General features: G+C 40.6%; 51 protein-coding genes (2 of these 51 cut by a window edge). 21 read left to right on the top strand and 30 right to left on the bottom strand.

Annotated elements, in window-relative coordinates; genetic code table 11:
• Both DYI81_RS12260 and DYI81_RS12255 read right to left on the bottom strand, forming a co-directional pair.
• Positions 1-1,170 carry the beginning of an FtsX-like permease family protein gene (locus DYI81_RS12260; RefSeq protein WP_117007667.1) on the bottom strand. It extends 1,311 nt beyond the left edge of the window, so only the first 1,170 of its 2,481 coding nucleotides appear in the window; the start codon lies at positions 1,168-1,170; the stop codon falls past the left edge of the window.
• Positions 1,171-1,172: 2 nt separating this feature from the next.
• The gene (locus tag DYI81_RS12255) at positions 1,173-1,898 is read right to left on the bottom strand and encodes an ABC transporter ATP-binding protein (protein WP_106985757.1); all 726 of its coding nucleotides are present in this window, start codon (positions 1,896-1,898) and stop codon (positions 1,173-1,175) included.
• Between the two features lie 24 nt (positions 1,899-1,922).
• Here DYI81_RS12255 and DYI81_RS12250 point away from each other — a divergent pair, with 24 nt between their 5' ends.
• Positions 1,923-2,564 (top strand): arylesterase, encoded by a 642-nt coding sequence (locus tag DYI81_RS12250; RefSeq protein ID WP_117007666.1) that lies wholly within the window; start codon positions 1,923-1,925, stop codon positions 2,562-2,564.
• 67 nt (positions 2,565-2,631) lie between these two features.
• On the opposite strand, the gene DYI81_RS12245 is transcribed toward DYI81_RS12250, so the two are convergent.
• Positions 2,632-3,246, bottom strand: coding sequence for a carbonic anhydrase (locus tag DYI81_RS12245; RefSeq protein WP_117007665.1), 615 nt, complete (start codon positions 3,244-3,246; stop codon positions 2,632-2,634).
• A 484-nt stretch (positions 3,247-3,730) separates the two neighbouring features.
• Between DYI81_RS12245 and DYI81_RS12240 the strand changes: the two genes are divergently transcribed.
• Both DYI81_RS12240 and DYI81_RS12235 read left to right on the top strand, forming a co-directional pair.
• Positions 3,731-4,771, top strand: a complete 1,041-nt coding sequence (locus DYI81_RS12240) for an alpha/beta hydrolase (protein ID WP_117007664.1) — start codon at positions 3,731-3,733, stop codon at positions 4,769-4,771.
• 15 nt (positions 4,772-4,786) lie between these two features.
• Positions 4,787-5,794: a hypothetical protein gene (locus DYI81_RS12235; RefSeq protein ID WP_117007663.1), complete on the top strand. Its 1,008-nt coding sequence runs from the start codon at positions 4,787-4,789 to the stop codon at positions 5,792-5,794.
• A 51-nt stretch (positions 5,795-5,845) separates the two neighbouring features.
• On the opposite strand, the gene DYI81_RS12230 is transcribed toward DYI81_RS12235, so the two are convergent.
• Both DYI81_RS12230 and nfuA read right to left on the bottom strand, forming a co-directional pair.
• A complete protein-coding gene (locus DYI81_RS12230; RefSeq protein ID WP_117007662.1) occupies positions 5,846-7,900 on the bottom strand; it encodes a TonB-dependent receptor in 2,055 nt (684 codons plus the stop codon).
• A gap of 233 nt (positions 7,901-8,133) precedes the next feature.
• Positions 8,134-8,772 carry a Fe-S biogenesis protein NfuA gene (gene nfuA / locus DYI81_RS12225; protein WP_106985763.1) on the bottom strand — a complete coding sequence of 213 codons (639 nt, stop codon included), beginning with the start codon at positions 8,770-8,772 and terminating at the stop codon, positions 8,134-8,136.
• A gap of 159 nt (positions 8,773-8,931) precedes the next feature.
• Between nfuA and DYI81_RS12220 the strand changes: the two genes are divergently transcribed.
• The gene (locus tag DYI81_RS12220) at positions 8,932-9,549 is read left to right on the top strand and encodes a rhomboid family intramembrane serine protease (protein WP_117007661.1); all 618 of its coding nucleotides are present in this window, start codon (positions 8,932-8,934) and stop codon (positions 9,547-9,549) included.
• 129 nt (positions 9,550-9,678) lie between these two features.
• Here the strand turns inward: DYI81_RS12220 and DYI81_RS12215 are convergent, their stop codons facing one another.
• Positions 9,679-9,972: a hypothetical protein gene (locus DYI81_RS12215; RefSeq protein WP_106985765.1), complete on the bottom strand. Its 294-nt coding sequence runs from the start codon at positions 9,970-9,972 to the stop codon at positions 9,679-9,681.
• 236 nt (positions 9,973-10,208) lie between these two features.
• On the opposite strand from DYI81_RS12215, the gene DYI81_RS12210 reads away from it, so the two are divergent.
• Together DYI81_RS12210 and DYI81_RS12205 are read left to right on the top strand one after the other, a co-directional pair.
• The gene (locus tag DYI81_RS12210) at positions 10,209-11,165 is read left to right on the top strand and encodes an ABC transporter substrate-binding protein (protein WP_117007660.1); all 957 of its coding nucleotides are present in this window, start codon (positions 10,209-10,211) and stop codon (positions 11,163-11,165) included.
• A gap of 174 nt (positions 11,166-11,339) precedes the next feature.
• The gene (locus DYI81_RS12205; protein WP_117007659.1) at positions 11,340-12,890 is read left to right on the top strand and encodes a hypothetical protein; all 1,551 of its coding nucleotides are present in this window, start codon (positions 11,340-11,342) and stop codon (positions 12,888-12,890) included.
• 202 nt (positions 12,891-13,092) lie between these two features.
• Here the strand turns inward: DYI81_RS12205 and DYI81_RS12200 are convergent, their stop codons facing one another.
• Positions 13,093-14,712 carry an inorganic phosphate transporter gene (locus tag DYI81_RS12200; protein WP_117007658.1) on the bottom strand — a complete coding sequence of 540 codons (1,620 nt, stop codon included), beginning with the start codon at positions 14,710-14,712 and terminating at the stop codon, positions 13,093-13,095.
• A gap of 479 nt (positions 14,713-15,191) precedes the next feature.
• Here DYI81_RS12200 and metH point away from each other — a divergent pair, with 479 nt between their 5' ends.
• The 3 genes from metH (at position 15,192) to dhaK (ending at position 21,947) form a co-directional block, all read left to right on the top strand.
• Complete coding sequence (metH, locus tag DYI81_RS12195) at positions 15,192-18,944, top strand: methionine synthase (protein WP_117007657.1); 3,753 nt, start codon at positions 15,192-15,194, stop codon at positions 18,942-18,944.
• A gap of 190 nt (positions 18,945-19,134) precedes the next feature.
• Entirely contained in the window at positions 19,135-20,004 is an 870-nt protein-coding gene (locus tag DYI81_RS12190; protein WP_117007656.1) for a hypothetical protein, read from the top strand.
• Between the two features lie 212 nt (positions 20,005-20,216).
• A complete protein-coding gene (gene dhaK, locus DYI81_RS12185; RefSeq protein WP_117007655.1) occupies positions 20,217-21,947 on the top strand; it encodes a dihydroxyacetone kinase subunit DhaK in 1,731 nt (576 codons plus the stop codon).
• A 69-nt stretch (positions 21,948-22,016) separates the two neighbouring features.
• Here the strand turns inward: dhaK and DYI81_RS12180 are convergent, their stop codons facing one another.
• The 3 genes from DYI81_RS12180 to DYI81_RS12170 all read right to left on the bottom strand — a co-directional run bounded on the left by DYI81_RS12180 (position 22,017) and on the right by DYI81_RS12170 (position 24,308).
• Positions 22,017-22,442 (bottom strand): hypothetical protein, encoded by a 426-nt coding sequence (locus DYI81_RS12180; protein WP_147316032.1) that lies wholly within the window; start codon positions 22,440-22,442, stop codon positions 22,017-22,019.
• 108 nt (positions 22,443-22,550) lie between these two features.
• Positions 22,551-22,994: a hypothetical protein gene (locus tag DYI81_RS12175; RefSeq protein ID WP_117007653.1), complete on the bottom strand. Its 444-nt coding sequence runs from the start codon at positions 22,992-22,994 to the stop codon at positions 22,551-22,553.
• A 90-nt stretch (positions 22,995-23,084) separates the two neighbouring features.
• Positions 23,085-24,308 (bottom strand): MFS transporter, encoded by a 1,224-nt coding sequence (locus DYI81_RS12170; RefSeq protein WP_117007652.1) that lies wholly within the window; start codon positions 24,306-24,308, stop codon positions 23,085-23,087.
• 105 nt (positions 24,309-24,413) lie between these two features.
• Here DYI81_RS12170 and DYI81_RS12165 point away from each other — a divergent pair, with 105 nt between their 5' ends.
• Positions 24,414-25,196 (top strand): helix-turn-helix transcriptional regulator, encoded by a 783-nt coding sequence (locus tag DYI81_RS12165; RefSeq protein WP_117007651.1) that lies wholly within the window; start codon positions 24,414-24,416, stop codon positions 25,194-25,196.
• 14 nt (positions 25,197-25,210) lie between these two features.
• On the opposite strand, the gene def is transcribed toward DYI81_RS12165, so the two are convergent.
• Complete coding sequence (gene def / locus DYI81_RS12160; protein WP_117007650.1) at positions 25,211-25,696, bottom strand: peptide deformylase; 486 nt, start codon at positions 25,694-25,696, stop codon at positions 25,211-25,213.
• Between the two features lie 135 nt (positions 25,697-25,831).
• Between def and DYI81_RS12155 the strand changes: the two genes are divergently transcribed.
• The 3 genes from DYI81_RS12155 (at position 25,832) to DYI81_RS12145 (ending at position 28,190) form a co-directional block, all read left to right on the top strand.
• On the top strand, positions 25,832-26,422 hold the full coding sequence (locus DYI81_RS12155; RefSeq protein WP_106985780.1) for a DedA family protein: 591 nt from the start codon (positions 25,832-25,834) through the stop codon (positions 26,420-26,422).
• A 113-nt stretch (positions 26,423-26,535) separates the two neighbouring features.
• Positions 26,536-26,739 (top strand): amino acid transport protein, encoded by a 204-nt coding sequence (locus tag DYI81_RS12150; RefSeq protein WP_106985781.1) that lies wholly within the window; start codon positions 26,536-26,538, stop codon positions 26,737-26,739.
• 161 nt (positions 26,740-26,900) lie between these two features.
• Positions 26,901-28,190, top strand: coding sequence for an MFS transporter (locus tag DYI81_RS12145; protein WP_117007649.1), 1,290 nt, complete (start codon positions 26,901-26,903; stop codon positions 28,188-28,190).
• A 218-nt stretch (positions 28,191-28,408) separates the two neighbouring features.
• Here the strand turns inward: DYI81_RS12145 and DYI81_RS12140 are convergent, their stop codons facing one another.
• From DYI81_RS12140 to pnuC, 3 genes are all read right to left on the bottom strand, one after another.
• Positions 28,409-28,900 (bottom strand): DUF2505 family protein, encoded by a 492-nt coding sequence (locus DYI81_RS12140; RefSeq protein ID WP_117007648.1) that lies wholly within the window; start codon positions 28,898-28,900, stop codon positions 28,409-28,411.
• A 258-nt stretch (positions 28,901-29,158) separates the two neighbouring features.
• Complete coding sequence (locus tag DYI81_RS12135; protein ID WP_106985036.1) at positions 29,159-29,458, bottom strand: hypothetical protein; 300 nt, start codon at positions 29,456-29,458, stop codon at positions 29,159-29,161.
• A gap of 22 nt (positions 29,459-29,480) precedes the next feature.
• On the bottom strand, positions 29,481-30,059 hold the full coding sequence (gene pnuC / locus DYI81_RS12130) for a nicotinamide riboside transporter PnuC (protein WP_106985037.1): 579 nt from the start codon (positions 30,057-30,059) through the stop codon (positions 29,481-29,483).
• 212 nt (positions 30,060-30,271) lie between these two features.
• Here pnuC and DYI81_RS12125 point away from each other — a divergent pair, with 212 nt between their 5' ends.
• A complete protein-coding gene (locus tag DYI81_RS12125) occupies positions 30,272-31,162 on the top strand; it encodes an alpha/beta fold hydrolase (RefSeq protein ID WP_106985038.1) in 891 nt (296 codons plus the stop codon).
• 89 nt (positions 31,163-31,251) lie between these two features.
• On the opposite strand, the gene DYI81_RS12120 is transcribed toward DYI81_RS12125, so the two are convergent.
• Complete coding sequence (locus DYI81_RS12120) at positions 31,252-31,728, bottom strand: hypothetical protein (protein ID WP_117007647.1); 477 nt, start codon at positions 31,726-31,728, stop codon at positions 31,252-31,254.
• Between the two features lie 271 nt (positions 31,729-31,999).
• Between DYI81_RS12120 and DYI81_RS12115 the strand changes: the two genes are divergently transcribed.
• Complete coding sequence (locus DYI81_RS12115; protein WP_106985040.1) at positions 32,000-32,446, top strand: GNAT family N-acetyltransferase; 447 nt, start codon at positions 32,000-32,002, stop codon at positions 32,444-32,446.
• A gap of 17 nt (positions 32,447-32,463) precedes the next feature.
• Here the strand turns inward: DYI81_RS12115 and DYI81_RS12110 are convergent, their stop codons facing one another.
• The 5 genes from DYI81_RS12110 to DYI81_RS12090 form a co-directional block, all read right to left on the bottom strand.
• Positions 32,464-34,329, bottom strand: coding sequence for a GGDEF domain-containing protein (locus tag DYI81_RS12110; RefSeq protein ID WP_240627403.1), 1,866 nt, complete (start codon positions 34,327-34,329; stop codon positions 32,464-32,466).
• A 136-nt stretch (positions 34,330-34,465) separates the two neighbouring features.
• Entirely contained in the window at positions 34,466-34,804 is a 339-nt protein-coding gene (locus tag DYI81_RS12105; RefSeq protein WP_106985042.1) for an FKBP-type peptidyl-prolyl cis-trans isomerase, read from the bottom strand.
• A 102-nt stretch (positions 34,805-34,906) separates the two neighbouring features.
• Entirely contained in the window at positions 34,907-35,530 is a 624-nt protein-coding gene (locus DYI81_RS12100) for an MgtC/SapB family protein (protein ID WP_117007645.1), read from the bottom strand.
• 139 nt (positions 35,531-35,669) lie between these two features.
• Complete coding sequence (locus DYI81_RS12095; protein ID WP_106985044.1) at positions 35,670-36,200, bottom strand: YaeQ family protein; 531 nt, start codon at positions 36,198-36,200, stop codon at positions 35,670-35,672.
• 140 nt (positions 36,201-36,340) lie between these two features.
• On the bottom strand, positions 36,341-37,351 hold the full coding sequence (locus DYI81_RS12090; RefSeq protein ID WP_106985105.1) for a GTP-binding protein: 1,011 nt from the start codon (positions 37,349-37,351) through the stop codon (positions 36,341-36,343).
• 536 nt (positions 37,352-37,887) lie between these two features.
• On the opposite strand from DYI81_RS12090, the gene DYI81_RS12085 reads away from it, so the two are divergent.
• Both DYI81_RS12085 and DYI81_RS12080 read left to right on the top strand, forming a co-directional pair.
• Entirely contained in the window at positions 37,888-38,103 is a 216-nt protein-coding gene (locus DYI81_RS12085) for a hypothetical protein (protein WP_106985045.1), read from the top strand.
• Positions 38,104-38,445: 342 nt separating this feature from the next.
• A complete protein-coding gene (locus DYI81_RS12080) occupies positions 38,446-40,053 on the top strand; it encodes a bifunctional 3-(3-hydroxy-phenyl)propionate/3-hydroxycinnamic acid hydroxylase (protein WP_117007644.1) in 1,608 nt (535 codons plus the stop codon).
• A gap of 429 nt (positions 40,054-40,482) precedes the next feature.
• On the opposite strand, the gene DYI81_RS12075 is transcribed toward DYI81_RS12080, so the two are convergent.
• The 9 genes from DYI81_RS12075 to DYI81_RS12035 all read right to left on the bottom strand — a co-directional run bounded on the left by DYI81_RS12075 (position 40,483) and on the right by DYI81_RS12035 (position 50,785).
• Complete coding sequence (locus DYI81_RS12075; protein WP_117007643.1) at positions 40,483-41,382, bottom strand: LysR substrate-binding domain-containing protein; 900 nt, start codon at positions 41,380-41,382, stop codon at positions 40,483-40,485.
• Between the two features lie 3 nt (positions 41,383-41,385).
• On the bottom strand, positions 41,386-42,612 hold the full coding sequence (locus DYI81_RS12070; protein WP_171356358.1) for an MFS transporter: 1,227 nt from the start codon (positions 42,610-42,612) through the stop codon (positions 41,386-41,388).
• A gap of 12 nt (positions 42,613-42,624) precedes the next feature.
• Positions 42,625-43,200 carry a TetR/AcrR family transcriptional regulator gene (locus tag DYI81_RS12065; RefSeq protein WP_106985049.1) on the bottom strand — a complete coding sequence of 192 codons (576 nt, stop codon included), beginning with the start codon at positions 43,198-43,200 and terminating at the stop codon, positions 42,625-42,627.
• A 333-nt stretch (positions 43,201-43,533) separates the two neighbouring features.
• Complete coding sequence (locus DYI81_RS12060; protein ID WP_106985050.1) at positions 43,534-44,055, bottom strand: acyl-CoA thioesterase; 522 nt, start codon at positions 44,053-44,055, stop codon at positions 43,534-43,536.
• 299 nt (positions 44,056-44,354) lie between these two features.
• Positions 44,355-44,546 (bottom strand): hypothetical protein, encoded by a 192-nt coding sequence (locus DYI81_RS12055; RefSeq protein WP_106985051.1) that lies wholly within the window; start codon positions 44,544-44,546, stop codon positions 44,355-44,357.
• A 340-nt stretch (positions 44,547-44,886) separates the two neighbouring features.
• Positions 44,887-45,864: a patatin-like phospholipase family protein gene (locus DYI81_RS12050; protein WP_106985052.1), complete on the bottom strand. Its 978-nt coding sequence runs from the start codon at positions 45,862-45,864 to the stop codon at positions 44,887-44,889.
• 350 nt (positions 45,865-46,214) lie between these two features.
• Complete coding sequence (locus DYI81_RS12045) at positions 46,215-47,690, bottom strand: alanine/glycine:cation symporter family protein (RefSeq protein WP_117007641.1); 1,476 nt, start codon at positions 47,688-47,690, stop codon at positions 46,215-46,217.
• 68 nt (positions 47,691-47,758) lie between these two features.
• Complete coding sequence (gene gltS / locus DYI81_RS12040; protein WP_117007640.1) at positions 47,759-49,000, bottom strand: sodium/glutamate symporter; 1,242 nt, start codon at positions 48,998-49,000, stop codon at positions 47,759-47,761.
• A 477-nt stretch (positions 49,001-49,477) separates the two neighbouring features.
• Positions 49,478-50,785 carry a DcaP family trimeric outer membrane transporter gene (locus tag DYI81_RS12035; protein WP_117007639.1) on the bottom strand — a complete coding sequence of 436 codons (1,308 nt, stop codon included), beginning with the start codon at positions 50,783-50,785 and terminating at the stop codon, positions 49,478-49,480.
• A 718-nt stretch (positions 50,786-51,503) separates the two neighbouring features.
• Here DYI81_RS12035 and DYI81_RS12030 point away from each other — a divergent pair.
• Positions 51,504-52,211 (top strand): nitroreductase, encoded by a 708-nt coding sequence (locus DYI81_RS12030; RefSeq protein WP_117007638.1) that lies wholly within the window; start codon positions 51,504-51,506, stop codon positions 52,209-52,211.
• A 50-nt stretch (positions 52,212-52,261) separates the two neighbouring features.
• On the opposite strand, the gene DYI81_RS12025 is transcribed toward DYI81_RS12030, so the two are convergent.
• The gene (locus DYI81_RS12025) at positions 52,262-53,473 is read right to left on the bottom strand and encodes a multidrug effflux MFS transporter (RefSeq protein WP_117007637.1); all 1,212 of its coding nucleotides are present in this window, start codon (positions 53,471-53,473) and stop codon (positions 52,262-52,264) included.
• 142 nt (positions 53,474-53,615) lie between these two features.
• Here DYI81_RS12025 and yccS point away from each other — a divergent pair, with 142 nt between their 5' ends.
• The 3 genes from yccS to DYI81_RS12010 all read left to right on the top strand — a co-directional run.
• A complete protein-coding gene (gene yccS, locus DYI81_RS12020; RefSeq protein WP_106985058.1) occupies positions 53,616-55,790 on the top strand; it encodes a YccS family putative transporter in 2,175 nt (724 codons plus the stop codon).
• Positions 55,791-55,875: 85 nt separating this feature from the next.
• Complete coding sequence (locus DYI81_RS12015) at positions 55,876-56,436, top strand: hypothetical protein (protein WP_106985059.1); 561 nt, start codon at positions 55,876-55,878, stop codon at positions 56,434-56,436.
• Between the two features lie 184 nt (positions 56,437-56,620).
• Positions 56,621-57,671, top strand: the 5' portion of a protein-coding gene (locus DYI81_RS12010) for a sulfite reductase flavoprotein subunit alpha (protein ID WP_117007636.1). Its footprint extends 1,574 nt past the window's final position; only the first 1,051 of its 2,625 coding nucleotides appear in the window; its start codon is at positions 56,621-56,623; its stop codon lies off the right edge, out of view.

The raw sequence follows: 57,671 nt of genomic DNA, 5'->3' as shown, positions 1-57,671 counted from the left end.
TATAGGTGGCGTGTTGAGGAGTTGCCAAAGCTGAGGCAACACAAAACCTAGTAACACCGTGGCACTAGTCAATAAAGCAATCGGTAATGGTCCCCACAACATGGCAAATGCAGAAAAAGGAACATTCAGCTGTGGAATCAACTGCATCATCAACTGTAATAAGCCGTAGCCAAGCACCACGCCAGCAATACTTCCCAATAACATTGCCACAGCAAAGACCACCAATAACAAGAATAAGTAGGCCTTAAAAATCTGAACCTTAGAAGCCCCCATACAACGCAGTAACGCAATATGATTTTGATTTTGCAAAATATAGCGTTGGCTACTCAGTGCGATGGCAATACCACAAAGCAAAATGGTTAAAATATTGGCCAACTGTAAAAATGTATCTAAATTCGCAATCGGCTTCATTAAGCGCGTATTGCCTTCGCTGGCATTTCTTAAGCGAAGTCCTGCCTGCTGTTCATCTTCAGTTTGTGCGACCTGTGTAGATTGAGTCTTTTGTTGGTTTTTAAACTGCTTAAAGTCTTGCTCATACTGTTGTATGGCCTTCGGCTCCCCCGCCAATAACACGCGGTAATCAATACGGCTGCCCAGTTGAATCGCATTGGTTTTTACTACATCTTGCTGTGCAATCATGACTGTTGGGGAAAAACCACTAAAGCCCAATTCCTGATTCGAATCATGTAAAATTTTGCCACTCACCCGAAATTGGCCGTCCGCAATTGCAATACGATCGCCCAATTTGACCTTGAGCAAATCCATCGCACGTTGGCTCAACCAGACTTCACCTGACTGTAATTGTTGAGCTTTGGGCTCAATCGTCAGTTCACCCCGCAATGGAAAGTTGGTTTGTATGGCTTTTACATTGACCATCACAAACTGCTCATCTGTATGAGCCATCGAGCTAAATACCGTCACTTCAGATTGCTTTAAACCTAGCGCCTGCGCTTGCTCCCGCCATTTTGGAGCAATAGGCTGCGTATCGTTCAGCACCAAATCAGCAGCCAACATTTCAGCCGCTTGTAACGCCACTGCATGTTGTATTTGCTCATTGCTAAACTTGAGTGCCGTAGTGGCACTGATGGCCAAAGTTAAGGCAATAATCAGTAAATAAACCCCAGTGGTTTGAAAGCTCTGACGCAGTAAAGGGCTAAATAATGCATTCATGCTTAGCTCCCCTTTATATGCTCAATGAGCTGGCCATCATGCAATTCAAAATGGCGTTGGCATTGCTGTGCTAACTGCTGATCGTGGGTCACCAACACCAAGGTAGTCCCCAACTCACGATTTAGATTAAACAGCAATTGTTCAATCTCTTTGGCTGTTGCTCCATCTAAATTACCTGTCGGTTCATCAGCAAATATAATTTTAGGTTGCCGAATTAATGCGCGTGCAATCGCTACACGCTGTTGCTCACCGCCAGATAAAACCTTGGGTGTTTGAGCCGCTTGTCGAGTCAAACCTACACGCTCTAATAAAGCGAGTGCCTTTTGCTCTGCTGTTGCATAATGAAATTTGGCATCTAAACGTAAAGGCAACATCACATTTTCAAGTGCTGTTAAGTGGGGTAAAAGCTGAAAGGACTGAAAGACAAAACCAATATGTTTAAGGCGAATCACAGCACGTTGTTCTTCATTGAGTGTTTCAACTACTTCTCCACAAACCTGTAAGTGCCCGGAACTGGCCTGATCTAAGGTGGCTAAAATCCCTAATAATGTAGACTTCCCCGAGCCAGAACGCCCTGTAATCGCAACTTGCTCACCTGCATGAATGGCTAAATTTAAATTTTCAAAAATACATAATTCTTTATCTGCAAGTTTTATCTTTTGTGTCAGTTGCTGGGCAGAAATAATTGCCTGTGGCATGATGGATTTATCAGTCGAAGATTGGCTCATAATTTTCCTAATATGCGGGCTTATATGCTAAAACGTGTGCAAGAATTTAAAGTTAAAATCGCTATTGTGCCATGCGCACTACTCTTCAGTTTGAGTATGGTCCCTGTGTACGTACAGGCTAAAACCATTATGATTGTGGGCGATAGTTTAAGTGCAGGCTATGGCATACCCGCACAGCAAGGCTGGGTAAATTTGCTACAAAAGCGCTTAGACCAACAGTATCCGAAACAACATAAAGTGGTCAATGCAAGTGTAAGCGGTGAAACCACTAGTGGCGCATTAGCGCGTTTACCCAAACTGTTGCAAACACACCGTCCAGACCTTGTGGTGATTGAATTAGGTGGCAATGATGGCTTGCGTGGGCAACCACCAAAAATGATTGAAAAAAATTTAGCACAATTGGTGCAAAAGAGTCAGCAAGCCAAAGCCAAGGTGGTGCTGTTTGGCATGAAGATTCCACCGAACTATGGCACAGCCTATAGCAAGGCATTTGAAAATAATTACAAGACTGTGAGTCAGCAATACAAGGTTCAACTGTTGCCTTTCTTTTTAGAAGGCGTTGCGGGCAATAAAAACTTGATCCAAAGTGACCAGATTCATCCAAATGCCAAAGCACAGCCTCTGCTACTGAATAATGCCTATCCCTATATCAAGCGCCATTTATAGCAAAACTGAGGCATGAAAAAGGCGCTAAACATAGCGCCTTTTGTTTTTATGCAGTATCTATCAACTATTAAAAGTCGTAGAAACTTACTTTACCAGTTTCGAGTGAGTACTCTGCACCCACTACTTTTAATTTACCTTGCGCAATTAAGCTTTCAAGTACTGCCGAGCCATGACGCAACTGATTTACTGAAGCAAATACATTTGAACGCACCGCATGCACAGACAATTTATCCAAATCATCTTTTAATTCAGTTTGCAGTAAAATTTCTACAGATGGGCGTACACGGTTCACAATCGACATTAAATTCGCTGATGGTGGTGTTGCTGGATTCATCAATGCTTCAATAGTGGAATGAATTGCGCCGCAGTGGGTGTGACCTAATACAATGACCAATGGACAGCCAAAGCTATCGGCTGCAAATTCCACACTACCCACCTGAGATGGTGCAACAATATTCCCTGCAACACGAATAACAAACAAATCACCTAGACCTTGGTCAAAAACCATTTCGGCAGGTACGCGTGAATCTGAACAGCCCAAAATAATTGCAAACGGCTCTTGGCTTTCTGCCATCGCTGCACGCTCTTGATGCGTCAAAAGCTTAAGGTGTTGTGTTTGACCACTGACAAAACGTTCATTGCCCTTTTTTAAACGTTCTAAAGCTTCTTCTGCTGTTAGCATGTTCTTCTCCCCTGATTTGAAGTTAACATATTTTATGCTTGCCTATTTTGAATGTCACTTGCAAAAAGCAATAGTGCGTAATTTTTTTATAATATTTTGTTACATTTATCACTTATTTCAATCTCACACTCCTATGCACAAGCACTTTCTGCTTGCAATCAATCATGCAAGAGCTATGCCTATTCAAATGAATAGCATCGATCTGGACTGAACAACTTCATACATTCTGAGCACAATCAAAGTGAATGAAAGCTCGCCCAAGTCAACAATGTTGTATGCACACCTAAAACAACTATTTTATTTAACTCCATCACATTTTAGGCTGAGTTTTTCACGCCACGTTCACAACAAAATCGTGACTTATAACGCGATTTCATTAAAATAAAAGCATAAGTCATTTCAATTAAAGCATTTTTTGCAATCAATAAATTGATCTACGAATCACGATAATAATTTTTAGCACATTTCTAAGGGGTGAATGTCAATGAAAGGATTGCATTTGACAGCACAAAGGATCCTTCAACTCGCTGGACTGTGTTTGGCGTGTACAACAAGTATCTCAAGTTTAGCTGCTCAAACGACGCAACCAACGTCAACATTTACCACGCCTTATATTTTACAAGACTATTTAAGCCAACAGCGTAAAGCCGCTGGCTTAGTATCGAAGAGCATACAAGTAGGCAACGTAAAGTGGACTTATAACGAGGGAGGTTCTCGAAGTTCACCTTCAATCCTATTGATTCATGGTCTAGCTGGTAACCGCCACAATTGGAATCGTGTGGCACATTATCTTACGCCTTACTATCATGTGATTATTCCAGACTTACCAACCAATGGTGACACTCAAGTTCCTTCCGATTTTGATATTTCTGTCCCCAATGTGACCGAGCAACTGCGTCAATTTGTAATTAAAATTGATGTTGAAAATAAGCTGAATATCGCAGGACATTCATTAGGCGGTTCTATTGCGACTTTATATGCTTCACAATTCCCCTTCGATACTCAAAGTTTATTTTTGATCAACAGTGCAGGCATCTATAAAAAAGCCAATACTATTTATAGCAAAGACCCGTATTTTTTAAAAAACCTCATTGTGAGCAAACCCGGTGATTTAGATGAAGTCAGTCATCAGCTGATGCAGCAACCACCAAATGTACCGTTTAAACTCAAACAAGCCCAAGAGAAAGTCCTTATTGCTCAGTCGCCTCAAACACAAAAAATGATTGAGCAAATCATAACGCTTAATCGAATTTACACACCAGATAGTTTTGCACGCTTGGCGCGTAATGTAGAAGCACCCACCTTAATTTTATGGGGCAAGCAAGACAAGATTATTAATGTCGAAGCGGCAAATGAATTAAAATCCTTATTGAAACGTGCTGAAGCTCCTGTCATTCTTAATAATGTCGGCCACATGCCGATTATTGAGGCTGATCAGGAAGTGGCGAATCACTATTTACCCTTTCTGGCCAGAAGCCAAAAATTTATCAATCCGCTTACGGATAAACTCATTCCTTTAAATTAGGTACACCCAGACAGTATGCAAAAGCACCCTATGATTGAGCAGCTCATTGAAGCTCAACTTAATTTTTTAGATCACACTTTTAGCCAAAGCCCTACTGTCGACACTGAGTTTGTTCATTTTTATCAATGGTTCCGCAAACAGCCACTCCAACAGCTGTGGTCTTTTGAACAGATTCATGGCCTGATTGAAAAGCAAATATTACAAACACCGGCCTCTGGTTTTTTAATCGAACAAATTGCAGAACATATCAAATTTGCGTTGGTGCATCCCATCAATGACAGCACAACAATTGCCGATATTATCCCTGTGCTCACCGTAGATAAAATTGCGCAATATGTCGCAAGTAAAAGTGGACATCGTCAACGCCTGATTAAAACCATGGTGAATAATCCTGCTTTTTCAGCCATGATTAGCCAGCTCATACAGCATTCCATTCAAGACTATCTGGATAACTCAGTACTGGCCAAAAGCGTACCCGGCGTATCACGCTTTATGAAAATGGGTAAATCTGTACTGGAAAATGTCACCGATACAAACTTAGATGATGCAGTTGCCAAGTACTTACAAAAAAATATTCTAAAGCTCAGCCAAATGAGTGAAACTGTATTAAATCAGCACTTTGATGACCATAAGCTCTATCATTTCCAAGCCAATCTTTGGCATAAAATCAAAGCAATGCCTGTGTCTGTACTTAAAAATTATATTGAAGTTCAAGACCTCCCAGCCACTGTAGGCATGGGTGCAGAAATTTGGGATTTTATTCGTCAAAGTGAGTATTTAAAACAACAAGTGCATGATGGTGTGTATGCATGGTATGTGCGTAATGCGGAGCGCCCTTTTGACTTATTGCTGCGCGATTTAAATATTGATGAAGCGCTAATTCAACATGAATTAAGTGCACTGCTACAACCTGTCATACAGCAAATGATCGCTTCAGGTTGGTTACGCGAACGTTCACGCCATTATTTAGAGCAGTTCTATTATGCAGCCGAAACTTTAAAAATTTTAGCCATATCTAAATAAGCAAACAGATAAAATAAAAAAGCCGCTTTAAGCGGCTTTTTTATTGGCAAATTAGAATTTGATATTCATACCAACAGTATATCTACGACCATCCAACACAATGTCGTATTCGCCATTGGTAATTTCTTTATTGGCCAAGTTATAAACCCCAGCTGTTAAGCTCAACTTTTCGCTGGCTTTAAATACTGCACCAGCATCAAATGTACCATAAGCTGGTGTACCACTCGCCATAGACGTACGGCTTAAGTAATCACTGGTTTTACCACGGTAGTTATAATCCATCCATGTATTCCAACGATCTGAAACATCATAATCTAAACCAATGTTAAGCATGTGCTTTGGCATTTTATTTAAAGGCTGACCTTTAAACTCACCGCTTTTTTGCTCAGATTCTGTATAAGTATAGCTTGTGCTCGCACTTAAATTATCCAATAAGTCATAATCTAATGTGAATTCAACACCTTTCATTTCAGCATCAGACACGTTCATCATTTGGCTAACAAAACGGTAAGGTTTACCATTCGCTTCACATTTCCAATCTTCTACAGGTGAACTGTTTGTGGTTCCCGGTGTTTCACATAAGCGGTCTTCAACAATTTTATCTTTAAAGTCTGACTTAAAGACCATTAAGCTGGTATTGAGGCCCAAACTAGGATCTGAAAAATTAAAGCCCAACTCATAGCTTGTGCTCTTTTCTGGAGAAAGGTTTGGATTACCAATAATCACGCCACTGCCTTTACCAGTGCGACTACCAAAACCTTCAGAAATTTGGCTGATGGTTGGCTGTTTATAACCCGTACTTACACCACCTTTTAAAGTCAAAGCATCCGTTAAATGATAAACACCGTAAATTCGCGGGGTAATTTCGCCACCGAAATATTGATCTTTATTGAATCGAGCACCCAGTGTTAAAGCAAAATCATCAGTAATGTTCCACTCATTTTCTGCATACAATGCAAATAACCAACGTTCAAGCGAAGTTACACCAGTAACACTCGCTAAACCATTGGTCGTATCGGTAATTTCTTCTGTTTGATACTGACCACCCACTGTTAAAGTATGGTCGCCCAAGAAGAATGTCCCTTGCGTATTGAATACTTTTAAATCTTCTTGTTTACGATCCGCAACTGCGCCGCTATATACCTTCTTGGTTTTTTCGTCTTGGAAATATGAATCAAGGATAAATGTATCGTAATGTGCCTTGTGGGTTAAGGTATACATTTCTTTTTCATTTTCATTGATAGACGCTTCTGCTGCTGTACCAACACTCTTACCTAAAGTTGTGGTGTATTGCTGTCCACTAAAATCATAGCGTAAGCCAATGTCGTTGTTTTCATCGACACTCCACACCAATTCAGTGCCCAGTTTTTTGACTTTTTTCTCAGATTCACTTGAACCTGATTTTTGTCCTTCGCCACCAATATAATCACTTTCATCATTGCCTTGGAAATTACCATCCAAGCTCAAAGAGAGTTTGTCTTTAATCAGCGGGCCTGTCGCATAAAAACCAACACCGTAGCTGTCATTGGCATAGTCGTTATCTGATTTTGTATATTCGGGAGAGATGCTACCGTGCCAATCGCTTGATGAGGCTTTTTTAGTAATAATATTAATTACACCGCCCATTGCATCTGAACCATACAATGAAGACATTGGGCCGCGTACCACTTCAATACGCTCAATCATGTCGATAGGTGGTAAATATGCGCCAATTTTACCGCCATCTGTACCATTACCATTGACTGTTCGGCCAGCACTTACAGGACGTCCATTCACCAAATACTTGGTATAACTTGCCCCCATACCGCGAATGGTAATTTCTTTATTGTTACCGCCCCCTTGTACCGAAACACCCGGCATATTTTTCACGGCATCAATAACATCGGTATATGATTTTTTTTGTAATTCTTCACCTGTAATCACTGAAATTGAAGCAGGTGCATCGGCAATGTTTTGCTCGAAACCGCCAGCGGTTGTTACAACAATGGTTTCAAGTTTTGTCACATTCTCTTGAACAGCAGAATTTTGCTCATTTGCTTGTAATTGCGCAGTGAATGCTGATGCAACTGCAAATGCTAAAGTTGAACGAATCAATGGCTTATTCATACTCGTATGCCCTTACTTACTATCTATGGATGGTCTTTGATTTTCGGGGCTCAGTGTAACAAAATACAAACGTAATGCAATTATAATTAATAATTATTCTCATTTATAGTTGATAATTCTTATCTCTTACCCTCAAAACATGAATTAACTTACCCGATTAAACAGATTTTAATTAAAAATATGGAGCAAAAAAATAGCCTCTAATTGAGGCTATTTTTTTAATTTCTAAGTGCTTATTTAAAATAAGCGCCTTCAGTATTACTGTGATCTGTTTGATCCACTACACGCATCAATTCTGGGACATGTTGTCTTAAAGTCGTTTCCACGCCTTGTTTTAAAGTTAAATCAATTGATGAACAACCTTGGCAACCACCACCAAATTTAAGCACCGCAGTTAAGCCATGTTCTGCGTCTTCAACCACTTCGACCAAAGCACAGTTACCGCCATGGCCTGCAAGACCTGGGTTAATTTCTGACTGTAAAACATAAGTAATACGTTCTTCTACAGAAGCATCTGGACCTACACGTGGCACTTTAGAGTTTGGCGCACGGAACGTCAGCTGACCACCAAAACGGTCTTTGTTGTAATCAATAACAGCATCTAACAAATATGGAATAGATGGGGTATCAACATAAGCTGCAAAGTCTGGGTAGTCTTGCTTGTAATCTGTAGGCACAATTTCTTCTGGTGCACTGTACGCCATACAGCACTCAGCACGCGGTGTTCCAGGATTTTCCACAAAAACACGTACCGCAATACCTGGCGTATTTTGTTTCGCCAACAAGTCTTTTAAATACTCTTGTGCATTGGGTGTAATTAATAAATTTGGAATCTCTTCTGCAACTACAGTGCTGGTGTTCTCAGTCGACATAACAATATTTCCTCATGCTGAATTATCTATTTTACCTGAAGATGCGGTTCAGTAGAAAAAAATCAACCAAAATTGTCGGAATTATCTTGAAAGTTCACTTTAAAGCCCTTTTTAATGGCATGATGCATCTTAAATAGTCAAAATATAGAACATAATCCTATGCTGGACTTACCCTTTAATCACACGGTCACCATTATTTTAATTACCGTGGTTGTTTCATTTCTTGCCTTTCAAAACGAAAAAATCATGAACCGTCTGATTTTTTGGCCCCCTGCTATTAAGCAAAGCCAATATGACCGCTTTGTGACGCATGGCTTCATACATGCCGATGGTGCACATCTGTTATTTAACATGATCACCTTATTTTTCTTTGGTAGCATTATTGAGCAGTTCTATCGCCAATACTTATTTGAAATGGGCTTTGTGCTGTTCTATATCGGTGGTTTGATTGCAGCAATTATTCCAAGTTATCTCAAGCATAAAAATGATCATCGCTGGGCCAGCTTAGGTGCATCTGGCGCTGTTTCAGCCGTATTATTTGCCTATATTTTATTTCAGCCGTGGAAGCTGATTTTTGTATTTTTTATACCTGTTCCAGCCATTATTTTTGCCGTGCTGTATGTGGCTTATAGCATTTGGTCTGGCAAACGTGGCAACAGCAACATTAACCACAGTGCACATTTGTGGGGAGCTGCCTATGGGGTCCTCATGACCATTATTATTGAGCCAAGGGTCCTTCCTCACTTCTTTAATCAGTTGATGCAATTGCCATTTTAACCACTGAGCCTACTGCATAGATTGAGTAAAAAACCGATATTGGCAACATAAAAAAAGGGATTCTTATGCAGAATCCCTTTTTAGTTCACTGGCTAGTGATTGGTATTAATCACTTCCGCGTAAGAAGGATTAAACATCTGTGTGGACCAAAAGCTCACCATGTTCAAAATGCCAATTGCGCTGATAAGCAGACACAAACTTGGCAATAAATACAGGCGCACGATCAATCGGAGTTTTTTCTTTAAAATGACCTGCATTAATCGCCCAGTCATAACAACTCTGATCCAGTGGATATTCGATTAAAACACCACTTAAATAATTATTTTCAATCCAGTCTTTGGCTTGCAGATAGTTAGAAAATACTGCTGAAGAGAAATTGGATTTTTGTGCACTAAATAAATAGACGCTCGTTAAATCACTCATAATTTTTCCCCTAAGAACGAATTATTCTTTTGATGATTTAATCTACATCTTTTATTTTGTGATGCATATCACACTTTATTATTTTTTTGCTGTCATTTTAGCCAACTTTCGTAACCAATATGACATCAATAGAAAATAATATTGATTACCATTAAAACTAAATAATAATGCTAATTATTTTCATTTAATAATTATTCTGATACATTCATTGAAATTTTTTGGGAATATTCAAGAAGATGATTAAAAAATCATTATTGTATGCTGTGATTTTAGCGCTAACTTCTCCTGTATCCAGCTTAGCTCTTGCTGCACCATTTACGTTAAAAGCCTCAGAACAAAATACGATTGAACTTAAAAATGCGCCACAAAATATTGCTGTCTATGATCTTGCTATACTCGACACCCTGAATGCTTTAGGTATAGACGCAAAAATTGTTCCTGAAACCAGTTTCAGTGGTGATTTAGCCAAATATCAAAATAATCAATTCATTAAAGCTGGTTCTCTATTTGAACCTGATCTAGAAAAGTTAAAAGCAGCCAAGCCTGATCTTATTTTTGTAGGTGGACGTTCAGCAAAAGCGCAGAGCCAACTCCAACAACTGGCGCCTACTGTAAGCTTATCGGCTCAAACTGAGCATTATGTCGCTGACTTAGAACTGCGGACTCAGTTACTGGCAAAAGCATTTAAACGTGAAAAAATTGCCAATGAAAAATTAGCAGAAGTTAAAAAACTACAGGCTGAACTTAAATCTTTAACCCAGAATAAATCTGCGCTAATGCTATTTGTAAATAAAGACAACTACATGCTACATGCAGCCAATGATCGTTTTGGCTTTGTTTATGATTTAACAGGATTTAAATCTGTACTCCCGCTAAGTGAAAAGTCTGATGCACCACGCCCAGAAGCGGGTTCTGCTGCTGCCCTCGCCTTGACAGAAAAGAATGCTCAATTGCTTAAAAAAGCTGTCGAAGCACAACCTGATTACATCATTTTATTAGACCGTGGTGCAGTCAATACACAACAGTACACAGCAAAAGATAGTATTAAAACGCACCCCGTTTTAAGCCAATCCGATGCGGTGAAAAACAATCAGGTCATTAATGTAAATGCTGATTCATGGTATTTAACTGGTGCAGGCTTAGACAATACGATTGCAATGCTCAAAGAGCTGAAACGAGCCATTCAACCTTAAACGTAGTCAAACCGCTTGAAATCAAAAGGGAAGTTTATACTTCCCTTTTTTCATGAAATATCTCGAAATATTTTTCTACAAAACATTGGTAGTTTCTGCCAAGACCGAATCGAATTTGGCATAGATAATGTATACAAATGTATATTAACGACAATGTCAGGTGAGATATTTTGCATGTCTAGTTCTTTAGAAGGCCTCCAGTTTCCAATTTCTGCTACACAGCAAAAGCCCAGCACATCCAAAGTCGGGCGTGAAATTATTGCGGAAGCATTGGCCTCGGTCGATCACAACCTGTCACTCAAAGCTACGCAAGAAAAAAACTGGCGTAAACAATATCCAAAATATTTCAAAGCTTTGGTCCAACATGGCATTCTCAATGACCAAGCTCCGCTTCATATTGCGACTTCAGGTTTAAATAAAGCGCATCATAGTTTTGAGTTTTATCGAGATGGTGAAAAGCACTTATTGGTCGATGTGATGTCATTGCCAGCAAAGCCTTTACACACCATTCAATTAAAGGGTGAAAGTGATGCAACACCTGAATGGTATGTACCTTATAAAGGGCAAAACTTACAAGGTGATGCACTTTTAGCACAGCTTCAAAATTGGCAAGATTCAGGTATTGTTGAACCGAGCCATGCCGATGCTTTAAGAGCTTGTGTAGCGCACCCAGAATGGTTCGATCTATCTGACCGTACTGTTGTACTGTTTGGTGCAGCTTCTGAGGCTGGCCCACTTACCTGGCTCTCTAAATGGAAAGCCAATATTGCCGCTGTTGATTTACCTCACCCACGTATTTGGGGCAAAATATTAGACACCGTAAAGCACGGTAATGCCACACTATATGCGCCATGTATAGAAGCACTGTCAGACGAAGCAACCGAAGCAGAGCTTAGAGACAAGCTTGGTGCCAATCTATTGACGCAAACACCTGAAATTGCCCATTGGCTGGCACAAAGCCAACATCAATTAGACTTGGCGGCCATTGCGTATTTAGATGGTGAAAAACACGTTCGCGTATCTATGGCGATGGATGCCATTATGCAATATGTCAGTGTACAAAAGCCCGATACCAGCCTTATGTACATGTGCACACCAACCGATGTCTATGCTGTACCTAAGGAAGTGGTTGAAGCATCACAAAACAAATTCACGCATCGCTCTAAAGCGCAGCAATTGCTGAGCCAAGGGATTTCTACGCTCAGTGCTCAGCACTTTTTCCAAAAGAATTCACACGACTTAATTCTTTCCAGCAATGGTCAATCCTATGGTATTGCTGATTGCTTGGTGGTGGAACAAGGACCAAACTATGCGCTGGCAAAACGTATTCAACAGTGGCGTGCCACATTAGCCCGACATAATGGTCAACGTGTGAGTATCAATATTGCGCCCTCTACAACCACGCATTCAGTGACCAAAAATCCGCTACTAAAAGCCGCATTTAATGGTGCTGAGCTGTTTGATGTAGAAGCCTTTGCCCCTGAAACCACCAATGCCATTATGGCAGCTTTATGGATACACGATCTTCGCAATCCTGAGTCGGTGGCTAACCCAGAACTTAAGTTAGATCACCCACTTGAACTGATGATGAAAGGCGCAAACCACGGTGGTTTATGGCGTGTTGCTTATTTGGCACGTACTGCTCTGCCCTTTGCTGCAGTCTATGGCTTTGCAACAGATAAACTGCCTATCAAATCCATGCTCCGAATGATGAAAAAAGCATAATGCAATGACTCAGTTCTTCACATTTTCTACGGCTTACACAGTCGATGAGAAGGCTTGATTAATTACATATTCAAATGGTTGCTACGCACGTACATGGCCTAGTTTATAAAGCCGAGCCAGAACTTAAGCAGAGCACCTAAACATAAAATAAGCACATAAAAAAACGCTACCGAAGTAGCGTTTTTTTATGCTTTAAATGTACTTAGAACACTTGTAAGAACAGCCAATATAAACCACCAGACAAACAGATTGTCGCTGGTAAAGTGAATATCCATGCTGAAAGAATGGTTTTCACTGTAGCAAAGTTCAGGCCTGATTTGTTGGCAACCATTGTACCTGCAACCGCAGAGTTCAATACGTGAGTGGTTGAAACTGGCATACCAAAACCATCTGCAGCAGCAATTGTGGTCATAGCAACAAGCTCAGCTGACATCCCTTGACCATAAGTCATGTGATGCTTACCAATACGCTCACCCACAGTCACTACAATACGTTTCCAACCCACCATGGTGCCTAGACCAAGTGCCAATGCAACAGCGACTTTCACCCATGTAGGAATGTATTGAAGGAACGAATCTAAGTTATTACGGTATTCTTTGACGTTTTTCGCTTGATCAGCCGTCATTGCTGGAAGCTGTTCTGCTTTATCTAAACGCTTAAATGCCGTAGTATTTAAGTACATGTCGTTACGAATTGTAGAAACTTCAGTTTCTGGAATATCTTTTAGATCGCCATACTGACCCACACGCTCACCTAAGTGATCAGTTAAGCTTGCTAAAGCAGGCACAACTTCAGGGGTAATTTCTTTGGTCTGAATATATTTGGTAATCACATCACGCGCTTTGTCATCTGCAATATCATCATGCTGTGCATAAATCGCAGTCGCTGTTTGTGCAGACAATTGTTCAAATGATTGAATATGCGCTTGGTCTAAATTCTTGTTTAAAGAATAGGCCAAAGGCACACAACCAATCAAAATCAACATGATTAATCCCATGCCTTTTTGACCGTCATTTGAACCATGCGCAAAACTTACGCCTGTACAAGTAAAGATCAAAATTGCACGAATAAGCGGTGGTGGTGGTTTATTGCCTTCAGGTGGCTGGAATAATTCCATTTGTTTCTTAAAGATTTTTTTAACCAATAAGAACAATACCGCAGCAAATGCGAAACCAATTAAAGGAGAAAACAGTAAAGCTTTACCCACTTTAATCACTTGGTCCATGTCTACACCCGATGCACCGCTACCTGCGTGCAGAATGTAGTTCATAATGCCAACGCCTAGAATCGAACCAATTAAAGTATGCGAACTAGAAGCAGGAATCCCCAAGAACCAAGTACCAAGGTTCCAAAGAATGGCCGCGATGAGCATGGCAAAAACCATAGCAAAGCCAGCTCCAGAACCGACATTCATGATCAGCTCTACAGGTAGCAATGCAATAATGCCGTAGGCAACTGCACCACTGGCAACCATTACGCCTAAGAAATTACAAAAACCAGCCCACATCACCGCCACTGGAGCAGACAATGCGTTGGTATAAATTACCGTTGCGACAGCATTCGCTGTGTCGTGAAAACCATTTACAAACTCAAAACCGAGCGCAATAAACAAAGCGGTACCCAATAAAATCATGGAGTAGAGGCTAAGTGCAGGAACATGCGCAAGATCAGCTGTAAGTTGAAAACCAATATAAATTAACGTTGAAATAATTAACGTTAGAAACACCGGCATAAAAAATTTCGGTGTAGGCACATGAACATTCGTCGACTTATTGTTTGTCGACTGGTGTGCTGAATCTACGGGAGTTTGATTAGAATTCATGCAAGCAAGAATGGAGGATTTAAGAATCCCCATATTGTTCAATTAAATTGTGACAATTATATGACAAAGCGGTGTCATATAAAGCAATATTTCATACTTTATTTTTTACAGCTTGCCATCAATTATGCTTATTTGCATTCAAATCAATCATTAATATTCATAGTGTTACAACCATTTCTGTTCATTTATCATTATTAAAACACGCTGTTTTTGCACCGCAAAAGATCATGTTACAAAACATGAAATATAAGCTGTACTTAAGGGTTCTACAGACCAAGGCATAGCATGCTAGAGAGATATGACAACTTGATGAAGTATTTATGACAATCCAATCTTGCTACAGCAACCACTTTGAGGCACGGCGAAATATTCAACAAGCTCAACTTTGCGCTTAATAATTAAACTCAATATCAGAAATAATGAACTGAATTCTGTTAATATATTTGCCGATTTTATATTCCATCGGATTGGGGTTATTTATGTCCACGCTTACCACCCTAAAAGAGCTGCTCGCTCAACGGATTCTGATTATCGACGGTGCAATGGGCACTATGATTCAGCGTCATAAACTCGAAGAAGCTGACTACCGTGGTGAGCGTTTTGCTGACTGGGCATCTGACCTGAAAGGCAACAACGACCTTTTGGTGCTGACTCAGCCTCAAATCATTCAAGGCATTCATGAAGCCTACTTAGATGCTGGTGCAGACATCATTGAAACCAACAGCTTTAACGGCACAAAAGTTTCTATGTCTGATTACCACATGGAAGATTTAGTCACTGAAATCAACCGTGAAGCAGCGCGTATTGCCAAAGCCGCTTGTGAAAAATACTCAACGCCTGAAAAGCCGCGTTTTGTTGCGGGTGTGCTTGGGCCGACTTCGCGCACTTGCTCAATCTCGCCAAATGTAAATGACCCAGCTTTCCGTAACATTACTTTTGATGAGCTGAAAGAAAACTATATTCAAGCTACGCATGCCCTGATTGAAGGCGGTGCGGACATTCTGCTCATCGAAACCGTATTCGATACTTTAAACTGTAAAGCTGCCATTTTTGCAGTGAAAGAAGTGTTTAATCAGCTGGGCTATGAATTGCCATTGATGATTTCAGGCACGATTACCGATGCCTCTGGCCGTACCTTAACCGGTCAAACCGCTGAAGCGTTCTGGAACTCTGTGCGTCATGGTGACTTATTGTCGATTGGCTTTAACTGTGCCCTAGGTGCAGATGCCATGCGTCCACACGTCAAAACGATTGCAGATGTTGCCGATACTTTTGTTTCAGCGCATCCGAACGCTGGCTTGCCAAATGCCTTCGGCGGTTATGATGAAACCCCTGAACAAACTGCAGCCTTCATTAAAGAATTTGCAGAAAGTGGCTTGATTAACATTACTGGCGGCTGCTGCGGTACAACGCCGGATCACATCCGCGCCATTGCCAACGCAGTCAAAGACATTGCGCCACGCCAAGTGCCAGAAACCAAACCTGCTTGCCGTTTAAGCGGTTTAGAGCCGTTCAACATTACAGAAGATTCGCTGTTTGTGAACGTCGGTGAACGTACCAACGTGACAGGTTCTAAAAAATTCCTGCGTTTAATCCGTGAAGAAAATTTTGCCGAAGCGTTAGAAGTTGCGCAGCAGCAAGTTGAAGCTGGCGCGCAGATTATCGACATCAACATGGATGAAGGCATGCTGGATTCAGAAGGCGCAATGGTGCACTTCCTGAATCTAGTAGCATCTGAGCCTGAAATTTCACGTGTGCCAATCATGATTGACTCATCTAAATGGGAAATCATTGAAGCAGGCTTAAAATGCGTACAAGGTAAAGCGGTTGTTAACTCAATTTCCTTGAAAGAAGGCTATGACGAGTTTGTGCATAAAGCGCGTTTGTGCCGTCAGTACGGCGCTGCCGTGATTGTAATGGCCTTTGACGAAAATGGTCAGGCCGATACTGCTGCACGTAAAAAAGAAATTTGCAAACGCTCATACGATGTATTGGTCAATGAAGTGGGCTTCCCTGCTGAAGACATCATTTTTGACCCGAACGTATTCGCAGTCGCAACTGGTATTGAAGAACACAACAACTATGCTGTGGACTTTATTGAAGCGACAGGCTGGATTAAGCAAAACTTGCCACACGCGATGATTTCAGGCGGTGTGTCTAACGTATCGTTCTCATTCCGCGGTAACGAGCCTGTACGTGAAGCGATTCACTCAGTGTTCTTATACCATGCTATTCAGCAAGGCATGACCATGGGTATCGTCAACGCAGGTCAAATGGCGATTTATGATGATATTGATGCTGAACTGAAAGCTGCGGTTGAAGATGTGATCTTGAACCAAAACCAAGGTGAAAGTCAGCACGATGCAACTGAAAAGCTGCTTGAAGTAGCTGAGAAATACCGCGGTCAAGGCGCTGCGCAAAAACAAGTTGAAAACTTGGAATGGCGTGAACTTCCAGTTGAAAAACGTCTTGAGCATGCTTTGGTGAAAGGCATCACGACCTTTATTGATGAAGATACTGAAGAAGCGCGTTTAAAATCAGCTCGTCCGCTAGACGTGATTGAAGGCCCGCTGATGGACGGCATGAACGTGGTTGGCGACTTGTTCGGTTCAGGCAAAATGTTCCTGCCGCAAGTGGTGAAATCTGCACGTGTGATGAAGCAAGCAGTAGCTTGGCTGAATCCGTTCATTGAAGCTGAAAAATCTGGCGGTCAGTCTAAGGGTAAAGTCCTGATGGCGACTGTGAAGGGCGACGTGCACGACATCGGTAAAAACATCGTAGGCGTAGTACTTGGCTGTAATGGTTATGACATTATCGACCTTGGCGTGATGGTGCCTTGCGAGAAGATTCTGCAAACCGCCATTGATGAGAAAGTTGACATCATCGGCTTGTCTGGCCTGATTACTCCGTCACTCGATGAAATGGTGTTTGTTGCTAAAGAAATGCAGCGTAAAGGCTTTAATGTTCCGCTGATGATTGGCGGTGCAACGACTTCTAAAGCGCACACTGCGGTGAAAATTGACCCTCAATATTCAAATGATGCAGTGATTTATGTTGCTGATGCTTCTCGTGCGGTAGGTGTTGCAACAACTTTACTTTCTAAAGAAATGAAACCGAAGTTTGTTGAGGAAACCCGTGCTGAATATGAAAAAGTGCGTGAGCGTATTGCCAACAAACAGCCAAAAGCAGCTAAGCTGACTTATGCTGAATCGGTTGAAAATGGTTTGAAAATTGACTTTGCAGCCAATGCGCCTGTGAAGCCAAACTTCATTGGTACGCAAACGCTGACCAATTATCCATTGGAAACTTTGGTTGAATACTTCGACTGGACGCCGTTCTTTATTTCTTGGAGCTTGGCGGGTAAATTCCCTGCTATTCTGACTGATGAAGTGGTGGGTGAAGCAGCAACTGACTTGTATGAACAAGCGCAGACTATGCTGAAAGATATTATTGACAACAAACGTTTTGATGCGCGTGCGGTCTTTGGTATTTACCCTGCTGCCCGTTCAGGTGCAGACACGGTTCAAGTGTTTGATGAAACTGCGAAAACAGTGACGCATACTTTTGAGCATATCCGTCAGCAGTCTGACAAAGTAACGGGTAAACCAAACTTGTCATTGGCGGACTTTATTGCTCCTGAGCTTGGATATGCAAAACAACGTTTTGCCCAAGCGCAAGAGCGAAACGAAAGTGTAGCTGAGCCAGTTGAGATTCAAGATTACTTGGGCGGTTTCACGGTGTCGATCTTTGGTGCAGAAGAAATGGCGAATGAGTACAAAGCCAAAGGCGACGACTACTCTGCTATTTTGGCGCAATCGTTAGGTGACCGTTTTGCAGAAGCGTTTGCAGAACATTTGCATGAGCGCATTCGTAAAGAGTTCTGGGGCAACCAAGCATCTGAAACTTTAAGCAATGAAGAATTGATTAAAGAGAAGTATGTCGGCATCCGTCCGGCGCCGGGCTACCCTGCTTGCCCTGAGCACTCTGAAAAAGCGCCATTGTTTGACTGGTTAGGTTCTACCGACAAGATTGGTACGCAGTTGACGACGAGCTTTGCAATGTGGCCGCCTTCATCTGTCAGCGGTTTCTATTATGCTAACCCTGAAAGCCAATATTTTAACGTGGGTAAAATCGCAGGCGATCAGCTTGAGGATTATGCGAAACGTAAAGGCTGGACTTTAGATGAAGCGAAGCGTTGGTTAGCGCCTAATTTGGATGATTCGGTTCAATAATTTGCATTAATAAAAGCCCTCACAGTGAGGGCTTTTATTTTTTAATCCCCCTAAATCCCCCTTTTTCAAAGAGGGGCTTTCACGTATTAATTTAATTACGTGACAGCTCCTCCCTTTTTTAAAGGGAGGTTAGGAGGGATTTATGCAATAATATTGCATTAAAATTCTAAAAACTTTGTAATAAACACTTATGGACAACAAAACATTCACTGGAAGTGGGACAACATGGGCTAATGCATGTGTTGGGGATAATGGACAACCTAATTATATAGAATATTCAAAAGGCTATTCTAAAGCGGCTAATCTTCTTTTAAATTACATTTTAAATTCCAAAGGTGAACAAATTGATCATTTGATTTATCCAATCTGTTTTAATATGCGCCATTCTATTGAGCTTAGACTTAAAGGTGCTATTGAAGAAATTAGATTATTAGCTCACATCAAAAAGATTGATTTACCCTGTTTTAATTTGATTACTTCACATGATATTGGGAATATTTGGTCATATTTCAAAATAAATGCAAATTTGCTTGATACCCGTTTTAGAGAGTTAATTGATCGAATTAATGAAACAATATGTGATATAGCAAGTATTGATCCTACAGGACAAACTTTTAGATATCCTAGAAGCAATGATGATCAGACACATTTAGTCGAACAAGGGGTTATCAACTGTTATATTCTCAATACTAGATTCAAAGATTTAGAAGATAATCTAGATGATTTAATTTATTTGATTGATTCATTGATAGATGAATACAAACTTGGGACATTCACAAAAAACCTATCACGCCAACAAATATTTGAGTTAACTACACATCTTCCGCCATACGAACAATGGAGTGATAACTCCTTCAAAGCCATTAAAGAACAACTGACAAAATGTTATAAAATTTCTAATAATGAACTAACTAAAGCCATAAAGCTTATTAAAGATCATTATGAATTAAGTCATAAAATCGGAATCAAAAAACCTCTTGCTTTTTTGAATGATGTCCAAATTTTAGAACTATGTGACATCTGGATAACTTATTTTTCTCCTAACTTTAAAGAAGTGTAGTGATTAAATAAACTACGTGACAACGCCTCCCTTTATTAAAGGGAGGTTGGGAGGGATTCCACATCTAAAATAAGTGTACCCAAAAACAAGCCAATCACTCACCCATTAATCAGAAATACTGCTTTTTTACACTTTTATGTCAGACACCACACCAATTTCCTTATAATAATCACCTTTAGATCTCCCCAAATTCATAACCCATTGGTGCATTAATGAAAAAACTCATGAACAACGCAGAAAACATCGTTGTCCAAATGTGCAAAGGACTTGTACTGGCTCATCCAGAGCTTCAATTTAATGAAGCCTATAAAATCATTTCACGTAAAGAAAAACACCAAAACGTGGCATTGATCAGTGGCGGCGGTAGCGGTCATGAACCTGCACATGCAGGCTTTGTTGGCACAGGTATGTTAGACGCTGCTGTGTGCGGCGACGTATTTGCATCTCCGTCGCAAATTCAGGTCTATAAAGCCTTACAGCAAGTCGCGACTGACAAAGGCGTGCTGATGATCATCAAAAACTATTCTGGCGATATGATGAATTTCCAGAATGGCGCAGCTCTTGCGACTGAAGACGGCATTAAAGTTGACTATGTAAAAGTGGCAGATGACATTGCGGTTAAAGACAGCCTATATACAGTCGGTCGTCGTGGTGTTGCAGGCACAGTATTTGTACATAAGATTGCAGGCGTAGCAGCATCAAAAGGCTTAGAACTTGCAGACGTAAAAGCGATTGCTCAAAAAGCTGCGGACAACGTCATTAGCCTTGGTTTTGCTTATAGCTCATGTACTGTTCCAGCCAAAGGCACGCCAACGTTTATTTTGGCTGATGACGAAATGGAATATGGCGTCGGCATTCACGGTGAACCCGGCATCCGTCGTGAAAAAATCTTGCCATCCAAAAAAATGGCACAGCGCATCGTGGATGACCTGTTCCTTGACCGCCCAGACATGAAAGAAGTTGCAGTCTTGGTCAATGGCTTTGGTAGCACACCGCTGCAAGAGTTGTATGTCTTTAACCATGATGTATGCGAACACCTTGCACGTAAAGGCATCAAAATTTACCGCACATTTGTCGGCAACTATATGACCAGTATCGACATGAATGGTGCATCTGTGTCCTTGCTTGCTGTCGATGATGAATTGAAAACCTACCTCGATGCAGCAGCCAATACCCCTGCATTTAAAATGGATGGTTCAGCAGCACAGCCTTTAACTTTCGCGACCAAAGATACTGCAACCGAAACAGTGGTAAACACCCAAGTTGAAACTCAGCCTGAACATGCAGTGATTAGCAATGAACAATTCACCGTTGAAAACATGCGCTATGTGGTGGATGTCATGTCTGCCTGCATCATTAGAAATGAAGTGCCATTTTGTGAACTAGACGCGCATGCAGGTGACGGCGACTTCGGGATGAGCGTGGCGAAAGGCTTTAAGCAATTAAAACGCGAATGGCAAAGTCTGATTCAAGCGCAGCAGATGGATGAATTCCTGCTCAACTGTTCAATGATCATTATGGAACATTGCGGCGGCGCGTCTGGCCCAATCTGGGGTTCAGCATTCCGTGCAGCAGCGAAATCGATTCAAGGCAAAGCTGTTTTGAATACCGCAGAATTTGCAGAGATGCTGCAAGCAGCAGTCAAAGGCATTCAAACCACAGGTGAACGTTCATTTGGACGTGGCGCAGTGGTCGGTGATAAAACCCTGATTGATGCCTTAGTGCCATGTGCAGATTCTTGGTCTGCCCATACAGATAGATCCTTTAAAGAAAACTTCACATTAGGTGCAAAAGCGGCTGTTCAAGGCGCCGAAAAGACTAAAGAAATTATAGCGCGTATGGGACGTGCGGGAACTGTGGGCGATCGCAGTCTTGGCTATCCAGATGCTGGCGCACATGGTTTAGGCGTGATCTTTACGGATATTGCTGAACATTTGAAATAAGTTTTGAATGTAAAAAAGCCCTAATCACTTTGCAGTTTTTAGGGCTTTTTTTATTGTTCATTGCTTAAATTAGCAATCATCAATATTCAAACGGTATTTGAATAGCTTGCCATTTTTAAAAATAAATTCGATGGAATCATTTGACCCTTCCACACCAGCGTCAATCACGTTTTTATCATCTGTTTCAAAGATATGATTTTTGAATTTTTTCTTAAACGCGGCTTGATCCAAGTTATAAGGAATACGCTGATGATGAAAAATCACGGTATTGTTATCTCTAAAATACACTTCTTGAATCTGTCCGTTGGCAAGCACTGTGTAGCTGCCAAACTTCCATTGGTCTGGGAAATACCTGTCATTGCATTCGTCACGGCCGCCTTTAATCACTTTATTGGGCTTAGCTAACTTTTCAGGCTTCATATACCAATCTTGATAAACTTTGCCTTGAATCACGGGTTGAATACTTTCCGCAGCAACAACGCTTAGCGGCAGCATAGCCAGCAGCACCATTAATTTTATTTTCATACGATTTCTTTATTATTTATCAATTGAAGCGGCATTTTAACCAAGCCAAAGCTAAAATTAAAAGGTCTTTACAGCTTTCTACGAAGCAATTTCAATCTCTATGACATTCAAATGATGCATCATTTCTCGAATCATTACAAAGTAAGCCCATAGCTTAAAATCATGCCCTACTTTGTTCGTATAATATTCTAGTCGCTCCACCCACTCATTAAATGCATGTTCCAGCATATTTCGGTCTATGTGCTTTGCATCATTAAAAAACAGCGTGCTGATTTGTCGCATAGATTCATCAGCAGTTTGTGACTTCCGCTGTTTGCGAAAATCCAGCTTCAGCTGTTCCAGTAGTTCTTCAATCACATAGATCATATTTTCAATCGCCAAAGCATCGATACCGCCAAAACGCACACTTTGCGCAATGATAAAATTCAGACCTTTTGAAATTTCAATTATTTGCCCGTCTACTTCAAATTTCAGCTGTTCATCAGCCAGTGAAAATGCAATCTCTGCTTGCGAATCGCTCATGAGCATATTCCCCTAGCAATCTTCAATTCAAACCCAGCATTGACCTAATAAAAAGCGCCACCTGATTGATCCTATCAGACAGCGCGATGATTAGCCTACAGGCTTAATCTGCGTCTTTGGCAAAAAGAATGTTGCTAAACCCAGTAAAGGCAACAATGAACAAACACCAAACACCCATTCAATGCCATTCATATCTGCCAAATAACCCAAACCCGCAGCAGCAATACCACTTACACCAAACATTAAGCCAAACATTAATCCTGCAATCATGCCTACGCGACCAGGTACGGCTTCTTGCGCATAGACCACCATAGCAGCGAAAGTCGATGACATCACTAAACCCACGATAATAGACAGCACGGTCGTCCAAAATAAATTTGCATAGGGCATGATGAGTGCAAAAGGCGCCATGCCAATAAAAGACACCCAAATTACGGCTTTACGGCCAATTTTATCGCCAATCGGCCCGCCAGCAAATGTGCCCAAGGCAACGGCTGCCAAAAAAGCAAATAAATGTAGCTGGGCATTTTGCAAACTTAAGCCAAATTTATGCATTAGATAAAAGGTGAAATAGTTGCTGATGCTGGCGATATAGGTAAATTTGGCAAACATCAGCACGCAAATAGTTGCTAATGCAATAAACAGCTGTCTGCCTTGTAGCTTGCTTTGTACCTGCTGTGCTTTTGATGTGGCTTGGCTAAGGCTATGTTTAATATTCCAGCGACTCACAGCAAACAGTACCCAAATGGCCAACAAAGCAAAGACCACCAGCCATGCGACTGCATGCTGTCCAAAAGGGACGATAATCAACGCGGCCAATAGTGGGCCAATAGCAGAACCTGTGTTCCCACCAACCTGAAATGTAGATTGGGCTGTGCCAAAACGACCACCTGATGCCATACGCGCCACCCGCGATGCTTCAGGATGAAAAGTCGATGACCCTACCCCAATGAGGGCAGAAGCGATCAGCAGTACGGTAAAACTTGGGGAAAAAGCCAATAGCACAATACCACTGAACGTAACAACCATGCCCATTGGGAGCAAATAAGGCTTAGGATGCTTATCGGTATAGAGGCCAATCCATGGTTGCAATAATGAAGCTGTCAGTTGATAGACCAGTGAAATCAGACCGACTTCTGCAAAACTCAGTGAAAAGTTGACTTTCAGCATCGGGTAAATAGCAGGTAAAACCGCTTGTATTAAATCATTTAGCAGATGCGCTACCGCAACTGCACCCACAATTTTAATCACCATACCTTGTGGCTGCGTACTTGCTACGTCAGCATCATTCTTCACGGGTATTGAAGCGTTCATTGCCCGTTCACTCCATGTCTGTATTGATCGATTTTTGATTGTAAATTGTCACTCATAGCATTATCTTCCAATAATCATTGTATAAGTGACAAAAATGAGGCCTGCATGCATAGCTTGCTGATTGAAACTGAAATGTCGGAACTGGTCATTGGCTTATCTTCTGAGCATAGCTATCGGGAGATTACGCCACCACATCATCATTCGCGGGCACAATTTCTCTATGCATCTAGTGGCATGATTCAAGTGTATACGCCCAACCATGTTTGGATTGTACCGCCTATGTGTGCGCTGTGGATTCCTGCTGGGATCGAGCACAGTGTCATTTCACTTAGTCATGTCAAAATGAATACGGCGCTGGTCGATACAGCAGCCGCGGACCTGATGGGCCAAAATTGTTTTATTATTCGTGTAAGCAAACTACTGCATGAACTACTGATTCGCTTAAATGCGCTCGAAAGTATGCCACCATCTGAAGTGCTGAGCGCAGATGAGTTATCACGCTCGTTGCAAATTTTAATCTTCGATGAAATTCATAAAGCGAATCTGTTGCCTATTCAGATTCCTTGGCCACAAGACAAACGCCTGCTACAAATATGTAAAACCATGTTAGATACACCCAACCAACTGAAGGATTTAAGCACATGGGCCGATGATATTGGCACAAGTGCGCGTACCCTCATGCGTATGTTCCAAAAAGAAACGGGACTTTCTTATCGGGCTTGGATTCAGCAAATGCATATCGCGCATGCGCTAAGTAAAATTTCAATTGGCGAATCTGTGGCACAAATCTCTAGGACACTTGGCTACAGTAACCCCAGTGCTTTTAGTGCCATGTTTAAACGGCATTTGGGACAAACACCACAGCAGTTTAGGCAAGGGGCTAAATAATGCCGAACATTATTTTAATCTGTTAAACGTTCAACAAAGAGCACGCCATTTAGATGATCTACCTCGTGTTGTACTATACGTGCAGGAAAGCCTGAAAACTCTGTTTCGATCTGCTCGCCTTGTACGCTTCGATAACGCACACGAATTTGGGCAGCTCGTGCAACTTGACCACGCCTGTCTGGCACACTCAGACAGCCTTCTTCACCATCTAAGGTCTGTTCAGACTGAAACACAATTTCAGGGTTAATCATCACAATTGCATCCATTTCAGGTGCATCGGGATAACGCACATTAGGACGTGAAGCCACGATAATAATTCGCTTAGAAATATACACTTGTGGTGCCGCAATACCGACACCATTGCGGTCCAGCATGGTTGCATGCATCGCCTGCGTTAGCTCAGTTAACCACGGACAATTAAACTCAGCTTCACTCACTGCAACAGCCACTAAATTCAGAATAGCCTCACCTTGTTGTGCGACAGTTAATACCGTATTCATACAAGTTACTCCAAATATTAAAGGTCTATTTGTCAGGTATTTTATTTAATATAAATTATTTGATGCTTTTTCATTATGGCTTAAGCCTCGTAAGAGAGAATAAACCTGCTTTGGATTGAGATTAAGTAAATTATTATGTTTGACTGGTCTGCCTTATTGCAACATTACGGCTATTTAGCTGTGTTTGTCGGTGCATTTTTTGAAGGCGAAACCGTATTAATGCTCGGTGCTTATGCAGTACATCAACACATTTTATCTTTTTGGCCTCTGGTGGGAATTGCCATGGTTGGTGGCTTTTTAGGCGATCAACTGTATTATTTCATTGGTGCAAAATATGGCTACGGCTTTATTCAAACTCGCCCACGGCTCAATCAAAAATTTGAACGTGCCAGCCAAATTATTGCGCGTTATCCCACAGTTGCCATTTTAATCATGCGTTTTTTATGGGGCTTAAGAACCATCATCCCCATGAGCTTTGGCATTATGCATTATCCAGCACTGCGCTATTTGGTGATCAATTTGATTGCCAGTTTTATCTGGGCCTTTGTGGTGGTGAGTGTCGGTTTACAGGTCAGTCATTGGCTTCATATTTTTTGGCACATGCTTCTGCCCCATCAACATAAAATTGTCATTATTGGCGCAGTCATCTTCTGTATTTTGTTGGTGCGTATTGTGTATGGCCGTTTCGCCAAAAGCACTGAGTCCTCAGAGACGCGCTCATCTTAATCAATTTAATCTCGCAATTGAGTCACCAAGATATAAAATACTGATACACATGCACTTAAGTTAATTTTCAGTTCCTGTTGCTATATATGTAATTTTACAGGGAGGAAGTTAGCGTGAACGCGACTATACTTTTATTGGGTGTGCTGTTTAGCTCCATCGGCTTCGGCTATTTTTTATATGGTAAAAAACAACAAAAATCGGTGCCCTTGATCTGCGGTATTGCTTTAATTATTTACCCTTATTTTATTGAAAACATCAGCATCATGTTGGCGCTTGGCCTTATTCTTTGTGTGATTCCTAAATTTATTCGTCTATAAACTTCATCTAAAGCATACTATTTTTTTAAATATTTACATGATAAGTAATACAAAATTATATAATTAAAAGTTATTAAACCACCAATAAAGTTTGATTATTCAAGCAAATATCCCTTATCTACAATCCAAAGATACTGACTTGTTTTACCTTGGATTTTCGCATGGAAGCTCATCCACGCCTAACTCGTGAAGACAAACGAACACTCGGCCTCTCCTCATTAGGTGGTGCGCTTGAGTTCTATGACTTCGTGATTTATGTTTTTTACGCCAAAATTATTTCTGAATTATTTTTCCCAAGTACACTCAGCCCATTTTGGGCCATGCTCAATACTTATGGCATTTTTGCAGCAGGTTACTTCTTCCGCCCACTGGGTGGCGTGGTCATGGCGCATTTTGGTGACTTAGTGGGCCGTAAACGCCTATTTAGCTTGTCTATTTTACTCATGGCTTTGCCTACCTTACTCATTGGTGTCATGCCAACCTTCGAAAGCATTGGTTATGCAGCGCCCTTATTACTCTTACTTATGCGTATGGTTCAAGGCATTGCAATTGGCGGTGAAATTCCAGCAGCTTGGACCTTTGTTTCTGAACATGTACCTGAAAAGAAAATTGGGATTGCCAATGGCCTGCTGACTGCGGGTTTATCCTTAGGCATTTTGTTAGGTGCTTTAATGTCACTGTTTATTTCGCTCAAATTTTCTGAAGCTGAAATTCACGACTGGGCATGGCGTATTCCCTTTATTGTTGGCGGTATTTTTGGTTTTGTAGCGCTGTATTTACGTAGTTACCTCAAAGAAACTCCTGTATTTAAAGCCATGCAAGAGAAAAAAGCACTGGCAAAAGAACTGCCTGTTAAACAGGTGCTGGCAAAGCATAAAACAGCTGTCGTAATTGGTATGTTGTTTACATGGTTCTTAACAGGCTGTGTCGTGGTCCTGATTTTGGCCATGCCCAACTTACTCAGCACAGGCTTTGGCTTTGAACGTGCCGATGCGTTTAAAATGCAAAGTGCGGCCATTATTATGCAAATGGCAGGTTGTATTGTTGCAGGCTTATTGGCAGATCGCTTAGGTGCGGGCAAAGTCATGCTATTTGGTTCTTTACTCGTCACTGTACTGGCTACTGTGTTTTACAACAGCTTAGGTCATGTTGCTCCATCGACTGTGTTTGTGTTGTATATGCTTTTGGGCTTTAGCTCAGGTACTGTCGGAATGGTGTCTTATAGCATGGTGAAAATGTTCCCTGCACAAATTCGTTTTACAGGCATTTCATTTTCATACAACTTGGCCTATGCCATTGCTGGAGGCATTACTTTGCCATTGGTACAGTGGTTAAGCGCGTTTAGCCCAATTGGTGCTTTGTACTATGTTTGGGTAGTATGCATGGTGGCTTTCTTCACAGCCATGCTGTATCGCGCAAAATTTGAGAAAGCCAACTTTCGGCCGAGCTAATGGCGCGAGTTAAATTAAATTGTTAAACAATGATTATTAACAAAGTATGTGCTAAAAAAAGGCTGGGCAACACTTAAAACACCTCATCCTTGAAACTCAAAAAGAGCAGTTAAACTGCTCTTTTTTTAGATATGCATGATGCTTAACACGTACATTCTGACCAAGCTTTTACATTATAAGACATGCACGATTAATCAGGTCTAGCGCTTAAGCTTTATTTATAAATGCTTGCGTAATTCGTCTTCAATAATTTCAATTTCGACTTGGCTAAAACGACGGATTTCGCTTTCAGCATGACGTTCTAACATCCCACCAATGAGTGGTACTTTAATATTCACATTCCAATCTAAATGAAATGCCACATGAGTGTCATCGCCAGTCACACGGCGTTGGCAGTTGGCCTTAAGTGGAAGATTTGGCTTTAAAATCACTTCTGAGGTCATGGCCTCTAAATTACTCACATCCGTGCGATGTAAACGAAATGCATCTTTCAAAAATTTTTTCGCAGTGTCAGGAATTTTTACATCTAAGTTATAAGCACGCTTCAGCGTATAAATATCGCCCATTTTTTCTGATTCAATAATTTCAAGTTGCTCCCCTGGAATGCGCTTACACACAGCTTCGTGTAGTTCTGTTCGAGCAGCTAAACGTTTAAAATCTTGTAATGAAATGCCTTGAATTGAAGCTTGCACAGTAAATTGATGCGCCATGTTATACCCTTTTTATATTTCGTTTTATTGTTGTATTCATCACTGTAGCATTACAGTTTGATTTATAGCTTATGCTATTGAATAACTCATACTATTAAATAATTTAAATCGAGTCTTTACATTGACTATAGATCTACATTTTATCGGCAAACTGGCCTATCGTTGCAAACTTAACCATCATTTGAGCCAACCACCTAAATATGCCAATACTGCAACATACAATAAAAGTTGATACCGCTAAATCGCCTAGAGCCTAGTTCATACCAACTTTAGCGCATGCTTATGCCCAAATCGACCACACCACAACACACTGATCTGGGTGGCATAATCAATCTGCATATATTGTGCTAAATATTGAAGCTTCATACAGTAATGCTCTGCACCATCATCTAAACCAGATACAATCATTTGTGTGGCTTTAGGAAAGTCCTGCAACCACGGTATTGCATAAGCGTCGCTAAGCTGCGCAAAATTTAGAAATTGCTCAGGTGTTTGATAAATTTGCTCGGCCACGGCATCAAACTGCTTTTGTTGCTCAAGCTTGAAATCAATTAACATGTTCTTTCTCTACCATGTCATTTTATCCACTCGGCATGCTCTGTTGTTTGTGTTTCGCCTGCAACCATGTATACCAACCATAGGCCGCCAACAGCACAAAAACGGCATATAAACCCGCTGTTAACAGTAAATCTTTATAAATAAACATGCCGACATAAATAATGTCTACCACTACCCAAAGTACCCAAGTGGCAATATATTTTCGACTGGTCCAATAAGTTGCCAACAAACTAAAGGCTGCCAATTGCGCATCCAGCCACGGCACGGCCGCATCGGTGAGGAATTTTAAGCCAGCCCCAAACAGCACCCCAAACAATGCAGTCACTGCAACTTGTAACCAGAGCTGACCCTGTGGCAAAGGCTCAATACGAATTTCATGATCTGTGGCTTGACCTTGCTTCCACTGTAAAAAGCCATACACTGCCAATCCCATAAATAAGATTTGCAGAATGGTTTCACCATACAATTTATAATCAAAGAAAATAAAAGCATAAAGCACATAAGCCAATAAATTAAACGGCCAGCACAACATGTGGCGACATACCGTAAGTGCAACCGCAATACAACTCACCAGTACCGCAATAATTTCGAGCTCCGACATGCCTGTCGCCTACTTTATTTTAAAAGCGCTATTATGGAAAAAAATACAATAACTGCAATCCTCTTTCTGTTATGCACGCCTCTTTCTGCTCATGTGCTTTCTGAACGCGTACGTATACAACCATCATTTGACAATTCGAGCACACGAGTACAAAAATAGAACTTGAAAAGCCTATATGACCATTTAAAAACATAAAACGATAAGAGCCTTTTATGACCCAGCACACTCAGACCAATGAAGCGGTAAAACCTATTTATATCAGTACAGCAGATGGCTACAGTATTGCTGCACATTTATATACATGTAAACAGCCCAAGGCCAGTATTGTCGTGGCGAGTGCGACAGGTGTACCTCAAGGTTTTTATAGACGCTTTGCAACCCATGCCACAACACAGGGCTTTCAAGTACTCACCTTTGATTACCGTGGGATTGCGCAATCCGCACCTGCACAATTACAAAACTTTCGTATGTCTTATTTAGATTGGGGCCAACATGACTTAACTGCTGCAATCGATTATTTGGCACAGTCGGACTTACCCATTTATATGGTTGGACACTCTTATGGTGGACAAGCACTTGGACTCACCCGCAATCATGATCTAGTAAGAATGATGTACTGCTTTGGCACAGGCGCCGGCTGGCATGGTTATATGCCTTTCAAAACCAAAGTACAGGTGCAAGTAATTTGGAATATTATTTTCCCACCCTTTGTAGCTACACATGGTTATTTGCCATGGAGTAAATTTAATATGGGCGCTGATTTACCATTGGATGTTTATCGTCAATGGCGTCAGTGGTGCAAACACCCGAATTACTTTTTTGCAGATCCACAGCAACAACATTTGCATGCACAATATGCTCAAGTGAAAACCCCAATTTATGCAGTGGCAGCCTTAGATGATGACTGGGCCTTACCAGCATCACGACAAGCCTTTATGCAACACTATCGTCAGGCACCATTACATTATATCGATGTGCAAGCCAAAGATTTAGGCTTAAAAGCCATTGGTCACATGGGCTATTTCCGCCAAGGTGCAGAAAAGCTATGGGACGATATGCTCAATACATTTACTCAAGATCTATCTGTGCAAAAATCAGCTTAATGACGTGAGCATGCCGAACTCGTTTCAAAGGCCTTTGTACGTAGCACTGAGTACATGACATGAAAGATGATCTTTAGCCGAACTTGAGATCATTCTATGGGAGCTTTGGTAATTTCTCTTTTGTGCTCTGTTCCTAAACGGTCTACATGCGCATAAAACACACCATAGCGCCCCATATAATATTCCAAGGACTGCTCGTAAAAATTCCAGTAAATCGAGTATTCATCTAGATCTAAGGCACGAATTTGGGTTTTACAGGTCACAGGCATTTTGCGCAGAATCTCGGCCTGTAATGCTTTAGCTTCATCTAGAGTGCTCACTTCATAGTGCTGTTCACAAAACATGCTGGCAACATCATCAAACAATTGTTGCTCATATTCATCCACCACATGCGTAAGGCTGTCGTTTTGTCCCGCGCTTTGTGCGCTAATATTGGCTGGTTTTTCTGGTGCTTGATAGCGCTTTAAACGTTCGACATAGCGTTGCTTTTTCACAATTTTCTTTATCACCATCCAAAGCACACTCAGGACAATAAGAACACAAATCCACAATAAAAAATTGAGCATTATTTTTCACCTGTAGAGCTACGCACTCATCTCATTATTATTCTTCTAGATGGCGCACGCAAATACCAACCATCCAGCCATATTCACACGCTGTGAAGTCACATATTCAAAACAAAGTCACCTTAAAAGCGCAACACAACTGTCATAAAACATAAAACTCAGGCACAAATGCTTCAGAAACGCATCACAATGCAACAGTTCTTGGCTTTTATGTTTAACCCTTTTCTTGTGAAATTAAAAATATTTTCAGATTGATCAATTAGAAAAAAATATGATACGCGAAGCAAGGATTGAAGATATACCGCATATATTAAAAATTATTCACGAAAGTATTCGCACCTGTATAGACGATCATCAACGTGATGAAAGTAGCATTCAGATTCTACTTGAAGAAATGAATCAAGCAAATTTAACCTTATGGATGCTCTATAACGACAGCTGGGTCTATGTAGATGAGTACCGCATTGCGGGCGTTATTATGGTGAATGATCAAGGAAACATTCTACTGAATTATGTTGCCCCTGAGATGCAACTTCGTGGCTTTGGCGAAGCCCTGTTACTCAAATTATTTGAAACTTGCCACACTAAAAATATTCCTCAATTGACCTTAGAAAGTACACAGACCGCATTGCCGTTTTACCAAAAATATGGCTTCGAACGCACTCAGCCTTCCAATAGTGATTCTATGTTATTGGTCAAACAAGTAAGCCCACTATAAATCTTTTAACATTAGACTCAAGCTTGATGTGGACTCACCTTCAGTTGGTCTCGCCCTGCTTGTTTTGCAGCATACAATTGAACATCGGCGGCTTTCATTAACTCATGAATATTTGCATAAGGGTGCTCACGGTTTTTATACGCCACCCCTATGCTTAATGTGACATAGTCTTTGCCATCACTACGGTTAAGGTGTTCAAATTGTTGCTGACGGACTGCATCCAAAACTTGGAGTAAATATTGCTCTGCCACGGGAATTGGCACGTTATGCATCACAATTGCAAACTCTTCACCACCGTAACGTGCCAAAAATGCTGTTTCAGGCAAACTTTGCTTCAGAACTTTCACAAGGCTCTGTAAAATCACATCACCCTTAAGATGCCCATAATAGTCATTATAATTTTTGAAATAATCGACATCTAACATGGCAAAAATCAGGGTTTTGTCTGAATAAGTTGGCGTTTGATCAAATAGCTGTTGTATCTCATGATTTAACGCATAGCGGTTAAAAGCACCTGTTAATGCATCAGTTTTCACTTGTAATTCTAGCTTTGCATTTAAGTTATGCAACTCTTCAGTACGACTTTTCACTTTTTGATCGAGTGAACTGTTTAACTCACGTAAGCGGGTATTTAATTGCTCTGTGTGATAAGTATAAAACGCATAATTTCTCGATTGCTGAAACATAATTAATAAAGCATACAAACTGGTCGCCACAAAAGATAAGTACACCGAATCAATCACATTGGCCATGAGCAAGAAGTCATTTAAAAATGCACTACATAAGAAAATAACAGCCCACAGATTCCACACAGAATAGCTCTCTTTAAACTTCAGCGTCTGCGAAAATCCATAGATAAGATTAATAATTACCGGCAAACAAAAAATCGCACAATACATACCCAGCTGATTAAATTGCTCTGGCTCAAGTACACATACCGCGCCCATATTTATACTGAGAAGAACAACTGACATTCCATAAATATAACGGTGTAAATATTTACGCTTCAGCATATAGATATAGCTGAGAAAAAATAAAATCGCGATGCAGCTAAATAAATATTCTAGGCGTGCCCCTAGTTTCCAATCTATTGTGGTAAAAGCGGTATAAGCATACGGCGCTGTAAAAAGATTATGTAAGGCCAAAAATAAAATAAACAGACCGAAAACAAACTGTTTTTGGCTTTCACGTACCATTGGGCCACGAAACAATGAAAATAATAATGTAAATAAACTCACACCGAGCACTGCACCACATACAGCCGCTATACTCATTTGTTGTTGTTGAAACTGCCGATTAATATTGCGGGCTAAGCCAATTCGCAGTGGATTTTCTAAGCCCCCATGTAATTCAGATGTATTAGCGACCTGAATACTGAGTGTAAAATACGCATCATTCGCTACGAAATATGCAATTTTAGGCGCTTTTTCAACTTCAATTTTAGCCAAATCTGCATTCACTTCACCTGCACGAACCAGCAAGTCGCCATTTAAAAAAACCTTATAAGCGCCATATTGATGAGGAATTTTAATCGCAACACGGCGCCCTACAGCATGTTGAGGTAAGCGAAAATGCGCAATATAAGTGCCATAACCACGGTTAGAACCTAAGCCTTTTTCCAAGGCACTAGGAAGCGTTATAGGTTCTGCCCTCAGTACGGTATTGGGGTCACGTAATAAATGATTTGGATAAAATAACCAGTCACCACCTAAGGCAATGGTATTGTCAGTATTAAAATTAAGCGTGTGGACCTGATGCTTTGAATAATAAGACTCAGGCTCTGGTTCATACTGTGCAAACGCCACAGTCGATAGACACGCCAGCAACCAACCTAAAAATAACCAGGTTTTTAATTTGCACAGAAACTTTACAGCTATCGACACTAGTTTGAGCATCCAATTTATTTAGATATTTTGCACATCAAACTTAATGTACGTTTAAATTACTGAATCGACAAATATTTTTTAATTTTAGTGATAAACAGCAATTGCTGTTTATCACGATGTTCACTTTTCGCTATTAATCACGTGTTTTCACGTCAAACAATTCAATTTCAAAAATTAAGTTTGAATTCGCAGGAATAATTTTGCCCATTTTGCGCTCACCATAAGCCAAATGCGCAGGTACCAAAAGTTTACGTTTACCGCCCACTTTCATACCCATAATCCCTTGATCCCAACCTTTAATCACACGGCCAGTCCCAATGACAGTTTCAAAATAATTACCGCGGTCAATTGAAGAGTCAAACTTAGTACCATCTTCTAACCAGCCTGTATAATGCGTAGTAATTAACGCACCTTTTACAGCCTCTTTACCTTCACCAATTTTTAAATCAATAATTTCAAGTTCGTTTGACATGATTTTGCCTAATTACAGATATAACAAGATAAGGACATTATAACAGCTCATCAACGCGATATTGTCAAAGCGCGAATATGTCCTCATGTTGCGTCACTATCTTTAAAAACTTAACTCTAAAATATCGCGATCATCTAACAAATAATCGGTTAACTGCCGATGGTGCTGTGCAGAACCAATGAGCACCCATCTGCCCACAATTTTCTGTTCACTTTTATATTGTTCGTTACGAATCACTTGCATGCCATAGTGCTTAAATAGCTCTTCATATTTATCTAAGGTTTCTTGCTGATACATGCATACAATGCGGTATTTACGTGCCTGATGGCGCTGCTCTATCCACTCTTGTACATACATGAGTAACACCAGCACCACCAATACCACAAAAGTAGCAAATAAACTCAGCACCACATAACCTGCACCAACGGCCATTCCGAGCGCTGCGGTCATCCAAATGGTGGTGGCTGTTGTAATCCCTGAAATTCGGTTGTCATCTTTAAAAATCACCCCTGCGCCCAAAAAACCTAAGCCCGTTAAAATATTAGCGGCTAAACGATCTGGATTTTCTACCCCAATTTTCAGCGACAGCATAGTTAATAAGCACGCACTGAGGCTCACCATAATCATGGTTCTTAAGCCTGCAGATTTACTTCGATATTCGCGCTCTGCGCCAATGACTGCACCAATACCAAGTGCAATCAGCAAATGATAAATCTCATTTGACATGCTATGGCCTATTGTTGTTTTAACTCTCTTTGGTATACCTAAAAACAAAAGAAAGATGCAAGCCTAAACCACATCTTTCTTCATGTGATTGGCCCTATTTGGAAACAAGTTGGCCGTATCAATAGGATCAAAACCCAGCTTATTTTAATTGTTCCCACTCAATTACAGCTTGTGCTGAATCGCCAATTAAGGTCCATTCACCATCCATCACGTTCAGCTGTAACTGCATTGTACGTTCACAAAGCGCTTGAATTGCGTCTGTGGTTGCCGTTGAAAGTTGCCATACTTCAAGGTTTTTAAGTGTTTTTAGCTTGCTATTACGCTTAAACCACTCATCCACCGAATTACCATAAGCCACAACCGCGACTTGTTGGCAACGTGCACAAGCTTTTTTCACTTTGTCTTCGTCTGGCAAGCCGACTTCAATCCACTTGATCAGCTGACCTGTGAGATCTTTTTCCCATAGCGCAGGTTCATCCGTTTCAAAGAGATCTTTGGTAAACTCTAAAGCTTCATCGGCATAACGTGCATAGGCCAAAATACGAACCATAAGACGTTCAATGGTTTCAGACGGATGCAGTGCCATGGTCAATTGAAAGTCACCATATTGGTGTACATCCATATTGGCTATGTTCAAGTCTGCCTTATAAATCGTAGCTTTAAGCGCCATACATTAAGTCCTCAAATTTGGCGCTTAGCATACTCGATTTCACCCATCAAATGTGGCTTTGCTGATGATTAAACATCGCTTAAGGCTCATGATTGCCCCTGATTCGGCACAGGTTTAGCACGCGATTACTCACGAGCTGACTACTCTGCCTCTACAATACGACATTGCATTAAAGCATTTTCAAAAGCTAACCAATCACGCGCTTCGGTGGTGGGGTAAATAATCTCAATTCGATTATCAATGCCTTCTTCAACCGACTGATAATTAAATTGTGCAGGATTGAAGTTAAAGCTTTTCCAGCCTTCATCCGTAGCAAATATTCCTTTAATCCGCAGCCAATCTTGTTGTTCACACAAAAGGTCCAGCAGGTCCATAAAATGAAAATGCCAACCTTTAGGAAGCTTCCAACCTGCCACACTATAGTCAGCTCTCGTTTCTACATAGTGATAAGGCAATTGTTTAATCACTTGTTGAGCCAATTCAGGTTGCTGTTGTATGCGTTGCAATAAAGGCTGCATTTTTCGTGTACTGGCGGTGTAAGCTAAATCGATCTGTGCAAGTGCTACTTGACCCTGCGGTGCATCCAACCATAGTTGTTGGTAAGGTTGATATTCCTGTTTTAAAAGATCCAAAGCTTGCTGGTCAGCATCCGTCATCTGGTCAACATGAGATAAAGCAACGATTTGCGCTGCTTTTAATTGATCTGCATATAAATTTTGCGTGCTCCACTCACGATCATGCAACCGAGAGGCATCTACCACTGTTACCAAAGCACGCATATTGAGATGACTTTGCCAATGCGGTTCAGTCAATTGCTCCAAAAGCTGTGCAGGATGGCCTAAACCTGTGGGTTCTATAAATAAACGGTCTGGTTTGTTTTCGCTTAATAAGCGCGATAAAGCAATTTGCATAGGCATTTGGCTACTACAACACAAACAGCCCCCTAATAGCTCTTTGACTGCATAGCCCTGATCTTGTGGAAGCAAGGCCTGATCTACCCCAATTTGGCCAAATTCATTCATGAGCACTGCCCACACTTCACCATCGGGCTTTTGGCTCAATACATGCTTAAGTAAAGTGGTTTTTCCTGCGCCCAAAAAACCAGAAATAATATGGACAGGAATCACTTTTGGCGTTGCGATAATTTTCAAAACTTCACCCAAGTCAGGTTTGCATCAAGACCTACTGCTTATAACGGCTTAGACTTGAGCTTGCAAGTGAAAAGCTTTGATCTCGCCTATCTCATCAACCAGAACCGAAGGTGAATACTAAAACGAATAAACCATGAGACAGCTCAATGCCACACCAGACAAGAAAAAAATAAATGTGACGTACTTATCATTATGTGCCGAAATTCTGTTTTTTCGAAACATCATCTTACACTTGGTTATGTGAATATTCTCATAAAACAAGCACTTTGACTGTTTGATGTAACCCAACTGTGAAGATAAATCTTCATTTCATGGCACATCAGAACATGAATAATTTACATTTGATTATTTTCTAGGCGCTATATGAACAATTCCCCTACAAAGCGTATGGATATGTGACAAAAAGTAATCTCTAAACGTAACTTTTGTGAGTTGCATTGATCATCCTTAATTCAACTTTTAGCATGTCCTACATCCAAACGAATGGTGATGCATTGGTTTGAGAAAGATCAAATTAAATTTAAGGATGCCCTATCATGAAATTATCTCAAGTATTATTAGCTTCGCTTTTATCTGCAACAGCATTAACAACTTTTGCTGCAACAGAAGAACAAGCAACTCAACCTCAAACTGACAAAGTCGTTGTAAGCACACAAGAACAGCCTGCAACAACTGACACAACAACGACTGCAGCAGATGCATCTGCACCAGCATCTGAAGCTTCTGCAGAAACAGCTCCAGCAGCACAATAATTCTTTTTACTCCAGAAGAAGTTTTATTGCCATAAAGTTGATTGGGTTGAGGGACTGCTGAATCATCAACTCTATTCAACTTTAAAAGCGGAATAACCTTTACAGTTATTCCGCTTTTTTTGATCAAAAATGCCTATCAACCATAGAAAAAATGAATAGATAAATTAGCTAAATCTATACCATAAGTTTAATTATATTATTTTATATCAAGTATTTAAAAAAATACCTAGTTGAATAAGGCATGAATAGCATACATAGTCTCTACTTATGCATAGCTTGTTTAGACCAAACACTTAGACCTTAATAGAGCTCAACGGATGTCAAATGATTGGATCTTTGCACATGAGCAATAAAGCAAATTACACTACTGAAGTCGCTATTTTGGGTGCAGGCCCAGTCGGCTTAACGATTGCAAACTACTTGAGCAAACAAGGTGTTCAAGTCACTGTAGTTGAGCAACTCGACAGTCTAATTGATTACCCACGTGCAATTGGTATTGATGATGAATCTTTACGTACCATTCAGTCATTGGGCTTAGTTGACCAAGTACTACCGCATACTACACCAAATCACGCAATGCGCTTCTTAACGCCTAAAGGCCGTTGCTTTGCTGATATTCAGCCATTAACACGTGAATTTGGTTTCTCTCGTCGTAATGCATTCATTCAGCCACAAGTGGATAATGTTTTACTACAAGGTTTAAAACAATACAAAACCACTGAAGTTCGCTTTGCCCGTCATTTAACACACTTTAGCCAAAATGCGGATGGTGTGACTTTAAATGTGAAGAATAAAGACGGCGCTGAAGAAGTAATCACTGCAAAATATCTTATCGCATGTGATGGCGGTAACTCTATTGTACGCCGTACTTTAGGTGTTCCTTTTGAAGGTGAAACTGCACCAAACCAATGGATCGTTATTGATATTGAAAACGACCCATTAGCGACACCACATATTTATCTATGCTGTGACCCTGTTCGTCCATACGTATCGGCTGCATTACCACACGGTATCCGTCGTTTCGAATTCATGGTAATGCCAGGTGAAACTCAAGAAGAATTAAGCAAACCAGAAAATATTGCAAAATTATTGTCTAAAGTATTGCCAAATACAGATGGTATTGAAGTCATTCGTCAACGTGTTTATACACACAATGCACGTATTGCGGATAAATTCCGTGTAGACCGTATTTTACTTGCGGGTGATGCTGCGCACATCATGCCAGTATGGCAAGGTCAAGGCTATAACAGTGGTATGCGTGATGCCTTCAACTTGGCTTGGAAAGTCGCATTGGTTGTGAAAGGTAATGCAGGTCCTGAATTACTAGACACCTACCAAGTAGAACGTAAAGACCATGCAAAAGCGATGATCGACCTATCTGTTATGGCGGGTCATGTACTTGCGCCACCTAAAAAATGGCAAGGTTTTGTACGTGATGGTATTGCTTATGCATTAAATTACATCAAGCCAATCAAACAGTACTTACTCGAAATGCGTTTCAAACCAATGCCTAAATACAATGACGGTGCTTTGGTAACCAATAACAGTAAAGACAGCCCTGTAGGCAAAATGTTTATTCAACCACACGTAAAACTTGAAAATGGTGAAACCATTTTACTAGATGAAGTGATTGGGAATGATTTCGCGGTGATTGCTTGGGGTGTTGATCCTCAATGGGGTCTGTCAGAAGCAAATATGAAACAATGGCAAAAACTGGGTGTTAAATTTATCCAAGTGATTCCAGCGGTTCAATTGGGCAATGAAAACCGTAAGAAATTTGAAGGTGTGATTACGATTGGTGATATCGGTACAGATATTCGCACATGGTTCGGTAAAACTTCAGACTCTATCGTGATTTTACGTCCTGACCGTTTTGTGGCTGCCTTGGCTATTCCACAAAGCATGAATGCCGTGAGCGAACAATTATTCGCTAAGTTGCATGCAAAATAATGCACGACATTGCTGATCCCCTTTTTTAGGGGATCACAGATAAAAAGGCCACGCTAATGCGTGGCCTTTTTTATGCATTCGCAAAAATTGCTCTTAGCAATCTCAGGTAGCTCGAGTTCTGCTCGTGAGTCTTTTTAATTCATAACAGTAATTCAAGACGTGAATACTTCTATATTTTTATAGATATGCATATCAGTCACAGCAAAGTTATCTGCAAATTTTGCTGAATCGCACAATTAAAATTATACAGTGCGTTTCGCCTGAAAATTGGCCATTAGGATAGAACGAAAAACCATTTTCTAAACTTGTTCTCTGGCCATGTTTTGCTATCACAGTAATTTTCTCGCCTCGCCATAAATTGAATTAAGAGAATCGTTGTACAAAAAAGCCAGTCTAGAGACTGGCTTTAAAATAAACATCACTGCATGCTTAAAGCGGTGAGAAATCCATATAGAACTGTTCTCTTAACACCTTCAAAATCAGTTCAATCGCCTCATTGCGTTTCTCTTTATGATAACTCGCATAAAGCCCAATCATGGGCAAAGGTTCAATCGTGCTTTTCACCACAATTTTATCGCCCAATAAAGGGATCACATAAGAAGGGACTAAACTCCAACCCACCCCCATGCCGACTAAATTGACATTGAGCAAAATATTGGTCGAATATTGAACCACATTGACATCCAATTTCGATTGCTTAAAGAAACCTTGAATAATGCGATATAACTCAGGAGATGAGTGCTCATCACTCACAATAAAATCTTGCTGATTAAACGTTTTAATACTGATGTGTCGTTGCTGCGCAGCGCTACAGTCTTTGGGCATAATAAGTGCCAACGGTTCAGTAAAAACTTGAATGGTTTCTATATCTGCCGAGTCTGCAGGGTATCGCGTAAAAGCAATATCAATTTCGCCACGCTGTAAGGCCTTGAGCTGATCACTGTCGGTTAAGCTATGAAAGTGGATTTTAAGCTCAGGAAACTTCGCACGAATATTTGGCATGATATACGGAAAAACTTTCATTTCCGCCACAGGTACAAAACCAATATTTAACTGTTCTTTGTTTAACTGTGCAATTTGACGAGCATCAATCACCGCTTTTTCTGCATGTTCTAAACTTAAACGTGCCTCTTTTAAAAAAGCCTTACCTTCTTCCGTCAGCTCCACTTTACGGTTTGAGCGTATTAATAACTGCACACCCACTTCATGCTCTAAGTCTTTAATTTGCTGGCTTAACGAAGGTTGCACTGTACACATGCGCTGTGCTGCTTTGGTAAAATTGAGCTCTTCAGCCACAGCTAAAAAATAACGTAAATGACGCAATTCCACATTTTACCCCTTGTTGGATGTTTGAGCTTGTACACTTGCTGGAACTGCCGATACACGATAAATCAGTAAGGTAAACAGCACCATCAAAGCACAAAATAAATAGGTAAATTGATAATCAAATTTGGCAATCAGGAAGCCCATAATCACCGAGCCTACTGCCAATCCAATGTCGAATAAAGCAAAAAATGTTGAAATTGCATGCCCCATTCGTTGCTTTGACACAGCCTGAATGGCTATCGTTTGCATGCATGGAAACAATGATCCATATCCCACACCAATAAATACCGCAGATAGCCATAAAATCCACTGGTTTTGCATAAAGCTCACAATGACCAGACCAATAAAAAAGGCAATAAACGATGGATAAATAACTGAGCTTGGTCCTTTCTGATCATAGCGCTTGCCCACCCAAGGGCGCACAGTAATCATAGAGACGGCAAAAACAATGAAAAATAAACTGGCATAGGCCAACAGTTTTTTGCTGTCTGCAAATGCTGTAATAAAGCTGGTAATGCTGGAATATGAAAATGCCACCAGCATGGCCACCAAGCTAATTGGTAAAACTTTGGTTTCCACAATATCGTGTAAAGCAATGCCTTTGCGTGGCTGTTGCGCAGCTACTTCAGCTGAACTGCTATTCACCGTTTTTACTGTCGGGTTTTCTTCTACTTTAAGCGTTAAGCAAAATGCATAACCAATAAAAGTGACGCCTGTAAGTAATGCAAATAACACCGTAAAACTAGAAAACTGAATAATACTGAGCGCGAGTAAAGGGCCAAATACCGCACCTAAATTGGTCGACATCACAAAATAGCCCATACCCTCACCTTTACGGCGATCGGGTATAAAGTCATTCACTACAGGGACATTGACCGTGGTCAAAATACTGAACCAAAAACCATGTAAAAAACGAACCAGCAATAAGCTCCATAAACTATCAATGAGCAAATAACTAAAGGTAAAAAGAACAAACAATAAGCCTGCATAACGCAGTGATGGTTTTTTCCCCCACTTTTGCACAATTAAGCCTGAAAATGGCCGAATCGCAATGGAAGAAAGCAAAAATAGCGTGAGGGCTAAACCCGCCTCTTTTACACTGCCTCCCAAATCTTGCATGATGTAAATAGGCAAAACCGTGAGCGTGGCGAAATAATAAATAAACAGAAATAAGTTATTGCATAGGCACAAAATAAAAGAGCGATTCCATAAATGCTCTGGTGTCACCTGTATATCTTGAGCCATTTATGCGCCACCCTGCTCAGCCAATAACATTGGTGCCAGTGCAACCTGAATAATCTTTTCAATATAAGGCTGATCAGGTACGGCATTGAAAAAAATAATTTGATAATGAATTGCACCGTACAACATATCGAGCATCGACTCGAAATCATAATCAGCACAAATCTCTTGACGTGCTATAGCCAACTGAATCAATTTTCGTGTTTGCTCACGACGGGGTAATAAATACTGCTTAAAAAAGTCACCCGCAGCTTCGCGATGCTCAGCCATCACCACCAACAATGCACGACCGACCTGATGATTCAGTGCAATAGATAATTTCAAAAGCTGTTGTGTTAAGTTGTATTGCACTGTTTGGCTAAAGTCCAAATCAAAGACTGACTCAGTATTTTCTTTGAAAGCATCAAAAACCAAATCAGACTTATGATTCCACCAGCGGTAAATCGTCGACTTCCCTACACCCGCACGTGCTGCAATATCTTCAATACTGAGCTTACTGTAGTCGACATCGAGTAAAGCTTCATTCACTGCTTTAAGTATGCATTGCTTACGTCTTGATGTTTTTTCTGCATCATTCATAACACGCTTATCCGGTATGCATCACATCGCACTTTCAATGTATGAGTGCTATGCAATCAAGCTAATTTCTACAATATATTTTCAGAATATCGAAACGATACGTATCGTTTTATTTTAAGCTTAATTGACTGCATGTACTACTGCTAATCGACCAATCTGGCTTAAACTTTAGTGGAATACTCGGATTATATTGAGATTCAGTAAACACCATAGCCAAGTACGAAAATTCTTGGCCTGTATTCGCTTTCAATGCCTGTTGAATCCCGCACAGCACAATCATCAGCGCATAAAAAAGGCCACCGAAGCGACCTTTTATTTTTAAAAACCTTGCATTTAGTTGTGCATCGATTTTTTGTAAATACTACAAGATGGATGATGGTTTTCTTGTAAACGTGCAATTTTACGTTGCTCAGCCGCTTCAAAACGACAACGTTTCCAGTCATTGTCTAAGTTTAATTGTGGAATTGGCTTAGGTTTACCATTTTCATCCACAGCAACCATGGTGAAATAGCAACTATTGGTATGGCGCACAGTACGTTTTTGAATATTTTGAGCTTCAACACGGATACCAATTTCCATGGAAGTACGTCCCACATGATTCACGCAAGCCAAGAAAGTCACCAATTCACCCACATGGATCGGCTCTTTAAAATTCACTTTATCTACGGATAAAGTCACTACATAACTACCTGAAAAACGGCTCGCACAAGCGTATGCAACTTGATCCAGTAACTTCAGAATTGTACCGCCATGAACATTACCGGAAAAATTCGCCATATCTGGCGTCATTAGTACCGACATTGTTAATTCGGATTGGTCATCTGATGCTGGAGCAATTTGATCTAATGGGGACATCGCGTTTCTCTAGACTCGTGATAGAACAAAGATTATTGAGATTATTATAACTTTTTTAAGCCAAATAAAATGTTCAAATCGGCAAAAAAACCATCATTATTATTTATAGTGATTCAACCATCATTCAAGAAAATATATATCAAGAGGTATAAATCACTATAGATCAATAATATGCAGGGTGCAGGGAAATTTATGATTCGGTTGAGGCACATCTACCATGACTTAAAGCCATCTATTTAAAGTTTCAATCTGTATATATTACTGTCCCTAAGGTGTTATGCGGACCCCATAAAATGGTTTTATGACTGTGTGCCTGTCGTTAAAGTACTTTTTAACATTTCCGCTGAAACGTTGTCATAGGTTAATGTAGATCCGTTTCCTTCAGGTGACTCAATCACATAAGAGCCATCAATCTTGAGCTGAACCACCACGAAAATATAATTTGGCATAGAGGCCAAAGTTACGCGGTCACCAATTTGAAATTTTTGCATACAGCACTCTTTTTTCTGGACTCAGTTTTATTGATTTAAAGTATTAAACTTTGGATTTTAGTCTAGAGAATTTCAATACACTGGTAAACTTAAATATGTGAATATATAGGTTAAATATATAAATTGTCTTATTCATAATCTTTTACAGATTAATCAAAAATAATAAATACAATTCAATGCTTTAATCAAATATATTCTGCTTTTATTAAATATTTTGAACTAAAAAAGTTGCAGACTATAAACTTCAGTTGAATATGATTTTTTGCACTATAAAAAAAGAGCAGGTATATACCTACTCTTTTTTAATAAATTAACCCAGTTGACTTATATAGATTAGGCCTTACTGCTGAACTGTATATTGAATATTTTGATTCAGCGGATAGTGGTGTTTAGCATAAGCCAATGAAATCTCATTAAGCTTTTCGTCTGCTGCTTCCACCCCAGCCTGCATAGTCGCTTCACGGCCTTTCACATCAAAAATATGTGCCTTTTCACGTAAGTCTGGCTGAATCACAACATCTGCGCGTTTCATTTCTTCTTTGGCTAAATAAAACTGCATGATGTTAATGTTTTGGTTAAACAAGCCCCATACATTACTGGTTTCAGTATGAATAGGCTTCGCCAAAATATCGACAGCAATAATAATATCAGCGCCTAGTTCGCGTGCAGTGTCCACAGGCACTGGACTCACCAAACCGCCATCAACGTATTCTTGCTTTTGAATTACTGCAGGAATGAACATACTCGGTATTGATACGGATGCGCGTACAGCTTGTCCTGTATTTCCTGCATTAAACACCACTTTATGTCCTTCTTGCAGTTCGGTTGCCACCACATACATTGGGATTTTGAGCTTTTCTAAAGGGACATGATCGACTTGCGTATTGACATAGTCTTCTACTTTTTTGCCATCCAATACGCCTTTTTTATCTAAACGAATCTCGCGAACATCTGCAGGCTTCATATTCAATGCAATGTCACGTAGTTCATCTGCAGACTTCCCAGAGGCATAGATTGAACCCACAATACTGCCTGCACTGGTACCAACAATAAAATCTGGACGTATGCCGTGTTGTTCTAACACTTGAATAACACCAATATGGGCGTAGCCACGTGCACCACCACTACCCAAGACCAATGCGACGATTGGACGCTTGTTTTGCTGTTTTAATTTTTTAAAATCGACCTGATTCGGTACCACATGGGCTTCCGCAATTTCACCTGAACCCTGTGTGCTCTTTGAGCTCGATATTAAGGCCTGATCTGTTGCTTTTGTGGCTTGTGCACCAATACTCTGACAACCCACAACGCCAGTCATCAGACACGTTATTAAAACTGTGTTTATATTCACGACACTTGATCCAACATATTATTCGTTTTATAAAGACGCCTAGTCTAGAACGATCCCTAAATTTGCACTGTTATGAAACGTTAAGACTCTATTACAAAAAGTATAAGTCACTCTGTGCTTTAAATCATGGAGAAACCATAGAGAATGATGACAAGTGGGTCAGTTATTTTAATGTCTTGACCATCTTGCATCATGATAAAATTTTAATCATCGGCATCGCTATGTATACATGTTCTGCATGATGTAGCTCCCATATAAAAAGCCCCAATTGAATTAGGGCTTTTTACATGCTGAAATTGCTTCCGCAGAGATGCAATTTACCAGATATCAGAGTCTACTTTGTCTTTAAATTTTGGATGATCATCTAATTTAAACACTGGCTCTTTTACTCCTTTCTTGAGTTGTGATGAATAGTCTTTCATCAGCATCAATAAGAATGGTGTTAACAATAGAATTGCAAATAAGTTAATACTTGCCATCACACCCATAAACAAATCTGCAAGGTTCCAAATCACAGGTACACTCATAATTGAACCGATATAGACCATCACCAGCACAATCACACGGAAACTAAACATCACACGGCGGTTATTGTTAATAAACTGTACATTACCTTCTGCATAAGCATAGTTACCAATCACAGATGAGAACGCAAACATAAACAAAATAATCGCTAGGAAGTCATCGCCCCATGAACCAATTTGGCTTTCTAAGGCCATTTGCGTCAATGTCACCCCTTCAAAGCCAGCGTTTTCATATAAGCCTGATGCTAAAATAATAATCGCCGTACAGGTACACACCACAAAGGTATCAACAAATACGCCTAACATTTGGATCAAACCCTGATTCACAGGATGTTTCACATCAGAGGCTGCTGCTGCATTGGGTGCAGACCCCATGCCTGCTTCATTTGAAAACAAACCGCGCTTGATACCCATCATCATGGCCATAGAGACCATAGCACCAAAGAAACCACCCGCAGCGGCATCAAACTCAAAAGCTTTACTAAAAACGAGCTGGAAGATTGACGGTAAAATATCGTAGTTAATCACGGCAATATATAGGGCCACGATTAAATACAGTATCGCCATTACAGGTACAAAGGTTTCAGCAACTTTGGCAATACGCTTAATACCACCAAAAATAAGCACACCCGTGAGTACAACTAGACAAATTCCCACCCATGAAACTACAAAATCAAAGCCACCGAGGTTTAAAACAAGGTTAGCTTTGTCCCATCCCCAAGCATGTGCAGTTGCACCCGTAATAGCATTGGCTTGCACCGCATTAAATACAAAGCCATAGGTCGAAATAAGGGTTATGGCAAACACAATCCCTAACCATTTTTGTTTTAAGCCTTGGCTAATGTAATATGCTGGCCCACCGCGAAACAGTTTATTTTGGCTATCACGTACCTTAAAAAGTTGCGCAAGTGAGGACTCTACAAAAGCAGAACTCATGCCTAAAAATGCGGTTAACCACATCCAAAATACGGCGCCAGGACCACCAATTGCAATGGCAATGGCAACACCTGCAACATTACCCACACCCACACGGCTAGCAAGGCCAGTTACAAATGCCTGAAAGGGGGTAATGCCATGTTGATCATCACCCGCCTTACGGCTTCCCTTCATGACTTTAATACTGTGTACAAATAATCGAATTTGCACTGCACCTGTTGCCAGCGTATAAAAAATACCAACAGCAACCAAGAACACCACCAAAAAATCCCACAATGGGGTATTTAAGGTATTAATCCACTGTAGCAAGGTGTCATTAAGTTGATCGTTCATTCTGAATATCCCAAATTTTAAGCGACTCTATAGAGAAAAAAGCCTACAAAGAGGCTTTTTTCTATTTCTTAAGCGAAGAATTTAAGAATTAGCTGAATGACTGTCGCATTAATCAAATCAACGAAAAATGCACCACACAGCGGAACAATTAAAAAGGCTTTATGTGAAGGTCCATACATATTGGTAATGGCCTGCATGTTTGCAACAGCAGTCGGTGTTGCCCCCATACCAAAACCACAGTGACCTGCAGCCAATACGGCAGCATCATAGTTTTTGCCCATCACACGGAAAGTAATGAAGGCTGCATACAAGGCCATTGTTAAAGTTTGCGCGCCCAAAATTACAACAAGTGGACCTGCAAGGTCGGCCAATTGCCAAAGTTTTAAAGATAAAAGCGCCATCGCCAAATACAAAGACAATGAAGCATTTCCAAAAACATCAATAGCACGGTCGAAGATCTGAATTTTAAAAATACCTTCGAGCACATTACGCAGAATAACACCACCTGCTAGTGCCCAAACAAAGGTCGGTAATTCAAAGAATGTACCCTTGCTATAAGTCGTCATAAATTCAGCAAAGGCCAAACATGCAGCAAAAAGCCCTAACGTTGTAATCGCATTATCTGCAGTAATTAAACGAACACGATGTGGATATTCAAATGGAACATATTCTGTCGAATTTATATCAGTCAGTGGTGTTTCATCGCTTTGCGCAATTTGCTCTTGAGTACGTGGTGCTGAAATATTGTGACGGTTAATCAGTAACTTGGCTAAAGGACCACCAATAATACCACCAATAATCAAACCAAAGGTCGCACTCGCCATACCTAAGGCCAATGCACCTTGAATACCATGTTGGGTTTCAAGGATTTCGCCCCAAGCACCTGCTGTACCATGTCCGCCCGTTAAGGTAATTGAACCCGCAATTAAACCAATTAAAGGATCTAGACCTAGGAGAGTTGCTAAACTCATCCCTACTGCGTTTTGCACGACAATAAAAGTAGATATAGCAATCAAGAAGATCACCAGACCAATACCACCTTCTCTTAATTTTGCAAAGTTCGCACTTAAGCCAATAGAAGCAAAGAAGATCAGCATGAAACTGGTTTGTAGTTGTGCACTTGTGGAAATACTAAATCCCCATAGACTGTGCACAACAAGAGAGAGAATGGCAGCGACTAAACCACCTGCAACAGGTTCTGGAATATTATAGCGCTTAAGAAAATCGATTTTATTCACTAAAAAGCGACCGAGCAATAGCACAATCACAGCCGCAATCAAGGTATAAAATGCGTTAAATGTTAATTCCATCATCATTATCCTTAAGGTGCACTTAGTTGTTGTTATATGATTAATAAGCCATTGAATTAGACTAGACTTCAAGCTCATTTTAGTAACTTAAAGTACAGCGTATCCAAAAGCTTGAGTCATACAAACTTCGTGCATTCTTGAGTTAGACTTCCCATTCACAGCCACTGATTTAAAGCCCGCTGGAATGATCGCAATGCCCACAAAATGAAATTAGGGCACAAATTATGGAGTTGGCTTATTTAAAGCACAGATTCCATTTCATATTGATGCAGAAATATCACTGCCAAAAGTTCAATATGAAGAAAAGTTGGACATTATGCAGTTTTTTGAAACAATTGCTTCTTTATTTACAATAAAGTGTTTAAATTACGCTGTTTTTTTACTCAATTTTAAGTTTTATTTACTTCAAAAACAAAAAACAGGAGCATTAAGCTCCTGTTTTATATTGGCTTTAATTAACCATCTAATACTTCAGTATTAGAAGCTATATTTTGCCATTAAACCAACACGGTCATCGTTAAATGTTTTACCTGCAAATGTTTCACGTTTGCCGTCTACATATTCCAAGCCAAGCTCAATCGGTTTAACTGGTGAATAAATAATGTTTAACCAAGCCTGTTGTAGTTCTTTGTTGGCATTTGCACTGTCATCTGAAGCAGCTTTAAGTGTTTTTGCATATTTAGTATCGTCATCCGCTAAAATAATGCCATAACCTAAAGTTGAACGAAGTTTTTCGTTAAATTTATAGGTTGCACCCACTTGTACAGCAGTAAATTCATTTTGTTCAATGTTTTTACCATCAACAATATATGCTGAATTTGCGCCATATAAATAGTTGCTGTTGCCTTGGCTATAAGATACATCACCGTTCAGTTTCAGCTGATCATTTACAGCATAAGTCGCGCCGGCAGCCAGACCCCAAGCGGTTTCTGTATCATCGGCAGCTTTAGATTTATAGTTTTCCACCAATGCGCGGGCAGAAGCTGTGCCTTTGCCGTCAGCAAAGCCATGAACCAGTTTCGCAGTCAGGTTTGGAACACGGTAGCTTAAATCGTCAGCAGTAAACGCTTTGCTGTCACCTTCTTCCGCAGAAACCAGCAACTGTGTCAGCGGCGCAAGATTAAAGTTATAGCGCACTTGCGGTACACGAGTGGTGCCGCCGCCGATGTTTGTGCTGAAATCAATCATTTCAGGCGCATGGCTAGATAGGAAGTTAGAAGTTGTTTGACCGAATAACCAGTTGTTATAGGTTAAATATGCATGACGAATTCGGAAACCTTCACCCTTAACGCTATCTGGATCGGCAAAGTCAGCCTCAACTTTACCGCCGACTTTATTGCCTTCACCGACATTGGTAGTGAAGTCTAAACCTAGACGTGTTGTTTTTGCAGTTGAACGGAGTTTGTCGCTCACGTCATTTTTAGATGAGTTTACGCCACCAAAGTCGTTGTCTGCACCTTCAATAATATAGTTCGCATCGCCACGTACAAAACCATATAGGTTAACTTCTGCACCCGCTTTAGATTTAAAACCAGACAATGGTGATGCAGTTGGTGCAGCCACTGGTGCTGGACGTGCTTTTACTTGTTGAATGTCAGCTTGTTGCTGAACTTGTACTTGCTGTTGTTGTTGGATTAATGCCTTAAGCTCGGCAACTTCTGCACGTAGTTGTGCAATTTCTTTTTGTTCAGTTGTTGCGGCTTGCGCTGAGCTCAACATAATTGCAGTAACGGCCGCTGCTAAACTCACTTTAAGTACTGGCGCTTTAAGCTGTACAAGTTTCATATTTCCTCCAAAGAAATCTTTGTTTTAAATTTTAAATTGCATACATCGCATGCAAAAATTATGCTGAAAGACGATTATTTTTTGAAATTTTACATTTTAAGTAAAATCCCTTTCCCCCACAGGTGATGTGCAGATTCTATATTAATTTTTCTAAGCATTACCCCATTGCTTTATAATTTAATCATATAAACTAATCGAGCAAATTAGGAAGAGTTCTTAGAAAAATTAGCTTTCGCATTATGCGTGAAGCTCGTCCATTTTTATGTTTAATAGGTTAATATCCATACAAACAACCTACTCCCTTCTATCGATACAACTGCATTGCATCAAAGATGTTGGATATTTGAGCTAAATTTACCCAGCCTGACCATCACTGCTTTAGTCTTAGCTATACGCAATATTTCTACGAAGCTTGGCATAAACCCTCAATCGTATGCTTTGATTATGTCGCATCACAGCTTAAACACTTGATGCCCTGTCATCTCTTTGTCATGTCCATACGTTAATGCTTGCACATTTCGACCCACCACCAACCTTTTAGGTATATTTTTATATCAAAAAGGTATTTAACCATTCATCAACTCTGTTTTAATTTTATTCCACACAGCGCACAATCTTGCACATTTCAACACAGCGCAGTAAATAAACGAGCTAACTTACGCACTGCTCAGTCCAAGACAGCCATAAAAAATCACAATTTTAAAATAAAAGGATGCCCATGAATTCGTCTCTCACCCAAGCTGTCGACCACGTAATCAGGTCACGCCATTCTGTACGTGCTTTTTTAGATACCCCTATTTCTACCGAAATGCTGAAAGAGATTTTGCATGTTGCCAGTCGTGCACCATCAGGAACCAATACCCAGCCGTGGAAAGTCTATGTGGTACGTGGTCAAACACGCGACCTTTTAGTTGAACGTGTATGTACAGCCCAAAATGAGTTATTTGTAAACCCTGCTTTGTCAGCGCAATACCAAGAAACTTTTGCCTATTATCCACAGCAGTGGCTTTCGCCATTTATTGAGCGTCGCCGTGAAAATGGCTGGGGCTTGTATGGCTTACTCAACATCCAAAAAGGCGAAAAAGAAAAAATGGCGGCGCAGCAACTGCGTAACTATAAATTGTTCGATGCGCCTGTCGGGCTATTTTTTACGGCACACCAATCTTTAGCGATCGGCTCTAAAATGGATATCGCCATGATGATTCAAAATGTCATGCTGGCTGCCAAAGCACGTGGCCTTGATACCTGCCCGCAAGCCGCTTGGAATCATTTCCATCAGCTAGTTTTAGATACGATTGGCGCACCCGCAGATGAAGAATTGGTCTGTGGCATGGCCTTGGGCTACGCAGATCCTGACGCGATTGTGAATCAGTTTTTAACGCCGCGTGTTGCAGTCGATGAGTTTGCCGTATTTGTAGATGAATAAGCCCGTGTTGGGTATTTCATCATACTTCCGTACAGCTACCCAGCGACAATTTAGCTTGCAGTTCGTTGCTGATCAATGCGCATATATCGATAAGCCATAAATGCGACAGCAACAAAACCAAGCATCAGCACAGCCATATTGAGCTGTGCACTCCACATTAAGAAATTGAGAATCACGCCACCCAATAAGCCACAGGCAAATTGCATACTGCCCATAATGGCGCTGGCTGTTCCCGCACGTGCACCTTGATGTGACATAGCGAAAGCCATTGCATTCGGACCTGTAAGGCCAATGCCAGATACCGCACAGAACATACCCAACATCACCAAAGGCAAGCTCTGCACAAACACTGCACTGAGTAATAAAACTAGCACCCCAAAACTTTGAATGCTCAATCCTAGTTTTAAGCGCCCATATACCGTGGTTTTATTTGCCAATACATTATTCAATGTCGATAGCAACATGATCCCAAAGGCATTAAAGCCAAAGGCATAAGCAAAATGCTGTTGCGACATGGCAAAGTCAACCATCAAAATGCTCGCGGATGCACTGATATAACAAAACAAGATCCCACCTGAGAAGCAACCAATCAGCATTGGGTATAAAAAGCGTTTGTCTCGGTAAATTGTGGCATACAGCTGTAGCACTTGCTTAAAGCTCAGCTCCAAACGTCGACTGGTGGGCAAACTTTCTTTAAAGAAAAAATGCACACAGAATAGACATACACATCCCATAAAAGCCAAGAAGCCAAAGACCGCATGCCAACTAAAAAATCCTAAAATCCAAGCCCCTATCGTTGGTGCTAAGATTGGGGCAATCCCCATCACAATCATCATGCTCGAAAAGGCTTGCGCTGAGCTTTGTACATCCAAACGATCACGAATCGTTGCTCGGGCAATGACCACACCTACACAACCACCCAAAGCTTGTAAAGTACGTGCGGCAATTAAACTCCATTCATTTTGCGCGAAGTAGCACATCAAACTAGCAACAACATACAAACTCAAGCCAACATACAGTGGTTTTTTACGCCCAATACGATCACTCACGGGTCCATAAATTAACTGCCCTAAAGCCAAACCTAAAAAATATGCAGGTAAAGTATTGGAAATCATTTGCGTACTTACCCCCAAGTCCATCGCCATTTCGGGCAATGCGGGTAAGTACATATCAATGGAAAGTGGCCCTAAAGACGTAAGGAGCGCTAAGAGTAAAATCCAAGGCTTAGAGTAACTTGTGGGTGTCGTGATATTCTTCTGCATATTGATATTGGTATTTCATTTTTAAATAGGCACTATGAAGACAAGTTTACACTGCTCATAGTATGATTTGACTAAGACCATCGTGAAATTTCACACATTCTCAGCACTGTAACTCAGTCTATCGCTACGTAAAGGATCGACATTGAACTCTTGGCTTAGCCGCATTCAGCAGGCAACCTATAACACCACCTTTATGTACACACTGCGGATGCTGATTGCATTTGCAGGGACTGCGTTCGTCCCTTATTTCTATGGTAACCAACTGTATACCATTCCCTTAACCTTGGGTGTGGTGGCAGCAGGCCTCAGTGATATTGACGATCGCTTCTCTGTCCGCATTATGAATCAGCTTTATACCTATATAGGCTTTTTCATTACCGCTGTTTCCATTTATGTGTTGTTTCCTTATCCCATCCTCTTTGCGATTGGGCTGATTGTGTCCTGTATTGGGTGGATTTTATTGGGTTCTTTGGGTAGACGTTATGCCACCATTTCTTATGGTTGCTTAGTGATTTCTGTTTATTCTATGTTAGGTGTGCATTTATTTGAGCATTGGTACACCCAAGCAGGCCTGCTGGTTATTGGAGCCATGTGGTATGGCTTAATCTCGACCATTAGTTTTTTACTCTTTCCTGTACGCCAAGCACAAGATAAGTTAGCTCAAAGCTATTCATCTTTAGGCGATTTCCTCTTTGCCAAATCCAACTTGTTTGATGTCGATATGACGCCCACAAGTTATCAGCAAAGTATGATTGAGCTGTCTTTAGAAAACGGTAAATTGATTGCCATTTTTAATGACATGAAAACAGCGCTCCTGACCCGACTTAAAGGCGATCGTGGTCAAAAAGATACGCGTCGTAGTTTGCAATATTATTTTGTCGCACAAGATATTCATGAGCGTGCCGATTCTGCACATATTGACTACCAAAAGCTGGCCAAGATTTTTGAACATAGCGACATTTTATTTCGTTTTCAGCGTGTGCTTTCCATTCAAGCCAAAGCCTGTAAAGATTTAAGTATCAGTATTTTACATCGTCAACCCTATCATCATAATACGCGCTTCAAACATGCATTTCGTAATTTACGCCATTCTTTGGATAAACTACGCGCAGAACAACACTATGACCAAGTGTGGGTCAATGCGCTGTTTTCGCTGTACCAAAATTTAAAAGCCATCGACTCGCAATTACAAAACGTTGAAACTGAGCGTCATATTAAATTTGATAAAGTGAAACATGTCGAAAACCAACTCAAAGATGATGATCTCAAAGGCTGGGATGACGTCGTCGTACGAGTAAAACAACATCTTACACCTGAATCTGTGCTGTTCCGTCACGCCATCCGATTATCCGTTGTGCTGTTTATTGGCTATGTCTTTGTGCAATTAACCAATATTGAATATGGCTATTGGATTTTGCTTACTGCGCTGTTTGTCAGCCAACCTAACTTTAACGCCACTAAACGTCGCCTGTATTTACGTATTGTCGGGACGCTGATTGGGATTATCTTGGGTTATGCAATTTTGTATTTTATTCCCTCAGTCGAAGGTCAACTGCTCCTACTGATTTTGAGTGGTATTTTATTTTTTGAGCTTCGCAGTAAGCAATATGCACAAGCCACTGCATTTATCACCATTTTAGCGCTGATAAACTTTAATCTAGATGGTCTAGGCTTTGAAGCAGCCATGCCCCGTATGATTGATACTTTAATTGGCTGTGCCTTGGCCTGGTTTGGTGTGAGTTTTATTTTCCCCGATTGGAAATTCCGCCGTCTGGGGCGCACCATCAATCGTTCATTACAAGCACAGTGTGATTATTTAACCGAGGTGGTAGAACAATATAAACATGGCCGCAACAATGGTTTAAATTATCGCATTGTACGTCGCGCTGCGCATAATACCGATGCAGATGTCGCCTCTTTAATTTCAACGCTTGCCACAGAACCTGATTTTGACAGCCATCAAAAGGCGCTCGCTTTTGAATTTTTATGTCTTAACCATACTTTCATTAGTTATATTGCTGCCTTAGGTGCACATCGTGCAAAAATTGAAGATCCTGAAATTTTACAACTGATGGCGCAAGCACTGGATGATATTCAAGGTGCTCTGTTAAAAGATGAAGTCCCAGACTTAAGCGCACAGAATATGATTAGTCAGATTCGTCAGCGTTTAGCACTACAAAATGATGAAGACCAAAAGTCACTGATCATTTTGCAACAACTGTCTTTAATGTTTAGTATTTTGAAACAACTCAGTCAGTTAAAGCAAAATTTAAGTCATGACCATGATCAAAAGTCGACTGAATTGGCCTCATTATAATTTGAGTATTTTTGACACAATATGCTCCCTGAATCGGCATAAATAATGCTAAACTTTTGGGAGTTAAAAATCTGTTAGTTTCACTATGACCGCGAAAAACTTATACGCCTACACTTTACAGCCTATACCTTATGAAGTTTCTGAAGAAGAACAACGCAATGCGCAATTGGTTCTTTCACGTAGCAACTTCAAAATTGGCACCAAAGCATGGATCATCATGGGCGCTATTTTAGTGCTTGCGATGGCTGGCATCATTTTATTAAAAAACTATTCAACTATTTTCTGTTGGGTTGCTATCGTCTGTGTTGTGATTTACTTCTTGGTACGCAAATTTGGTATCGAGTGGTATGTTAAACGTAAACTGAAAGAAACACCTGTTCAAGAAATCAAAGGTTTACGCTTAGGTGTACAACCACATGGTCTATCGATGCAGCAACAAGTTGGCCTACAAATGGGCAATATGACTGTGGGCTGGAAAGACATTTATGAATGGTACAACACACCTGAATTCATCTTGGTGAACTTTAAAATTAAAGGCCAACAAGGTGCATATATTTTACCTAACCGCCTAGACAGTAAAAACTTCTCATTCAACACGATTCGCAAACACTTAAAAGAAACTGTAGGCGAAGCAAAAGCTGTTTAATTCTTGCTGTTGAATTAAAAAAGCCTCCTCTTTGGGGGCTTTTTTATGCTTGATCCTTCTCTTAAAAATTTGAATCAATGCATTAAAATGTAAATGAGAATAAATATTATTTGTAATCCACATTATTTTTACACTTTCTCAGATTATAATAGTTCTCATTTCGAACCCTCACGCCACCCCTCGCATGTTTAAAAAGATCCTTTTCCAACTCCACTGGTTTTTCGGTATTAGTGCCGGCCTGATTCTTTCCCTCATGGGTATTACTGGCGCTTTGTATTCTTATGAACAGCCCATCCAAAAGTGGCTCAATGCGGACAGTTATACGGTTCAGGTGCCCAATACCCCCAAAATGACACCTGCTGAAATTTATCAACATTTTCAGCGTACAGATGCTTCAATCAAAATTAATAGCATTACGATTGAATCAGAAGCCTCTGCATCGTCTACTGTGAATATCGTCAAAGAAGGTGCACGTCGTGGTTATAACATGATGATTAATCCTTATGACGCAACGGTACTTCCAGAAGTTAAAGGCCGAGAATTCTTCCAATTTGTTCAGCAATTGCATCGTAATTTAACCGTTGGCCCTGTGGGTAAACAAATTACAGGCGCTTGTACGCTCATCTTGATTTATTTTTTACTCAGTGGCTTGTACTTACGCTGGCCAAAAAAGCATTCTATAAAGCAATGGTTTGCAGTTAAACCCCAATTAAAAGGTCGTAATTTTATTTGGGATTTACATGCCGTTATTGGCACATGGGTGGTTATTTTTTATTTAGTTTTGGCATGTACAGGCTTGTATTGGTCTTATGGCTGGTGGCGTGATGGCATGTTTAAAGTTTTAGGTGTAGAGCGTCCACAACCTGAAATGCAAGCCAATGCAGGTCCAAGAGCACAAGGTTCAGAAGCTAAAGGATCGCCTACAAATGCGCAACGGGCTGAAAGCACAGGCCCTACTTCCGAAGGTAAAAATAATCCATCTGAGAAAAAAGGCTTAGCACCAGAACAAATCAGCTTTGCGCTTACACAAACCTGGACTGGCTTTAACCAAAAGGTTGGACGTGAATACTCGAGTTTAACGCTGAATATTCCTAAAAAATCAAATGGTACGGTCGAACTCACCTTTGTAGACGCTGTGCCACAGCACGAACGTGCACGCAACAAAGCTAGCTATAACTATCAAACGACATCTATTGAAAAATTAGAACTGTATGAAGATAAAAAGCTGAATGAAA

Source organism: Acinetobacter sp. SWAC5, assembly GCF_003419885.1.
Taxonomy (GTDB): Bacteria; Pseudomonadota; Gammaproteobacteria; order Pseudomonadales; family Moraxellaceae; genus Acinetobacter; species Acinetobacter cumulans.
This window is presented reverse-complemented; position numbering and strand designations above follow the sequence as displayed.

What these genes read in the sequence shown, in the direction of transcription:
- DYI81_RS12190 (WP_117007656.1), top strand. Translation starts at nt 19,135, where the DNA reads ATGGACAACAAAACATTCACTGGAAGTGGGACAACATGGGCTAATGCA.
- DYI81_RS12210 (WP_117007660.1), top strand. Translation starts at nt 10,209, where the DNA reads ATGATTAAAAAATCATTATTGTATGCTGTGATTTTAGCGCTAACTTCT.
- DYI81_RS12060 (WP_106985050.1), bottom strand. Translation starts at nt 44,055, where the DNA reads ATGTCCCCATTAGATCAAATTGCTCCAGCATCAGATGACCAATCCGAA.
- DYI81_RS12250 (WP_117007666.1), top strand. Translation starts at nt 1,923, where the DNA reads ATGCTAAAACGTGTGCAAGAATTTAAAGTTAAAATCGCTATTGTGCCA.
- DYI81_RS12085 (WP_106985045.1), top strand. Translation starts at nt 37,888, where the DNA reads ATGAAATTATCTCAAGTATTATTAGCTTCGCTTTTATCTGCAACAGCA.
- pnuC (WP_106985037.1), bottom strand. Translation starts at nt 30,059, where the DNA reads ATGTCGGAGCTCGAAATTATTGCGGTACTGGTGAGTTGTATTGCGGTT.
- DYI81_RS12105 (WP_106985042.1), bottom strand. Translation starts at nt 34,804, where the DNA reads ATGTCAAACGAACTTGAAATTATTGATTTAAAAATTGGTGAAGGTAAA.
- DYI81_RS12030 (WP_117007638.1), top strand. Translation starts at nt 51,504, where the DNA reads ATGAATTCGTCTCTCACCCAAGCTGTCGACCACGTAATCAGGTCACGC.
- DYI81_RS12180 (WP_147316032.1), bottom strand. Translation starts at nt 22,442, where the DNA reads ATGCTGCCGCTAAGCGTTGTTGCTGCGGAAAGTATTCAACCCGTGATT.
- def (WP_117007650.1), bottom strand. Translation starts at nt 25,696, where the DNA reads ATGAATACGGTATTAACTGTCGCACAACAAGGTGAGGCTATTCTGAAT.
- DYI81_RS12255 (WP_106985757.1), bottom strand. Translation starts at nt 1,898, where the DNA reads ATGAGCCAATCTTCGACTGATAAATCCATCATGCCACAGGCAATTATT.
- DYI81_RS12175 (WP_117007653.1), bottom strand. Translation starts at nt 22,994, where the DNA reads ATGAGCGATTCGCAAGCAGAGATTGCATTTTCACTGGCTGATGAACAG.
- DYI81_RS12065 (WP_106985049.1), bottom strand. Translation starts at nt 43,200, where the DNA reads ATGAATGATGCAGAAAAAACATCAAGACGTAAGCAATGCATACTTAAA.
- DYI81_RS12170 (WP_117007652.1), bottom strand. Translation starts at nt 24,308, where the DNA reads ATGAACGCTTCAATACCCGTGAAGAATGATGCTGACGTAGCAAGTACG.
- DYI81_RS12015 (WP_106985059.1), top strand. Translation starts at nt 55,876, where the DNA reads ATGACCGCGAAAAACTTATACGCCTACACTTTACAGCCTATACCTTAT.
- DYI81_RS12125 (WP_106985038.1), top strand. Translation starts at nt 30,272, where the DNA reads ATGACCCAGCACACTCAGACCAATGAAGCGGTAAAACCTATTTATATC.
- DYI81_RS12080 (WP_117007644.1), top strand. Translation starts at nt 38,446, where the DNA reads ATGAGCAATAAAGCAAATTACACTACTGAAGTCGCTATTTTGGGTGCA.
- gltS (WP_117007640.1), bottom strand. Translation starts at nt 49,000, where the DNA reads ATGGAATTAACATTTAACGCATTTTATACCTTGATTGCGGCTGTGATT.
- DYI81_RS12115 (WP_106985040.1), top strand. Translation starts at nt 32,000, where the DNA reads ATGATACGCGAAGCAAGGATTGAAGATATACCGCATATATTAAAAATT.
- DYI81_RS12235 (WP_117007663.1), top strand. Translation starts at nt 4,787, where the DNA reads ATGCAAAAGCACCCTATGATTGAGCAGCTCATTGAAGCTCAACTTAAT.
- DYI81_RS12050 (WP_106985052.1), bottom strand. Translation starts at nt 45,864, where the DNA reads ATGACTGGCGTTGTGGGTTGTCAGAGTATTGGTGCACAAGCCACAAAA.
- DYI81_RS12205 (WP_117007659.1), top strand. Translation starts at nt 11,340, where the DNA reads ATGTCTAGTTCTTTAGAAGGCCTCCAGTTTCCAATTTCTGCTACACAG.
- DYI81_RS12155 (WP_106985780.1), top strand. Translation starts at nt 25,832, where the DNA reads ATGTTTGACTGGTCTGCCTTATTGCAACATTACGGCTATTTAGCTGTG.
- DYI81_RS12215 (WP_106985765.1), bottom strand. Translation starts at nt 9,972, where the DNA reads ATGAGTGATTTAACGAGCGTCTATTTATTTAGTGCACAAAAATCCAAT.
- DYI81_RS12165 (WP_117007651.1), top strand. Translation starts at nt 24,414, where the DNA reads ATGCATAGCTTGCTGATTGAAACTGAAATGTCGGAACTGGTCATTGGC.
- DYI81_RS12055 (WP_106985051.1), bottom strand. Translation starts at nt 44,546, where the DNA reads ATGCAAAAATTTCAAATTGGTGACCGCGTAACTTTGGCCTCTATGCCA.
- DYI81_RS12095 (WP_106985044.1), bottom strand. Translation starts at nt 36,200, where the DNA reads ATGGCGCTTAAAGCTACGATTTATAAGGCAGACTTGAACATAGCCAAT.
- DYI81_RS12245 (WP_117007665.1), bottom strand. Translation starts at nt 3,246, where the DNA reads ATGCTAACAGCAGAAGAAGCTTTAGAACGTTTAAAAAAGGGCAATGAA.
- DYI81_RS12100 (WP_117007645.1), bottom strand. Translation starts at nt 35,530, where the DNA reads ATGTCAAATGAGATTTATCATTTGCTGATTGCACTTGGTATTGGTGCA.
- DYI81_RS12200 (WP_117007658.1), bottom strand. Translation starts at nt 14,712, where the DNA reads ATGAATTCTAATCAAACTCCCGTAGATTCAGCACACCAGTCGACAAAC.
- DYI81_RS12230 (WP_117007662.1), bottom strand. Translation starts at nt 7,900, where the DNA reads ATGAATAAGCCATTGATTCGTTCAACTTTAGCATTTGCAGTTGCATCA.
- DYI81_RS12145 (WP_117007649.1), top strand. Translation starts at nt 26,901, where the DNA reads ATGGAAGCTCATCCACGCCTAACTCGTGAAGACAAACGAACACTCGGC.
- metH (WP_117007657.1), top strand. Translation starts at nt 15,192, where the DNA reads ATGTCCACGCTTACCACCCTAAAAGAGCTGCTCGCTCAACGGATTCTG.
- DYI81_RS12240 (WP_117007664.1), top strand. Translation starts at nt 3,731, where the DNA reads ATGAAAGGATTGCATTTGACAGCACAAAGGATCCTTCAACTCGCTGGA.
- DYI81_RS12140 (WP_117007648.1), bottom strand. Translation starts at nt 28,900, where the DNA reads ATGGCGCATCAATTTACTGTGCAAGCTTCAATTCAAGGCATTTCATTA.
- DYI81_RS12025 (WP_117007637.1), bottom strand. Translation starts at nt 53,473, where the DNA reads ATGCAGAAGAATATCACGACACCCACAAGTTACTCTAAGCCTTGGATT.
- DYI81_RS12045 (WP_117007641.1), bottom strand. Translation starts at nt 47,690, where the DNA reads ATGAACGATCAACTTAATGACACCTTGCTACAGTGGATTAATACCTTA.
- nfuA (WP_106985763.1), bottom strand. Translation starts at nt 8,772, where the DNA reads ATGTCGACTGAGAACACCAGCACTGTAGTTGCAGAAGAGATTCCAAAT.
- DYI81_RS12135 (WP_106985036.1), bottom strand. Translation starts at nt 29,458, where the DNA reads ATGTTAATTGATTTCAAGCTTGAGCAACAAAAGCAGTTTGATGCCGTG.
- DYI81_RS12035 (WP_117007639.1), bottom strand. Translation starts at nt 50,785, where the DNA reads ATGAAACTTGTACAGCTTAAAGCGCCAGTACTTAAAGTGAGTTTAGCA.
- DYI81_RS12220 (WP_117007661.1), top strand. Translation starts at nt 8,932, where the DNA reads ATGCTGGACTTACCCTTTAATCACACGGTCACCATTATTTTAATTACC.
- DYI81_RS12120 (WP_117007647.1), bottom strand. Translation starts at nt 31,728, where the DNA reads ATGCTCAATTTTTTATTGTGGATTTGTGTTCTTATTGTCCTGAGTGTG.
- dhaK (WP_117007655.1), top strand. Translation starts at nt 20,217, where the DNA reads ATGAAAAAACTCATGAACAACGCAGAAAACATCGTTGTCCAAATGTGC.